Annotated in this window: 57 protein-coding genes and 2 pseudogenes (2 of these 59 cut by a window edge); 25 read left to right on the forward strand and 34 right to left on the reverse strand. The window is 69.2% G+C overall.

The window, feature by feature from the left end:
• The 4 genes in view from efeO to AC068D_RS04495 are tightly spaced (at most 20 nt apart) and all read left to right on the forward strand, a layout consistent with a single transcriptional unit that may run on beyond the window.
• A protein-coding gene (gene efeO / locus AC068D_RS04480) for an iron uptake system protein EfeO (RefSeq protein WP_478821454.1) crosses the window boundary here: on the forward strand, positions 1-975 show its 3' portion. The gene continues 174 nt to the left of window position 1, outside the view; 975 of the gene's 1,149 nt are visible here — the last part of the coding sequence; its start codon lies beyond the left edge, outside the window; it ends in the stop codon at positions 973-975.
• A 20-nt stretch (positions 976-995) separates the two neighbouring features.
• Entirely contained in the window at positions 996-2,273 is a 1,278-nt protein-coding gene (gene efeB / locus AC068D_RS04485) for an iron uptake transporter deferrochelatase/peroxidase subunit (RefSeq protein WP_478822009.1), read from the forward strand.
• Between the two features lie 19 nt (positions 2,274-2,292).
• Positions 2,293-3,258 (forward strand): iron uptake transporter permease EfeU, encoded by a 966-nt coding sequence (efeU, locus tag AC068D_RS04490; protein ID WP_478821455.1) that lies wholly within the window; start codon positions 2,293-2,295, stop codon positions 3,256-3,258.
• Positions 3,146-4,126: an SCO2278 family lipoprotein gene (locus AC068D_RS04495; RefSeq protein WP_478822010.1), complete on the forward strand. Its 981-nt coding sequence runs from the start codon at positions 3,146-3,148 to the stop codon at positions 4,124-4,126. The genes efeU and AC068D_RS04495 overlap by 113 nt, the downstream gene beginning before the upstream one ends.
• A gap of 257 nt (positions 4,127-4,383) precedes the next feature.
• Here the strand turns inward: AC068D_RS04495 and AC068D_RS04500 are convergent, their stop codons facing one another.
• Positions 4,384-5,142, reverse strand: coding sequence for a bifunctional DNA primase/polymerase (locus AC068D_RS04500; protein WP_478821456.1), 759 nt, complete (start codon positions 5,140-5,142; stop codon positions 4,384-4,386).
• 148 nt (positions 5,143-5,290) lie between these two features.
• The gene (locus tag AC068D_RS04505; RefSeq protein ID WP_478821457.1) at positions 5,291-5,896 is read right to left on the reverse strand and encodes a TetR/AcrR family transcriptional regulator; all 606 of its coding nucleotides are present in this window, start codon (positions 5,894-5,896) and stop codon (positions 5,291-5,293) included.
• A gap of 111 nt (positions 5,897-6,007) precedes the next feature.
• On the opposite strand from AC068D_RS04505, the gene ddaH reads away from it, so the two are divergent.
• Positions 6,008-6,877, forward strand: a complete 870-nt coding sequence (gene ddaH, locus AC068D_RS04510) for a dimethylargininase (RefSeq protein ID WP_478821458.1) — start codon at positions 6,008-6,010, stop codon at positions 6,875-6,877.
• 543 nt (positions 6,878-7,420) lie between these two features.
• Here ddaH and AC068D_RS04515 read toward each other — a convergent pair.
• A complete protein-coding gene (locus AC068D_RS04515; RefSeq protein WP_478821459.1) occupies positions 7,421-8,422 on the reverse strand; it encodes a small ribosomal subunit Rsm22 family protein in 1,002 nt (333 codons plus the stop codon).
• A gap of 280 nt (positions 8,423-8,702) precedes the next feature.
• Here AC068D_RS04515 and AC068D_RS04520 point away from each other — a divergent pair, with 280 nt between their 5' ends.
• Positions 8,703-10,022, forward strand: a complete 1,320-nt coding sequence (locus AC068D_RS04520; protein ID WP_478821460.1) for a hypothetical protein — start codon at positions 8,703-8,705, stop codon at positions 10,020-10,022.
• Here AC068D_RS04520 and AC068D_RS04525 read toward each other — a convergent pair.
• Together AC068D_RS04525 and AC068D_RS04530 are read right to left on the reverse strand one after the other, a co-directional pair.
• The gene (locus tag AC068D_RS04525; RefSeq protein WP_478821461.1) at positions 10,004-11,347 is read right to left on the reverse strand and encodes a Bcr/CflA family multidrug efflux MFS transporter; all 1,344 of its coding nucleotides are present in this window, start codon (positions 11,345-11,347) and stop codon (positions 10,004-10,006) included. The two genes, AC068D_RS04520 and AC068D_RS04525, sit on opposite strands and share 19 nt — an antisense overlap.
• A 180-nt stretch (positions 11,348-11,527) precedes the next feature.
• Positions 11,528-13,159, reverse strand: coding sequence for an alkaline phosphatase D family protein (locus AC068D_RS04530; RefSeq protein ID WP_478821462.1), 1,632 nt, complete (start codon positions 13,157-13,159; stop codon positions 11,528-11,530).
• A 133-nt stretch (positions 13,160-13,292) separates the two neighbouring features.
• On the opposite strand from AC068D_RS04530, the gene AC068D_RS04535 reads away from it, so the two are divergent.
• Positions 13,293-14,060, forward strand: coding sequence for an SDR family oxidoreductase (locus AC068D_RS04535; RefSeq protein WP_478821463.1), 768 nt, complete (start codon positions 13,293-13,295; stop codon positions 14,058-14,060).
• 100 nt (positions 14,061-14,160) lie between these two features.
• A complete protein-coding gene (locus tag AC068D_RS04540; RefSeq protein ID WP_478821464.1) occupies positions 14,161-15,036 on the forward strand; it encodes a PhzF family phenazine biosynthesis protein in 876 nt (291 codons plus the stop codon).
• A 441-nt stretch (positions 15,037-15,477) separates the two neighbouring features.
• Here AC068D_RS04540 and AC068D_RS04545 read toward each other — a convergent pair whose 3' ends face one another.
• Entirely contained in the window at positions 15,478-15,801 is a 324-nt protein-coding gene (locus AC068D_RS04545; protein ID WP_478821465.1) for a nuclear transport factor 2 family protein, read from the reverse strand.
• 122 nt (positions 15,802-15,923) lie between these two features.
• On the reverse strand, positions 15,924-16,934 hold the full coding sequence (locus tag AC068D_RS04550; RefSeq protein WP_478821466.1) for a hypothetical protein: 1,011 nt from the start codon (positions 16,932-16,934) through the stop codon (positions 15,924-15,926).
• A gap of 33 nt (positions 16,935-16,967) precedes the next feature.
• On the opposite strand from AC068D_RS04550, the gene AC068D_RS04555 reads away from it, so the two are divergent.
• A complete protein-coding gene (locus tag AC068D_RS04555) occupies positions 16,968-17,276 on the forward strand; it encodes a MazG-like family protein (RefSeq protein ID WP_478821467.1) in 309 nt (102 codons plus the stop codon).
• A gap of 132 nt (positions 17,277-17,408) precedes the next feature.
• Here AC068D_RS04555 and AC068D_RS04560 read toward each other — a convergent pair whose 3' ends face one another.
• Together AC068D_RS04560 and AC068D_RS04565 are read right to left on the reverse strand one after the other, a co-directional pair.
• The gene (locus AC068D_RS04560) at positions 17,409-18,803 is read right to left on the reverse strand and encodes an FAD-binding oxidoreductase (protein ID WP_478821468.1); all 1,395 of its coding nucleotides are present in this window, start codon (positions 18,801-18,803) and stop codon (positions 17,409-17,411) included.
• Between the two features lie 272 nt (positions 18,804-19,075).
• Entirely contained in the window at positions 19,076-20,041 is a 966-nt protein-coding gene (locus AC068D_RS04565; RefSeq protein ID WP_478821469.1) for an antibiotic biosynthesis monooxygenase, read from the reverse strand.
• Between the two features lie 106 nt (positions 20,042-20,147).
• Between AC068D_RS04565 and AC068D_RS04570 the strand changes: the two genes are divergently transcribed.
• The 3 genes from AC068D_RS04570 to AC068D_RS04580 all read left to right on the forward strand — a co-directional run bounded on the left by AC068D_RS04570 (position 20,148) and on the right by AC068D_RS04580 (position 23,497).
• Positions 20,148-20,714 carry a nucleoside deaminase gene (locus AC068D_RS04570; protein ID WP_478821470.1) on the forward strand — a complete coding sequence of 189 codons (567 nt, stop codon included), beginning with the start codon at positions 20,148-20,150 and terminating at the stop codon, positions 20,712-20,714.
• A gap of 327 nt (positions 20,715-21,041) precedes the next feature.
• Complete coding sequence (locus AC068D_RS04575) at positions 21,042-21,506, forward strand: hypothetical protein (protein WP_478821471.1); 465 nt, start codon at positions 21,042-21,044, stop codon at positions 21,504-21,506.
• Between the two features lie 134 nt (positions 21,507-21,640).
• Positions 21,641-23,497: a glycoside hydrolase family 15 protein gene (locus tag AC068D_RS04580; protein ID WP_478822011.1), complete on the forward strand. Its 1,857-nt coding sequence runs from the start codon at positions 21,641-21,643 to the stop codon at positions 23,495-23,497.
• A 1,222-nt stretch (positions 23,498-24,719) separates the two neighbouring features.
• Here the strand turns inward: AC068D_RS04580 and AC068D_RS04585 are convergent.
• The 8 genes from AC068D_RS04585 to AC068D_RS04620 form a co-directional block, all read right to left on the reverse strand.
• Entirely contained in the window at positions 24,720-25,175 is a 456-nt protein-coding gene (locus AC068D_RS04585; protein WP_478821472.1) for a protein-tyrosine phosphatase family protein, read from the reverse strand.
• Positions 25,172-26,140 carry a lysylphosphatidylglycerol synthase transmembrane domain-containing protein gene (locus AC068D_RS04590; RefSeq protein WP_478821473.1) on the reverse strand — a complete coding sequence of 323 codons (969 nt, stop codon included), beginning with the start codon at positions 26,138-26,140 and terminating at the stop codon, positions 25,172-25,174. The genes AC068D_RS04585 and AC068D_RS04590 overlap by 4 nt, the downstream gene beginning before the upstream one ends.
• Positions 26,137-28,512: a PEP/pyruvate-binding domain-containing protein gene (locus tag AC068D_RS04595; RefSeq protein WP_478821474.1), complete on the reverse strand. Its 2,376-nt coding sequence runs from the start codon at positions 28,510-28,512 to the stop codon at positions 26,137-26,139. The genes AC068D_RS04590 and AC068D_RS04595 overlap by 4 nt, the downstream gene beginning before the upstream one ends.
• The gene (locus tag AC068D_RS04600; protein WP_478821475.1) at positions 28,505-29,557 is read right to left on the reverse strand and encodes a Rieske 2Fe-2S domain-containing protein; all 1,053 of its coding nucleotides are present in this window, start codon (positions 29,555-29,557) and stop codon (positions 28,505-28,507) included. The genes AC068D_RS04595 and AC068D_RS04600 overlap by 8 nt, the downstream gene beginning before the upstream one ends.
• Positions 29,558-29,612: 55 nt before the next feature.
• Entirely contained in the window at positions 29,613-30,614 is a 1,002-nt protein-coding gene (locus tag AC068D_RS04605; RefSeq protein ID WP_478821476.1) for a Rieske 2Fe-2S domain-containing protein, read from the reverse strand.
• Complete coding sequence (locus tag AC068D_RS04610) at positions 30,611-31,720, reverse strand: Rieske 2Fe-2S domain-containing protein (RefSeq protein ID WP_478821477.1); 1,110 nt, start codon at positions 31,718-31,720, stop codon at positions 30,611-30,613. Before AC068D_RS04610 ends, AC068D_RS04605 begins: the two co-directional genes overlap by 4 nt.
• Positions 31,717-32,634 carry a polyprenyl synthetase family protein gene (locus AC068D_RS04615; RefSeq protein ID WP_478821478.1) on the reverse strand — a complete coding sequence of 306 codons (918 nt, stop codon included), beginning with the start codon at positions 32,632-32,634 and terminating at the stop codon, positions 31,717-31,719. Before AC068D_RS04615 ends, AC068D_RS04610 begins: the two co-directional genes overlap by 4 nt.
• A 221-nt stretch (positions 32,635-32,855) precedes the next feature.
• On the reverse strand, positions 32,856-33,650 hold the full coding sequence (locus AC068D_RS04620) for a TauD/TfdA family dioxygenase (RefSeq protein WP_478821479.1): 795 nt from the start codon (positions 33,648-33,650) through the stop codon (positions 32,856-32,858).
• 815 nt (positions 33,651-34,465) lie between these two features.
• Here AC068D_RS04620 and AC068D_RS04625 point away from each other — a divergent pair.
• The 4 genes from AC068D_RS04625 to AC068D_RS04640 all read left to right on the forward strand — a co-directional run bounded on the left by AC068D_RS04625 (position 34,466) and on the right by AC068D_RS04640 (position 38,579).
• Positions 34,466-35,629, forward strand: a complete 1,164-nt coding sequence (locus tag AC068D_RS04625; RefSeq protein WP_478821480.1) for a transmembrane-type terpene cyclase — start codon at positions 34,466-34,468, stop codon at positions 35,627-35,629.
• A gap of 168 nt (positions 35,630-35,797) precedes the next feature.
• Positions 35,798-36,460, forward strand: coding sequence for a phosphatase PAP2 family protein (locus AC068D_RS04630; protein WP_478821481.1), 663 nt, complete (start codon positions 35,798-35,800; stop codon positions 36,458-36,460).
• Positions 36,457-37,383, forward strand: coding sequence for a hypothetical protein (locus AC068D_RS04635; protein WP_478821482.1), 927 nt, complete (start codon positions 36,457-36,459; stop codon positions 37,381-37,383). Before AC068D_RS04630 ends, AC068D_RS04635 begins: the two co-directional genes overlap by 4 nt.
• The gene (locus tag AC068D_RS04640) at positions 37,380-38,579 is read left to right on the forward strand and encodes a cytochrome P450 (protein WP_478821483.1); all 1,200 of its coding nucleotides are present in this window, start codon (positions 37,380-37,382) and stop codon (positions 38,577-38,579) included. The genes AC068D_RS04635 and AC068D_RS04640 overlap by 4 nt, the downstream gene beginning before the upstream one ends.
• A gap of 173 nt (positions 38,580-38,752) precedes the next feature.
• Here the strand turns inward: AC068D_RS04640 and AC068D_RS04645 are convergent, their stop codons facing one another.
• The gene (locus tag AC068D_RS04645) at positions 38,753-39,166 is read right to left on the reverse strand and encodes a DUF6375 family protein (protein WP_478821484.1); all 414 of its coding nucleotides are present in this window, start codon (positions 39,164-39,166) and stop codon (positions 38,753-38,755) included.
• Positions 39,167-39,298: 132 nt separating this feature from the next.
• Between AC068D_RS04645 and AC068D_RS04650 the strand changes: the two are divergent.
• A pseudogene (locus AC068D_RS04650) lies at positions 39,299-39,683 on the forward strand (transposase); the annotation flags it as partial.
• A gap of 496 nt (positions 39,684-40,179) precedes the next feature.
• Here AC068D_RS04650 and AC068D_RS04655 read toward each other — a convergent pair.
• On the reverse strand, positions 40,180-40,410 hold the full coding sequence (locus tag AC068D_RS04655; protein WP_478821485.1) for a hypothetical protein: 231 nt from the start codon (positions 40,408-40,410) through the stop codon (positions 40,180-40,182).
• A gap of 245 nt (positions 40,411-40,655) precedes the next feature.
• Here AC068D_RS04655 and AC068D_RS04660 point away from each other — a divergent pair, with 245 nt between their 5' ends.
• Positions 40,656-40,883, forward strand: coding sequence for a helix-turn-helix domain-containing protein (locus AC068D_RS04660; protein WP_478821486.1), 228 nt, complete (start codon positions 40,656-40,658; stop codon positions 40,881-40,883).
• 233 nt (positions 40,884-41,116) lie between these two features.
• Here AC068D_RS04660 and AC068D_RS04665 read toward each other — a convergent pair whose 3' ends face one another.
• A complete protein-coding gene (locus AC068D_RS04665) occupies positions 41,117-41,344 on the reverse strand; it encodes a hypothetical protein (protein WP_478821487.1) in 228 nt (75 codons plus the stop codon).
• Positions 41,345-41,496: 152 nt separating this feature from the next.
• Here AC068D_RS04665 and AC068D_RS04670 point away from each other — a divergent pair, with 152 nt between their 5' ends.
• From AC068D_RS04670 to AC068D_RS04680, 3 genes are read left to right on the forward strand one after another with little or no spacing between them, the layout of a single operon-like run.
• Entirely contained in the window at positions 41,497-41,772 is a 276-nt protein-coding gene (locus AC068D_RS04670; RefSeq protein WP_478821488.1) for a GntR family transcriptional regulator, read from the forward strand.
• Positions 41,773-41,798: 26 nt separating this feature from the next.
• Positions 41,799-41,972: a hypothetical protein gene (locus AC068D_RS04675; protein WP_478821489.1), complete on the forward strand. Its 174-nt coding sequence runs from the start codon at positions 41,799-41,801 to the stop codon at positions 41,970-41,972.
• 10 nt (positions 41,973-41,982) lie between these two features.
• A complete protein-coding gene (locus AC068D_RS04680; protein WP_478821490.1) occupies positions 41,983-42,207 on the forward strand; it encodes a hypothetical protein in 225 nt (74 codons plus the stop codon).
• Positions 42,208-42,213: 6 nt separating this feature from the next.
• Here AC068D_RS04680 and AC068D_RS04685 read toward each other — a convergent pair whose 3' ends face one another.
• Positions 42,214-42,474: a hypothetical protein gene (locus AC068D_RS04685; RefSeq protein WP_478821491.1), complete on the reverse strand. Its 261-nt coding sequence runs from the start codon at positions 42,472-42,474 to the stop codon at positions 42,214-42,216.
• A gap of 132 nt (positions 42,475-42,606) precedes the next feature.
• A complete protein-coding gene (locus AC068D_RS04690; RefSeq protein ID WP_478821492.1) occupies positions 42,607-42,804 on the reverse strand; it encodes a hypothetical protein in 198 nt (65 codons plus the stop codon).
• Positions 42,805-43,026: 222 nt separating this feature from the next.
• Between AC068D_RS04690 and AC068D_RS04695 the strand changes: the two genes are divergently transcribed.
• The 3 genes from AC068D_RS04695 to AC068D_RS04705 all read left to right on the forward strand — a co-directional run bounded on the left by AC068D_RS04695 (position 43,027) and on the right by AC068D_RS04705 (position 44,044).
• Positions 43,027-43,371, forward strand: coding sequence for a DUF6233 domain-containing protein (locus AC068D_RS04695; protein WP_478821493.1), 345 nt, complete (start codon positions 43,027-43,029; stop codon positions 43,369-43,371).
• Positions 43,372-43,583: 212 nt separating this feature from the next.
• Positions 43,584-43,781, forward strand: a complete 198-nt coding sequence (locus AC068D_RS04700) for a hypothetical protein (RefSeq protein ID WP_478821494.1) — start codon at positions 43,584-43,586, stop codon at positions 43,779-43,781.
• Between the two features lie 77 nt (positions 43,782-43,858).
• Positions 43,859-44,044: a hypothetical protein gene (locus tag AC068D_RS04705; RefSeq protein WP_478821495.1), complete on the forward strand. Its 186-nt coding sequence runs from the start codon at positions 43,859-43,861 to the stop codon at positions 44,042-44,044.
• A 7-nt stretch (positions 44,045-44,051) separates the two neighbouring features.
• Here AC068D_RS04705 and AC068D_RS04710 read toward each other — a convergent pair whose 3' ends face one another.
• Positions 44,052-44,618 (reverse strand): HNH endonuclease, encoded by a 567-nt coding sequence (locus AC068D_RS04710; protein WP_478821496.1) that lies wholly within the window; start codon positions 44,616-44,618, stop codon positions 44,052-44,054.
• Positions 44,615-45,229 carry a recombinase family protein gene (locus AC068D_RS04715; RefSeq protein WP_478821497.1) on the reverse strand — a complete coding sequence of 205 codons (615 nt, stop codon included), beginning with the start codon at positions 45,227-45,229 and terminating at the stop codon, positions 44,615-44,617. The genes AC068D_RS04710 and AC068D_RS04715 overlap by 4 nt, the downstream gene beginning before the upstream one ends.
• Positions 45,230-45,639: 410 nt before the next feature.
• Between AC068D_RS04715 and AC068D_RS04720 the strand changes: the two genes are divergently transcribed.
• Entirely contained in the window at positions 45,640-45,819 is a 180-nt protein-coding gene (locus tag AC068D_RS04720) for a hypothetical protein (RefSeq protein WP_478821498.1), read from the forward strand.
• Between the two features lie 49 nt (positions 45,820-45,868).
• Here AC068D_RS04720 and AC068D_RS04725 read toward each other — a convergent pair whose 3' ends face one another.
• From AC068D_RS04725 to AC068D_RS04770, 10 genes and pseudogenes are all read right to left on the reverse strand, one after another.
• Complete coding sequence (locus AC068D_RS04725; protein WP_478821499.1) at positions 45,869-46,015, reverse strand: hypothetical protein; 147 nt, start codon at positions 46,013-46,015, stop codon at positions 45,869-45,871.
• A 14-nt stretch (positions 46,016-46,029) separates the two neighbouring features.
• Positions 46,030-46,383 (reverse strand): hypothetical protein, encoded by a 354-nt coding sequence (locus AC068D_RS04730; RefSeq protein WP_478821500.1) that lies wholly within the window; start codon positions 46,381-46,383, stop codon positions 46,030-46,032.
• Positions 46,373-46,807 carry a hypothetical protein gene (locus tag AC068D_RS04735; RefSeq protein ID WP_478821501.1) on the reverse strand — a complete coding sequence of 145 codons (435 nt, stop codon included), beginning with the start codon at positions 46,805-46,807 and terminating at the stop codon, positions 46,373-46,375. The genes AC068D_RS04730 and AC068D_RS04735 overlap by 11 nt, the downstream gene beginning before the upstream one ends.
• Complete coding sequence (locus tag AC068D_RS04740) at positions 46,808-47,158, reverse strand: hypothetical protein (protein WP_478821502.1); 351 nt, start codon at positions 47,156-47,158, stop codon at positions 46,808-46,810. It abuts the gene before it with no gap.
• A 21-nt stretch (positions 47,159-47,179) separates the two neighbouring features.
• Positions 47,180-48,121, reverse strand: coding sequence for a peptidoglycan recognition protein family protein (locus AC068D_RS04745; RefSeq protein WP_478821503.1), 942 nt, complete (start codon positions 48,119-48,121; stop codon positions 47,180-47,182).
• Between the two features lie 60 nt (positions 48,122-48,181).
• Entirely contained in the window at positions 48,182-48,817 is a 636-nt protein-coding gene (locus AC068D_RS04750) for a hypothetical protein (RefSeq protein WP_478821504.1), read from the reverse strand.
• Between the two features lie 10 nt (positions 48,818-48,827).
• Positions 48,828-49,448 carry a hypothetical protein gene (locus tag AC068D_RS04755; RefSeq protein WP_478821505.1) on the reverse strand — a complete coding sequence of 207 codons (621 nt, stop codon included), beginning with the start codon at positions 49,446-49,448 and terminating at the stop codon, positions 48,828-48,830.
• Positions 49,445-50,535: pseudogene (locus tag AC068D_RS04760) on the reverse strand (DUF5047 domain-containing protein). Before AC068D_RS04760 ends, AC068D_RS04755 begins: the two are co-directional and overlap by 4 nt.
• Positions 50,535-52,769, reverse strand: a complete 2,235-nt coding sequence (locus tag AC068D_RS04765; RefSeq protein WP_478821506.1) for a hypothetical protein — start codon at positions 52,767-52,769, stop codon at positions 50,535-50,537. The pseudogene AC068D_RS04760 and the gene AC068D_RS04765 overlap by 1 nt, the downstream one beginning before the upstream one ends.
• Positions 52,770-55,149 carry the 3' portion of a hypothetical protein gene (locus AC068D_RS04770; protein WP_478821507.1) on the reverse strand. Its footprint extends 428 nt past the window's final position, so 2,380 of the gene's 2,808 nt are visible here — the last part of the coding sequence; the start codon falls outside the window, past its right edge; its stop codon occupies positions 52,770-52,772. It abuts the gene before it with no gap.

The raw sequence follows: 55,149 nt of genomic DNA on the forward strand, positions 1-55,149 counted from the left end.
CAGCTCGACATCGAGAACAAGGGCACCAAGGTCACCGAGGTCTACATCCTGTTCCCTGACGACCGCATCGTCAGCGAGCGCGAGAACATCGGCCCGGGCACCAAGGCCAGGCTCACCGCCGAGGTGAAGGCCGGTGACTACGAGATCGCCTGCAAGCCCGGCATGAAGGGCGAGGGCATCCGCCAGCAGGTGAAGGTGACCGGCGGCACGGCTGCCAAGCGGTCACCCGAGATGGACAAGGCGGTCGCCGAGTACCGCAAGTACGTGCAGCAGCAGGCCGACGAGACGCTGCCGAAGGTGAAGGTGTTCACCGACGCCGTGCGTGCCGGTGACATCGAGGCCGCCAAGAAGGCCTATGCCGACTCCCGTATCGGCTGGGAGCGCACGGAGCCGGTCGCCGAGTCCTTCGGCGACATCGACCCGAAGGTCGACCTCCGCGAGGACGGCGTGGCCGACCTGAAGAAGGGCGAGCAGTGGACCGGCTGGCACCGCCTGGAGAAGGCGCTGTGGCAGGACAAGAAGCTCGGTGCCGAGGAGAAGACGTTCGCGGACACCCTCGATGCTGACCTCGCTGACTGGGTGAAGCGCGTCGGCACCGCCGAGATCTCCCCGACGTCGATGGCCAACGGTGCCAAGGAACTCCTCGACGAGGTCGCCACCGGCAAGGTCACGGGCGAGGAGGAGCGCTACTCCCACACCGACCTGGTCGACTTCAAGGCGAACGTCGAGGGTGCGCAGAAGTCCTTCGAGCTGCTGAAGCCGGTCGCGGCCAAGAACGACCCGAAGCTGGTCGCCGAGCTGGACAAGCAGTTCGCGGCGATGAACGCGATGCTCGACAAGTACCGCGCCGACAAGAGCACCTACGTCTTCACCTCGTACGACAAGGTCACCGAGCCGCAGCGCAAGGAGCTGTCGGACGGTGTGAACGCCCTCGCGGAGCCGCTGTCGAAGCTCGCCGCCGCGGTCGTGAAGTGAAGGGCCGGGGGGACATGACGATGTCGGAAGGGTCCACCGAGGAAACCACGGCAGCCGCGGACAACGGAGCGGACACGGCCGCTCCGTCGCGGCGCACCCTGCTCGGCTGGGGAGGTGCCGGGCTCGCGCTCGGCGCCGCCGCGGCGGGCAGCGCGGTGGCCGTCACCCGCTCCGGGGACGAGACCGTCCCCGCCGCCATGAGCGGAGCCGCGGTGCCCTTCCACGGGAGGCACCAGGCGGGGATCGCGACCGCCGTGCAGGACCGGCTCCACTTCGCCTCGTTCGATGTGAAGACCGAGGACCGCGCGGAACTGATCCAGATGCTGAAGGACTGGACCAGGGCCGCCGAGCAGATGACCGCCGGACAGGCCGTCGGTGAGGGCGCGTACGGCGGCCTCGCCGAGGCCCCGCCGGACGACACGGGCGAGGCGCTCGGACTGAAACCGTCCCGGCTGACGCTCACCATCGGCTTCGGGCCGTCGTTGTTCGATGACCGCTTCGGCCTCAAGGGCCGCAGGCCCGCCGCGCTGGTCGACATGCCCAAGTTCGCCGGTGACAACCTCGACCCTGCGCGCAGCGAAGGCGACCTGTGCGTGCAGGCCTGCGCCGACGACCCCCAGGTCGCCGTGCACGCCATCCGCAACCTCGCCCGCATCGGATTCGGCAAGGTCGCCGTGCGCTGGTCGCAGCTCGGTTTCGGCAAGACGTCGTCGACCACGCCCGAAGAGCAGACGCCGCGCAACATGATGGGCTTCAAGGACGGCACCCGGAACATCTCGGGCACCGACCGGGCTGCTCTCGACAAGCACGTGTGGGTCTCCGAGAAGGACGGCCCCGCCTGGATGGCGGGCGGCTCCTACCTGGTGGCGCGACGGATCCGGATGAACGTCGAGGCCTGGGACCGTACGCCGCTGCAGGAGCAGGAGGACATCTTCGGCCGCGACAAGGGCGAAGGGGCTCCCGTCGGCAAGGCGAAGGAACGTGACGAACCGTTCCTGCCCGCGATGCTGCCGAACGCGCATGTGCGCCTGGCCCACCCGGACTCCACGGGCGGCGCGAAGCTGCTGCGGCGCGGCTACTCCTTCACCGACGGCACGGACGGGCTCGGCCGCCTCGACGCCGGCCTGTTCTTCATCGCCTACCAGCGGGACGTCGGCAAGGGGTTCATTCCGGTGCAGCGGAACCTCGCATCGGACGACCTCAACGAGTACATCCAGCACGTGGGTTCGGCGCTGTTCGCGGTCCCGCCGGGAGTCCGTGGCAAGGACGACTGGTGGGGCCGGGCGCTGTTCTCGTGACGCGCAGAGGGAGACGGACGTGTTCGGCAACTATCTGATCGGCCTGCGCGAGGGCCTCGAGGCCAGCCTGGTCGTCTGCATCCTCGTCGCGTACCTCGTGAAGACGGACCGCAGGGACGCCCTGAAACCGGTCTGGACCGGTATCGGGGTGGCCTGCGGGGTGTCGCTCGCATTCGGCGCGGCGCTCGAATTCGGCTCCCAGGAGCTGACCTTCGAGGCGCAGGAGCTGCTCGGCGGCTCGCTCTCGATCGTCGCCGTCGGCCTGGTCACCTGGATGGTCTTCTGGATGCGGCGCACCGCGCGGCACCTGAAGGCCGAACTCCACGGCAGGCTGGACGCTGCACTGCAGATGGGGACGGCGGCGCTGGTCGCGACGGCGTTCCTCGCCGTGGGCCGGGAAGGTCTGGAGACAGCCCTGTTCGTGTGGGCCTCGGTGCGTGCGACGACCGGTGAGAGCGCCTCGTCGGCGCCGCTCACCGGAGTGCTGCTCGGTATCGCGACGGCGATCGTGCTCGGCTGGCTGTTCTACCGGGGCGCCCTGAGGATCAATCTCGCGAAGTTCTTCACCTGGACCGGCGGAATGCTGGTCGTGGTGGCCGCCGGTGTGCTCGCGTACGGCGTCCACGATCTGCAGGAGGCCCGGTTCCTGGGCGGGCTCGGGAACAAGGCGTTCGACGTCACCACCGCCATTCCGCCGGACAGTTGGTACGGAACGGTGCTGAAGGGTGTGTTCAATTTCCAGCCCGACCCGACCGTCCTCCAGGTCACGGTGTGGGCGCTGTATCTGATCCCGGCACTTGCACTCTTCCTCGCCCCGGTAGGGTTCGGACGGTCAGTGGGGGTCGAGGAGCAGAAGGCAACCGATGAGCAGGCTGGGTCGGGCGGCGACGGGGCTCGCCGCGGTGACGGTGCTGTCGCTGACGGCAAGTGGGTGCGTGACGGTTCACGGCGAGCTGGAAGTCGTACCGGCAGCGACGAAGAGTGAGGCCGCACAGGCCCTGAAGGACTTCACCGACGCGTACAACAGGGCCGACAAGGCCTACGACCCGGCCCTCGACGCCGGCCGGGTCACGGGCGCACTCGGTGCGATCAACCAGGCGGGCCTGAAGGCACGCAGCGTCACGAGCCCGGGCGGCAATCCGCAGCACCGGCCGCTCGAGCTGACCGACGCGAAGTTCTACCTGCCGAAGAAGGCGGGCTGGCCGCGCTGGTTCCTGGCGGACACCGACAGCAACCGTGATGTCGACACCGGTCCGCAGGACTCCCGCTGGCTGGTGGTGTTCGTCAGGAACGGCAACGACCAGCTGTGGGAGGCCGCATATCTGGCCATCCTGTCCAAGGGCGAGGTGCCCGCGTTCCGTACGGACAAGGACGGCTGGGCGGAGCCGGCGGAGGCGGACTCGGCGACGACCGCCGTCGCACCGCGCGATCTGAGCGAGGAGTACGCCTCGTACCTGCAGACCGGCAAGCCGGCGCACTTCGCCGATGGTCCCGAGACGAGCGGGTGGCGGGCGGAACGCAAGCAGATCGAGCGGCGGCCGGGCCTTTCCACCCAGTTCGTCGACCAGCCGCTGGACACCGGGGACTTCGCGCCGCTCGGGCTGGTCACTCAGGACGGCGGGGCGCTGGTGTTCTTCACGATGCGCTACTTCGACCGGCAGACGGCGGCGCGGGGCTACCGGCCGAAGGTCAGCAATGACGTCCGGGCACTGATGGACGGGCAGGTGAAGAACACGCTGACGAAGGAGTGGATCACGAGCCAGGCGGTGCAGGTGGCACCACGCGGCGGATCGGGGCCGGCGGTGACTGTCCTGGGACGGCTGCAGGGTGTGACGTCGGCGGAGGGTTCGTAGCCCCGCACCGCCACAGCCGGGGGGCCGGCTGCGCGGCAGCCTATCCGGCGCACCTGAGGACAACCGCGCGTGCGACCCGCACCACCACAGCCCGTCCGGCACTCGAGGACGGGCACACGGGGCCACCCGACAGGGAACGGCACCACACAGCCCGTCCGGCACTCGAGGACGGGCACACGGGGCCACCCGACAGGGAACGGCACCACACAGCCCGTCCGCCGTTCCAGGACGTCCGCCATGGCGGACGGCGCACTACGTCAGCGGTGCAGCGGCCATGCCACCGAGTGGCGGTCGTGTCCGTCGCCCATCGCATCCGCGTGCTTCGCGCAGGCGTCGGCGAGCGCCTCGAGCAGGGTCAGCGGATCCGGCAGAGGATGCTCGGGTCCACGGACCCAGTCGACGGTCAGGTCGTCCGGGAGCCGTGCGGGTGGCACGAGTACATAGCTGCCCCGGCTGTGCCAGCGCAGCCCCGGGTGCTCGTCCATCGTCTCGGGATGACAGTCCAGCGCACAGGGCCACCACTCGTCCTCGTCCTCGGGCGTGCCACGGGTGGCGGTGAAGAAGAGCATCCGTTCCTCGCCGGACTCGGCGACGGGGCCGACGTCGACACCCTCCGCGAGCAGCCGCTCCAGGGCGGCACGGCCCGCTTCCAGCGGTACGTCGAGGACGTCGTGGACCATTCCGGTGGCCGTGATGAAGTTCGCTTCGGGCTGGTCGCCCGCCCAGCGCTCGACCGTGTCGTGGTCGTTCGTGGACTGGGTCTGCCAGGCGAAGGAGACGGGGTGCCGGGCAGGGGTGGGACAGCCGATGCGCTCGCACGAACAGCTGAAGCCGACCGGGTGCGCGGCAGGTGCGAGCGGCAGGCCGGCGGCGGCGGTGGCCAGCAGCAGGGCCTGGCGGTCGGCACCGTCGGCGGCGGCGTCCTCACGCGGACGCCTGCGCAGCCACTGCGGCAGCCGGTTCTCCCAGGACATCCTGTTCGCCGTGCCGCGGTAGCGGCCGATACCGTCGCCCATCTATCCCCTCACACCCCTGATTCGCCCCCGGCGGTCCCTGCCATCGTCCCACCATCGGGCGCGCCGGGTGGCCGCACCCCCCGATCGAGTGGCAACGCCCTCGGTCGGGCACGGGACGCCGGGCGGCCCGAGCGGCGGACCGAAGCCTTCAGCGGCGCGGGGCGAGGCCGTGGAGGGCGTACTCGACGACCTTGTCCGCGTACTCGTGGGTGAGCGGGAGCGTGCGCAGCAGCCAGCGGTGGGTGAGCGGGCCGGTGAAGAGTTCGAGGGCGGTCCGGAGATCGACGTCGGCGCGCACACGGCCGGCGTCCTGGGCGGCGCCCAGCCTGCGTACGTACAGCTGGAGCTGCGGTTCGAGCAGCTTCTCGACGAACGCGGCGCCGAGCTCGGGGTCGACGATGCCTTCGGCGGTGAGGGCACGGGCGGGGGCGTCGTAGTGGGGCGAGTTCAGCTCGTCCACGGTGGCGCGGAGCACGCCCTTGAGATCGGCTTCCAGATCGCCGGTGTCGGGGATCTCCGTCTCGCCCTGGGCGGCCTGCTCGCCGAGATCGAGGAAGGCCTCGAGGAGGACCGCCGCCTTGGACGGCCACCAGCGGTAGATGGTCTGCTTGCCGACACCGGCGCGGGCGGCGATGCCCTCGATGGTCGTCCTGGTGTAGCCGATCTCGCCGACGAGGGAGAGGGCTGCGTCGAAGATGGCGCGGCGGGAGCGTTCACTGCGGCGGGAGGGGTCGGGTGTCCTGGTCTCGGCCATGGATTCAATCTACCAGCGGCGCGACGATACGTATCGTCTTGGCCAGGTGAAGCAAAGATGTGATGAACCACCCGTTCGGATCACTGCGCGACCGGCTCCGTACAGCGCACCATGGCTGCACGCACAACCGTGCGTCGCTGCTCTGCCGTTCGTGAGGAGCCCGCATTGCCTCGTGACGCTAGACCCCGCCGCTACCTGATGTGCGCACCCACGCACTTCGAGGTGACGTACTCCATCAACCCATGGATGGACCCCGGCAAACCCGTGGATCTGCCGCTGGCGCTCGCCCAGTGGGAGACCCTGCGCGACCGCTACCGTGCACTCGGCCACACGGTGGAACTGCTGGACCCGCGACCCGACCTTCCGGACATGGTCTTCGCCGCGAACGGCGCGACCGTGGTGGACGGGCGGGTGCTCGGCGCCCGCTTCGCCCACCGTGAACGGGAGGCCGAGGCCGAGGCGCACCTGGAATGGTTCCGCACACACGGCTTCACGGAGATCCATGAGCCGTCGCACATCAACGAGGGCGAGGGCGACTTCGCGGTGACCTCGACCTATGTGCTGGCGGGGCGGGGATTCCGGTCGAGCCCGCTCTCGCACGACGAGGCGCAGGAGTTCTTCGGCCGCCCGGTGATCGGCCTGGAACTGGTGGACCCGCGCTACTACCACCTCGACACGGCGCTGTCCGTACTCGACGACGAGACGGACGAGATCATGTACTACCCCGGTGCCTTCTCACCGGGCAGCCGGGCGGTCCTCGCCCGGCTCTTCCCTGACGCGCTCATCGCCCGCGAGGCGGATGCGGCGGCACTGGGACTCAACGCGGTGAGCGACGGCCGTCATGTGCTGCTGCCGCAGGCGGCGGTGGGACTCTTCGGGCCGCTGCGGGCCAGGGGCTTCGAGCCGGTGGCGGTGGACCTCGGGGAACTGCTGAAGGGCGGAGGCAGCGTGAAGTGCTGCACGCAGGAGCTCCGCTCCTGACACACGGGGCCAGGAGTGCGGGGTACTCCTGGCCCACTGCCCGGGAGGTGGGCTGCTGCAGGATTGCGGCCCACCGTCCCCGAAGTCCGGTGCACCCGTCGTCGCGCCGGACCGGTGGGGTGTCCGGGAGGCCCACCGGCTCGCGACGCCCTGCACGGCTCACCCGGCCCCCGGCCGGGTGCGGCTCTGCGGAGCCAAGGTGAGTGCCTCCCACCGCCTTGCGGTGCTTCCCCTCCCCCTGGCGGGCCCGGGGAGACCGTGGGGTCGCCGGACGCCGCGAGCCTTCCCGGCAGACCTTTCCGGTCACCGCACCGGCTGCACAACCGCGCCCCGCATCGACGCGCCGGCCGGGCGTCGGCCCCGGGCCCGTCCGCGGCCTGCCCGCGCCCCCGTCCGTACGGCGGCCGTCCCGGCCGGCCGGCGCTGGTGCCGTGGCACCCGGCACCAGGCACCAGGCACCAGGCACGGCCTGCCCGAGCGCGCGCCTTCACCAGGCGCAGGGGCCGGGACTCCGAGGGGACTCCGGGAGCGCTCCGAGGGGGGTCAGTCCTCGGGGGGCCACTGCGCACCCCATCCCGTGTCGCGCGCCGCGCGATACAGGTCCCCGTGGCGTTTGGTGACGGTGGTGCGGTGGAGGGACTCGTCCCGGGAGCAGAGGTCCAGGAGGACCTGGCCCTTGCGGATCTGGGGTTTGCGGACCACCCGGGAAGGGGCCGGGCCGACCGGGAAGCGGCCGGCGGCGACGTAGCTGAACTTCTCGTCCTCGTAGGCCAGCGACCCGCCCTTCACCTGGCGGTGCAGTGACGAACGGCTGACCCGGGCCGCGAAGTGGCACCAGTCCGTGCCGGGAACGATCGGGCAGGCCGCGCTGTGCGGACACGGCGCGGCCACGCTCAGCCCCGCCGCGAGGAGACGGTCGCGGGCCTCGATGATGCGGCCGTAGCCGTCGGGGGTGCCCGGCTCGACGATCAGGACCGCCTGCCCCGCCGCAGCGGCCTGCTCGACGACCTCGGCACGGTCCGCGTCCGTGAGCTCCTTCAGGACGTACGAGACCGTGATCAGATCCGCCGGTTCCAGCTTCATCGCTGCGCCGATCCTGACCCGCCGCCACTGCGCACCCCGCAGCGCGGGCGAGTCCGAGGCCGCCGCCAGTTCGCGCCCCAGCGCGAGGGCGGGTTCGGCCCAGTCCAGCACGGTGGTGCGGTGGGCACCCTCGGGCCAGGCGTCGGCGACGGCCCAGCTCGCCGCGCCCGTACCGCCGCCGATGTCGGTGTGCGTGACGGGAACCCACCCGGGTGCCGCCGCCCGGAACGCGGCGAGAGCGGACCGCACCGCTTCGAAGGTCGCGGGCATCCGGTACGCGGCGTACGCGGCGACGTCCGCCCGGTCCCGCAGCACCGGGGCATCCGTGGGCGTGACCCCCCTGTAGCTGGCGATGAGCCGGTCCACCGCCTGGGCGACACGGCCTTGCGGCAGACCGTCGAGCAGACCCGCGAGAGCGGCCGGCAGCGTGACGGAGGGAGGGGTGGGAGGAGTGGCGTTCACCGGCGAATTCTAGTCCGTGCACCGCCGTCGGACGTGGGGCGGTCGAACCACTTTGCCCCTGGCACCAGTTGCTAGTCTGAGGCCCGTTGACCTAGTGCTGTGACCGGATAGGTTTGCCGGGAAGCTCGCGGCGTCCGGTGCGGTGCATCGCAAGGCGGAGTATCGCCCTCGTACTGGATGTACTCGGGTGATTCGACAACGCAGCGAGGTACCGTGCAGGGCGTCGCGAGCCGGTGAACCTATCCGGTCACAGCACTAGGGCGGGCTCATCGGGGGGACCATGGGACAGAAGGTCGTGCGCCTGGCCCTGGCGGCCGGAGTGGCCGTACTGGCGGTGCTGCTCCTGCTGGCCACCCTCGGCGGCGGAGGCAAGGGCGCCGAGGTCGACGGCGGCAAGGGCGGCAGACCGAAGGCCCCGGCACACGGCGCAGGACCGGCCACCAGGCTCACCGTCCCCGACGTCTACGACACCGCCAAGGGCTGGGAGCTCCCGGACGCCTCGCCCGACGTCGCCGTGGCCGGTGAGACCGGTCGGATCGCCTATCTGGTGCGGGCAGGGGACGACCGCTTCCAGCTGCGGACCCTCGACGCCGCGACCGGAAAGGCGGGCTGGTCGGGCCGTCCCTGGTCGGCGCTGGCCGGCCCCGACAACTTCCCCCGGCTGCTCTCCGTCACCAAGGACGAGCGGCAGTTCTTCGTGACCTGGTCGTTCGGGAAGGCCTGGCAGGCCACCCCCTCCGGCACCTTCGTCTCGCTCGACATCTACGACGCTCTCGACGGCGCGCGACGGCGCGTCGAGGTGCCCTGGCCCACCGCCCCGGCAGTCTCCGGCACCGGCCCGGGCATCCTCATCGGCACCGGCGGGGCGCGCAGCGCTGTCGTCGACCCGGTGAGCGGCAAGGTGACCGTGGTCGAGGCGAAGGATCTGCGCCATCCCAAGGGCTGCGGGACCTGTCGTGTGCTGACCGAGGTGCGCGGGCTCACCCCGAAGGGCCTGCTGATCAGCGGGGCCCGGGAGTTCTGGGTGCGCGGCGGCTGGTTCAGCCGGAACGTCGCCCCGGCCGGGGCCGACCGCGCCCACGGCGTACCGACGTCCGTCACCCCGGGCCAGGTGCTCGTCCGCTGGCAGAAGGCGAAGAAGACCAAGCGGGCCGCCACTCACGACATCTGGGCGGTGCACGACGTGACCACCGGAAAGGCACTGGTCTCGGCCGAGTGCCACAAGCCGGCGATCGAACCCGGCGACTATCCGCAGGCCGTCGTCTCCTCGGAGGGCCGGTACCTGGTCGCCGGGAATCTCGCCTTCGATCTGAAGGAACGGGCAGGGCGCTGCTTCGAGGAGGCGGACGGCACGCACCCCCTCACGCTGACGACGGTGACCGACGAGGGCCTGGCCTACGGGGCGGCGAACACCCGCAGCGCTGCGGAGGCCCTGGCCGGAGGCGGTGTGCCCCACGAGGTCGATCTGTCGACCGGCCGGCCCGATGAGCTCCCCCTCAACACCCGGCTGCCGGGTACCGAGGTCTCAGGAGCAGGGCTGTTCCGCTGGATGGACACGAAGGACCGGCTGCATCTGATCGGCTACGCGCGCACGGACTGAGCGGCGGGGCCGGCGGACGGTCCGGCATCGGGACCGTGGGCGGGGTCGTCGGTGCCCACGGCGGCGCGCCACGGCCGGCACAGGCCCACGAAGCAGGCCAGCGCGCCCAGCCCGCACACCAGCTGGACCACGGCCATCGGCACCGCAGTCGTCTCCCCCGCGATCCCGACGAGGGGGGAGGCGACGGCACCGATCAGAAATGCGGAGGTGCCCAGCAGGGCGGACGCCGAACCCGCGGCGTGCGGAGTGCGCATCAGCGCCTGGGCGTTGGTGTTGGGCATGGCCAGGCCCATGGCCGACATCAGCACGAAGAGACCTGCGGCGACCGGCGCGAGCCCGAGGTGTCCGAAGACTCCCGATGTCATCAGGAGCAGGGCCAGGGCGGCGAGGGCGATCACGCACAGGCCGAAGCCGAGCACCTTGTCCAGGCTGACCCGGCCCACCAGCACCTTGCCGTTGATCTGGCCGACCGCGACCAGGCCGACCGAGTTGAGCCCGAAGAGCAGGCTGAAGGTCTGCGGGGAGGCGCCGTAGATCTCCTGGACGACGAAGGGAGAGGCCGAGATGTACGCGAACAGCGCGGCGAAGGCGAGTGAGCCGGCCAGCATGTAGCCGGTGAAGACCCGGTCGCCGAGCAGCCCTCGCATGGTGCGCAGTGCCTCGCCGACGCCTCCGTTGTGCCGCCGCTCCTCCGGCAGGGTCTCGCGCAGCCACTTCCACACGACGAGAGTGAGCAGCAGACCGACCCCCGTCAGGACATGGAAGACACCGCGCCATTCCGTCACGCGGAGGATCTGGCCGCCGATCAGCGGCGCGATGATCGGGGCGGCCCCGGAGATGAGCATCAGCGTGGAGAAGAACCGGGCCATTTCCTCGCCGTCGTACAGATCACGGACGACCGCGCGGGCGATGACGATGCCGGCGGCTCCCGCGAGGCCCTGGAGCAGCCGGAAGGCGATGAGCAGTTCGGCGCTCGGCGCGAGGGCGCAGACCGCCGTCGCGACGACGTACATGACCATGCCGACGAGCAGGGGGCGACGGCGTCCCCACTTGTCGCTCATCGGTCCGACGACGAGCTGGCCGAGGGCCATGCCGGCGAGGCAGGCGGTGAGTGTGAGCTGGACGGTCGCCGCGGGCGCGCGGAGAGAGCCGGTGACCTCGGGGAGCGCCGGGAGGTACATGTCCATCGAGAGCGGGGGCAGTGCGGTCAGTCCGCCGAGCACGAGGGTGACGAGGAGACCGGCCCGGCGCGCGGATGCGCCGGAGGCCGGGGCCCGGTCGGCAGTGGATATGTGTCCTGGTGTGGTCCGACCGCTCTCCGGCATCAACAGCTCCTGTCCATGGGTCCGCTCACCTATGCTCTCAGCTTGCCCGGGGTGGTCGAGACCTTTCCGCCCGTCGCCCCGGGAGCCCGAGGACGCGGTTGCCCGTGGGGGGCGGACGCTCGACACGGTACGGGACCGCGTCGCCGTCCGCCCTCCCCCGGGAGCCGTACCGGAGGGCCGCTACACGGGCTCGAGGCCGGGGTGGCCCGCCTCGGTGACGAAGGACGCGGCCGTGGTGACGGGCGCGCCCGGGGTCGTGACGGCGGAGACGGTCCGGAAGTCGGCGCGCGCCTGCCGGGTGGTGAGCGTGACCGTCACATAGCCGCGGCGGCCGTTGCAGAACTTCAGGTGCGGATTGGCCCGGGTCAGGTTGTCCCAGTTCGCGGGCTTGTCGGCACCGTCCTTGCCGCTGCTGATGGAAGTCGCGACGAATTCGGTGCCGACGGTGCGGGACGCCGGATCGTCGAAGTCCTGCTTCAGGTCGAAGGCATGGCCGACATGGACGTCGCCGGTCAGGACGACAAGGTTGTCAATGCCCGCGGCCCGGGCGCCGTCGAGGATCCGCGCGCGGGATGCGGGGTAGCCGTCCCAGGCGTCCATGGAGAGCTTGAAGTCGGGGCGCGGGACGTCGCGCCGCCGGGCGAAGGTGACCTGCTGCGGGACGACGTTCCAGAGGGCGTACGACGTCCGCCAGCCGTCGAGCAGCCAGCGCTCCTGCGTCTCGCCGGTCATGGTGCGCGCCGGGTCCTCGGACTCCGGTCCCGGCGTCTGCCAGCCGTCGCCGTAGGCCTGGTCGGAGCGGTACTGACGGGTGTCGAGTACGTCGAACTGGGCGAGCCGGCCGAAGCGGAGGCGGCGGTAGAGGCGCATGTCCGGGCCCGCGGGCTGCTGGGGCCGGCGCAGCGGCTGGTTCTCCCAGTACGCGCGGTACGCGGCGGCGCGGCGGAGCAGGAATTCCTCCGGCGGGACATCGTTCTCGGGGATGTCGTCGGCGTAGTTGTTCTCGGTCTCGTGGTCGTCCCAGGTGACGACGAACGGGTGCGCCGCATGTGCAGCGGCCAGGTCGGGGTCGCTGCGGTAGAGCGCGTAGCGCAGCCGGTAGTCCTCGAGGGTGACGGTCTCGCGGTTGAAGTGTGCGGGCAGGCGCCGGTCGGTGTAGTTGCGGGCACCGCCGACGGCGTTGACCGCGTACTCGTAGAGGTAGTCGCCCAGGTGGAGGACGGCGTCGAGGTCCTCGTCGGCGAGGTGCCGGTACGCGGTGAAGTAGCCGTCGTGGTAGGCCTGGCAGGAGACGGCGGCGAGCTTCAGCTCGGAGACCGGTGCACCGGGGAGGGGCGCGGTGCGGGTGCGGCCGGTGGGGCTGATCCAGCTGCCTGCGCGGAAGCGGTAGTAGTAGGCACGTCCCGGGGCGAGGCCGGTGACGTCCACATGGACGCTGTGGTCGAACTCGTGGTGGGCGGTGACCTGTCCACGTCTGGCGATGCGGGCGAAGCGGTCGTCGTGGGCCACTTCCCACTTCACCGGGACACGGGCGTCGGGCAGTCCGCCGCCGGGCTCGTACGGGCGGGGCGCGAGCCGGGTCCACAGCAGTGCGGAGCCGGGCATCGGGTCCCCGGACGCGACGCCGAGGGTGAACGGATCCTGGTCGAGCTTGCCGGCGTCGAGCTCGGCCGCGCTCGCGGCACCGGTGGCCGGGAGGCCGGAGGCGAACGCGAGGGCGGCGGCGGCTCCCCCGACGGTGAGGAAACGGCGGCGGCCCACCTGACGGGCTGCCGCACGGAGTTCTGCCGAATACAGGCTTACGGGTGCCATGTGCCCCTCCCCTTACGGCTGTTGTCAGTCGTATTGGAGCCGGGGGCGAAGTCCCTGGGTTGTCGGGTGCACAACATCCGCGTGTCGGAAGGATGAGAACCCCGGTGGCGTACCTGCCGTACGCTGCGGGCCCATGGAGCCAGAGCGTAGAAGTGCCGTGGTCACGGGCGCGGGTTCGGGAATCGGCCGCAGTGTTGCGCTGACCCTGGCGGGCGCGGGCTGGTCGGTCGCACTGGCCGGGCGGCGGGCGGACGCGCTGGAGGAGACGGCGGCGATCGCCGTGTCGCGGGCGGGCGGGACGGACGCCCTGTGCGTCCCCACCGACGTCACCTCACCGGATGCCGTCACCTCCCTCTTCGCCGCCGCCCGCGAGCGCTTCGGCCGGGTGGACCTGCTGTTCAACAACGCGGGCACCTTCGGCCCGGGGGCCGTACCCGTCGAGGACCTCTCCTACGAGGCGTGGCGGTCGGTCGTGGACGTCAACCTGACCGGGTCGTTCCTGTGCGCCCAGGCCGCCTTCCGCACGATGAAGGAGCAGGACCCGCAGGGCGGCCGCATCATCAACAACGGGTCCGTCTCGGCCCATGTGCCCCGCCCGATGTCGGTCGCCTACACGGCGACCAAGCACGCCATGACCGGTCTGACGAAGTCCCTCTCCCTGGACGGGCGCCCCTACCGGATCGCCTGCGGCCAGATCGACATCGGCAACGCGGAGACCGAGATGACGACCCGTATGCGGACGGGCACCCTCCAGGCCGACGGACACCTGGCGGTGGAGCCTGTGATGGACGCGGCGGACGTGGCGCGGACCGTGCTCCACATGGCGGAGCTGCCCCTGGAGGCGAACGTGCAGTTCGCGACGGTGATGGCGACGACGATGCCGTACATCGGCCGGGGCTGACCCCGCCCCGTGGCGGACACCTCCCCGGTCCGGAGGGGGGTGTGCCACGCCGGACGGGACGCCCGGGAACAGGTGCGGCGGATCTGGCGTTAACCGAGGCATGACAAGCAATCACGGCCGGCCAGAAGTTCTCCGTTACACGGCATTCTCCGGCGACCCCGAGGGCGGCAACCCCGCCGGTGTCGTACTCGACGCCACCGGGCTGGACGACGGCGACATGCTGGGGATCGCCGCCGAGTTGGGGTACTCGGAGTCCGCCTTCCTGACCGCACCGCCGGAGGGGCTCGGCGGCGAGGACGGCCGGGCCTACACCATCCGCTACTTCAGCCCCAAGGCCGAGGTGCCCTTCTGCGGGCATGCCACCGTCGCCACCGCCGTCGCCCTCGCCGAGCGCATCGGGCCGGGTGAGCTGGTGTTCGCGACCCCGGCCGGAACCGTGCCCGTGTCGGTGACCGAGGAGAACGGTGCGCTGCTGGCTACGCTGACCAGCGTCGAGCCGCATGTCGAGGACGTCGCGGGCGAGGACCTCGCCGAAGCGCTCGCCGCCCTCGACTGGCCGGCCTCCGACCTCGACCCGGCGCTGCCGCCCCGTATCGCCTTCGCCGGCGCCCGCCATCTCGTCGTCGCAGCGGCGTCCCGGGCCCGCCTCGCGGATCTCGCCTACGACTTCGCCCGCCTCGAAGCCCTGATGCACCGTCTGGACCTGACCACCGTGCAGCTGGTGTGGCGGGAGTCGGCCACCGTGTTCCACGTCCGCGACCCGTTCCCCGTCGGCGGTGTGGTCGAGGACCCGGCGACGGGCGCGGCGGCCGCCGCGTTCGGCGCCTACGCGCGCGAGCTCGGCCTGGTCCCCGAGGACACCGTCCTCACCCTCCACCAGGGCGAGGACCTCGGCCGTCCGGGCCGCCTCACCGTGACCCTGCGCGCGGGCGACGCCCGCGTCCGGGTCGGCGGTGCCGGAGCACGCATCGCCTGACGCGCCGGCCGGCCCCGGCTTCCGTGGCCCCGAGCCACGGGCGGGGCCGGCTGCCGGGGCCGGATCACGGCGACGGGATGGCCGTCGAAGCTCACCGCTTGTGCAGACAGCGCGGGGCCACGCCTCGGGCCGTCCGGAGTCCGCGGTCCGCGGCCGGGACGACGGTCTGCGCAACCGCAGCTCGGCCGCACCGCGGTCCACGCCGACGGCGGCCCGGTGGAGACGGTCACCACACCAGCGCCAGACGGTCACCACACCGGCGCCACCGGCCGCGACGACGTCGCTTCTCCCTTGCCACGTGTCCACCCGCCGGACAGCGGACCGCGGACCGACGGACCACGGTCCGCACGGAGCGGCGCGGGGGCGGGTGCCGCCCGGCCTCCCGGCCGCGCCCGCCGCCCCGGTTCGCGGACCGCACGGCACCTCCCGTGTCCCGGCGGACTATGCCTGCCTGGTGTCGAAGCGCGCGATCTTCCCGTTCTCCACGGTGAACCGCCAGCTCGTGCGCATCTCGCCCCAGGTCTCGTTGCGGTACCGGGCGACGAGCGAGCGCCCGTCGTCCGACTGCGACTCGACCTCCATGTGCCCGCGCGAGGAGAAGATCTCCTTGTCGGTCCATTCGGCGAGATCACGTTCCGAGCCCTCGTCGGACATGGTCGCGTCCGGTGTCAGCACGGCCATGAAGGCGTCGCGGTCACCGGAGTTGAGCGCCTCGACGAAGGCGCGTACCGCCGGGTCGTCGAGCCGGTCCACGGGGATGGTCATCATTGCTCCTCTGGTGCGCCGGTACGGATACGGACACCGGCGCGGCACGAATGGGCCGATATGTGTCCACCCGTACACCCGGGAACGCTCCGCCCGGCGGACCTTGACCCGCCCGTGGCGCGTCAGCTCTCGGCGGGCGCCACCTTCGCGAGCCAGGCAGCCGCCTCCTGTGCGTCGAGCACCTTCTCGAGCACGAGGTCCCCGTGCATCCCGGGGAAGAATCGCCCGGCAGGCCATCCACGCTGGTACGGCGGCGGGTCGAGGACGAGGAGCCGGACACCGTCGACGGCCTCGATGTCGGACGGGGTGCCCTCGTTCCAGATCCATCCGCCGTCCGCACCGACCAGGTTGAACGCACCGGTCGTCGGCACCTGTCCCGCTGCGTCCCGGCACACGGCGATCTCCTCCGCCGAAGGTGCGTCACCGGGCACATGCCCACCGCCGATGAGCGCACCCGCGAGAAGGGTGTGCAGCTGGAAGTTGTCGCCGATACCGGTCGCGCGCATCGCGTAGCCGGTACCGGTCGCACGGTGCAGCACGACCAACGGCTCGTCGTCCAGGACGCGCAGCGCATACGCCAGACACTTGAACTCGTGGCCGGACTCCTCGGCGACCCGGTCCACGAGCGCGAGCAGTTCCTCCTTGCCCTCGAAGTGGCGGCGTACGTCCTTCGCGTTGAGCACGGCGAGGCCCGCCATCTCCCACTGCGGCAGGGTGAACCAGCCGATGGCGGACTCGAGCCCGGTCCGCTCGACGAGTTCGTCCGTCAGCTCCTCGTCGGATTCGGGCAGCTCCCCGCCCCCGGTCTCCGCCCAGCGGGCGCAGAAGTTCTCCGCCGCCGCAAAGGCCTCGCGCGCTCCGGCGAGAATTCCGGGGGCGCACACAACGGCATCGGCGCCCCGCTCGACACAGGCTCCGGCGATCACCGCGGTGATCGCCCGCGGCCCGTGCGGAACTTCCGCGAGCAGCGCGGACAGCCGTGGTCCCGCCTCCCGGAACTCGGCGTCACCGGCACTGCCGAAGGTCTCGTGGAGTTGCGCGAACGCCCGCTCCGACCCCTCGACGTCCCGTGCGCCCACGGCGCCCTCGAAGTCACCCACGGCGTCCAGGAACGCCATTCGTCCGAATGTCATTCGCGCACCCTACCGGCGCGGCAGACTCCCGGGATGAACGAGATCTGGAACACCGTCGACCGCCTCCATGCCTGGCTGGACGCGGCGGCCGACCGCCCGCCCGAGCAGGAGACGCTTCTGCGCGTGCTGAAGCTCTCCGAGGAGGTCGGTGAGGTCGCGCAGGCCGTCATCGGCGCCACGGGGCAGAACCCGCGCAAAGGCACCACGCACACCTGGCAGGACGTGGAGTCCGAGCTGTGCGATGTGATCGTCACGGCGATGGTGGCGCTGCGCACCCTGAATCCCGGTGCTCCTCGGGTGCTCGAGGATCATCTGCGCACCCTGGCCGCAAGGGCGTTGTAGCCGGCCGGACGACTCAGGCCCCTCGGGAGGCGGTCGGGCGTCAGGTGCTCGGGCGTCAGGTGCTCGGGCGCCGGGCGCTCCGGCGTCAGCTGTCGTCGGGCGTCAGGTGCTCGGGCGCCGGGCGCTCCGGCGTCAGCTGTCGTCGGGCGTCAGATAGGAGTGGAAGACCCCGTCGGGGTCGTACCGCGCCCTGAGGGCCCCGAGCCGCTGCCAGTCGCCCGCCGTGAACGACCGCTCCGCACGGGTCGGCGCGGCGGTGAGGTCGGCCTCGGCGATGTAGTGCCCGGTCCCGAGCGGCTCCACGGCGCTCATGGCCTCGCGCAGCCAGCGGACGTTGACGTCGTCCGCCGCGGGGTCGTCCCAGATGGCGTAGGGGACGACATAGCTTCCGCCGAGGACCGAGAACGCCATGTCACGCAGCAGCCCGGGGTTGTCCGACGCGGGCGAGACCGGTGCCAGGACCAGGGACTTGTCGGAGGGGGCACGCGCGAAGACCCGGCCCAGCCTGGACAGCAGCGTTCCGAACTCGGCGTCCGACCACAGGGTGTCGGCCGCACAGCGGCCATCTGCGGGCCAGACACCGGCGGATGCCTCGTAGAGTGCATCGAACGTCGTCGGCTCGTCCGTCTGCCGGAAGAGGGCTCGGCCGGCGAGGGGACGGGGACAGCCGTGGAGCGGCCGGAGGATCCGCTGCGCCTGCTCGGCCGAGTCCGCGAAGGCGGTTGCGCCGACGATGATCACCTTCGGCAGCGGCCTTTCGGCCGTCATGGACGGGGCGGCGGTGGCGAGTACGAGGGTCAGCTCCACGTTCGGCTCGAGCCCGCGTGCGGTCCCGGTGGCCCAGTGCGACACCTCTTCGACGTCCACGAGAGGGAAGGCGTACGTCGTCGACAGAATCGCTCCGGGAAGCCGGTGCAGACGAAGACCGAAGCCCGTGACGACCGCGAAGAAGCCCGGCCCCGCTCCACGCGCCGCCCAGAACAGGCCGGGGTTCTCGTCCTCGCTGCACCGGAGCACTTCGCCGTCCGCCGTCACCGCTTCGATCTCATGAACGCTGTGGCAGGCCGGCCCCAAGGCGCCGGAGTTCCACCCGAGACCACCGCTCAGGAGATACCCACCGACTGCGACCGAGCGGCAGTGGCCCGCAGGGAAGGAGAGCCCTCGCGCGGTGAGCTCCGGTACGAGTTCCGAGCCGGTGACCGCGGGCTGCACGGTCGCCGTCGCGGAAGCGGCGTCGATGTGACGGCTCCGGAGCCGTGAGAGGTCGAGCAGCATCCCGTCGGAGCGGACGCACGACCCGAACCAGTTGTGGCCGCCCGACCGAACGGCGATGCGCAGACCGCGGGAGCGAGCGAGGTGGATGGCTGCCGGGACATGCCCATCGGAGGCCGCCCGGACGATCATCTCCGGGTACCGGCCGGGTTTGAGCCCGTTCCACACCATGCCTGCCCGGACCGCTTCGTATGCGGCGTCGCCCCGCTGGACGAGCACCTTCTCGATCCCCCCGACCTGCGGCTGTTCACGCATCGCGGCCTCCAGGACTTGCACAGGATGTGAACGCGCTCGAAGCTGAGATGGTGGAACGAGGGTGAGGTTCCGGCCGTCCCGGGACCGCACAGGCTCACGGGCCCGTGGGCCCAGGGCCTCTCGTTCGGATCTTGCCGGGCTCGCGTGCCCCGGCACGCACGCTCGCCGCGTTGTCGTCCGTCGCCCACGCTCCGCGTGGGCTCCCTCCTCCGCCTTGCGATCGCAGGCACCGGACCCCGCTCAGCGATCCAGCCCGATCCAAACGAAAGACCCTAGCCGGTGGTCAGGCCGAACACGGTGATGATCACCAAACAGCACACGGCCACGATCACGGCCCCCAGCGCATGGTCACGGACGGTGCGCGCCCGGCCGGGCAGCAGCCAGAAGGCGAAGATCCGGTTCACCAGTGGCATCAGCAGCCAGGTCAGGGCGCAGACACTCAGCACGTTGCTGATGAACAGAGCCGCATATCCCGGCATCCCCAGGTCGCCGAACCAGTCACCGACCGTCAGGTTCAGGATCATCACCGTGGGATAGAGGGCCAGGACCACCGACATGGCCTGTTTCCAGTTCGGCGGAATCCCTTCGCCGGCGCCCTCACCAAAGCGGAACCAGCCGCTGAATGCCGACCCGATCTTGCTCACCTCGTACGAACGGAAGTAGGCGCTGCCCTCCTCCAGAAGTTTCTCGCGGGTATCGGATTCGAGCCAGGAGTCGAGATGTTCACGGGTGTCGAAGCGGAAGGCGACCACCCAGTGGTCCTGGACCCCCTCCACAGGCTTGAACATTTCCGATCCCATGAAACCGGGATACTTCTCCTGCGCTTTCAGGACCTTGTCCTCCCAGCGCATGAAATCCCGCTCCCGGCCCGGCAGGAGGTCGTGCGAGATGACCGCCGTGACGACGTCCTCGGCCGGCGTCCCACCGCTGAGGACCTCCTGTGTCGGGGTTCCGTCGAACAACGGCCGTCCCTCGTCGAGGAGTCGCCGCCTGTCGCTCGAGTCCAGCCAAGCGGTCAACTGGGCGACACCGGCGAAGCGGAACACCACGACCCATTCGTTGTCGCCCTCGGAGGCCGGCGGATACAGCTCCGTGCCCTGAAAACCGTCGAATCCACGCACGACCTGATTGGTCTTCTCCTGCCAGCGCTTGTAGTCGTCGTCCCGTCCCGCGCGGATCCTCTGGGACGTCACGACCGTGGCACTGCCAAGGGAATCCCGGATTGCACGGGTGCTCATACGGAGTAGTCTAGATCTAAAGGGAGTTGTCGGACAAATGGGGAAGAATGGGGGCGGCAAAGCGTGGGGGAAAGGGTTCCGGTCGTTGAGCGGGAGGATGTCGGAGATGGAACACAGCGAGTTCATGGCCGAGGCATGCCGTCTGGCGACGGAGTCCGTGGAGAAGGGCTGGGGCGGACCGTTCGGCGCAGTGATCACCAGTGACGGTGAGATCATCGCTCGCGGGCAGAATCGCGTCCTTCTCACGGCCGATCCCACCGCGCACGGCGAAGTGGAGGCCATCCGCAAGGCCGTTCAGCTGATCAACCCCGAAGCGCCCAGCATCTCGGAGGAGCACCAGAACGAGTCCACTCTCGAGTTGGTGCCACGGCCCGAGGGCTCCCCCGACGTCGTACCCGAGCGCGCTCGCATGCTGAAGGGGTGCTCTATCTACACCAGCGGGGCTCCCTGCCCGATGTGCATGAGCGCCATCTACTGGTCCCGGATAGACACGGTCTACTACAGCTGCGACTGGAAGGCCACCCAGGAGATCGGCTTCGACGACGCCTTCCAGTACGAGGACTTCTCCAAGCCACCGGACCAGAGGAGCATCACGCTCGAACAGTTCCTCCCCGAACTGGGCGCGTCGTCCTACGCGGCATGGTCGAACAAGGGGAACAGGCACCCGTACTGACACGGTGAAGCCTGCTTCGAAGCGGGCGGGCGGGTCGGCTCCACGACCGCCCGCCCGCTCGCGTGCAAGCGCCCCGAGCCCCTGGGAGCCGGAGTCCCCGTTCCCGCGGCCGGATCTGGTCGCCGCTGCCGGTGATTCATGTGAACCGCCTTGCTTTCTCGGGGTGTTCCTGCCCCAATGACAAACGTCACCGACTGCCCTCCGGCCCGACGGGGGTCCGGCCCCGAAGAGACACGGACGCCCCCGAGTACCCCCACCCGGCAATCCGTGAGCCGGCGGCGCCCGTCGACGACGTCTTCCCGTGACCCCCACACGAAGGCGGGACCCATGAAGCACGGCAAGCTCGGCATCGGCACGGTCCTCCTGGGCGCACTGGCAGCGGGCACGCTCGCCGCCGCGCCGGCTGCGAGCGCGGTGGATCCGACGACGGCAACGTTGTCGTTCGACTGCGGTTCGTTCGGCTCGGGCGAGGCGACCCTCACGGCCACCCAGGACGGCACGGCCGCGACGATCAGCCTCTCCACCTCGGCCATCACCTCGCCGTTCCCCCTCGCCGCGAACTCCGTCACCTCCACCCTCACCCTGACCAGGAACGGCTCCGACACGACATCGTTCACCGGCAGCGCCAACCCCGCGATCCCGGCGGGCGGCGCGGTCTCCAGCGGGCCGCTCGACGGCACGGTCGCCGCCGGTGACAGCCTCGAGGCGAAGTCCCTCACGGTCGTGGTCTTCGGCATCACCGCGACCTGCAATGCGACCTCCCCGCAGAACCCGGGGCCGTTCGTCTTCTGACAACGGCACCTGTCGCCCCGGGGCCGACCGCCCCGGGGCGACAGGCCGCGGACTTCCCGGCCTAGTATGGATTGACTGGGTACGACCGCATATGCCGTCAGGCAGAGGGAGGACCCGTGACTGCTCAGGCCCCCATGACGCCGAGGCAATCCCGTACGGCCCGCGGCCCCGGGAGCGGGGCGAGCTCCCCCCGGTACCTGCCGATCTCCGAGCACGGTTTGATCGGGGACCTGCGCAGTGCCGCGCTGGTCGGGACGGACGGCACGATCGACTGGTACTGCTGCGGCCGGTTCGACGCGCCCAGCATCTTCGCCTCGATCCTGGACGCCGAGAAGGGGGGCTCCTTCGAGCTCGCCCCGGACGTACCGACACGGACGAAGCAGTTCTACTTCCCCGACACCAATGTGCTCATCACCCGCTTCTTCGCGGAGGACGGGGTCGGCGAGGTCCAGGACTTCATGCCGATCACCGACGACTCGCACGAGGCCGGCCGGCACCGGCTGATCCGCCGGGTGATCTGTGTCCGGGGATCGCTGGTGTTCCGCGCCTGCGTGGCACCCCGCTTCGAGTACGCGTCCCGCCCCCACACCGTGCGTGTCGAGCAGGGCTGCGCGGTCTTCGAGCCGTCCGGCTCACCCGCCCACAGCCTCGCGCTCACGTCCAGCGTGGCGGTCGAGAGCGACGGCCAGGACGTGTGGTCCCTGTTCAAACTGCGCGAGGGGGACACGGCCGTGTTCGCGCTCGATCGGATCGGGGACGGGGTGACGCCGCGGGCCTGCCCCCTCGCCGAGGCGGAGGAGCTGTTCGAGGCCACGGTGCGGTACTGGCGGCGATGGCTGTCCAAGTCGCGGTACCGCGGACGCTGGCGCGAGATGGTGCACCGCTCGGCGCTGACGCTCAAGCTGCTCACCTACGCTCCGACCGGCGCCATCGTGGCGGCTCCGACGACGAGTCTGCCGGAGCAGATCGGCGGCGAGCGGAACTGGGACTACCGGTACGTCTGGATCCGTGACGCGGCGTTCTGCGTCTACGCGATGCTCCGGCTGGGCTTCACCGACGAGGCCCGGGCCTTCATGCGGTTCCTGACCGATCACGTCTGCATCGGATGCAACGCCACGGGACCGCTGCAGATCATGTACGGCATCGACGGCCGCCGCGAACTGCCCGAGCAGGAGCTGCCCCACCTCGAGGGCTATCTGGGCTCGGCCCCCGTACGTGTCGGCAACAGCGCCGTCGACCAGCTTCAGCTGGACATCTACGGCGCGCTCATCGACTCGATCTACCTCTACGACAAGTGGGGAGAACCGATCTCGAGCGAGCACTGGGACACCGTCTGCGATCTGGTCGACTGGGTGTGCGAGCACTGGGACCAGCCCGACGAGGGCGTCTGGGAGACCCGCGGCGGGCGCAAGAACTTCCTCTACTCCCGGCTGATGTGCTGGGTGGCCATCGAGCGGGCGATGAGGGTCGCACGGCGCCGGGGCCTGCCCGCCGACCTGGGGCGCTGGGGCCGGGAGCGGGACACGATCTACCGGCAGATCATGCGGCGCGGCTGGTCGGCCGACCGCAAGGCGTTCGTCCAGCACGAGGGCGGCGACGTCCTGGACGCATCGATCCTGATGATGCCGCTGGCCAAGTTCATCTCCCCGACCGACCCCAAGTGGCTCTCCACGCTGGACGCGCTGGGCGAGGAACTGGTCTCCGACTCCCTGGTCTACCGCTACGACCCACAGGCCAGCCCGGACGGACTGCGCGGTGAGGAGGGCACGTTCTCGATCTGCTCGTTCTGGTACGTCGAGGCGCTCACCCGGGCCGGCCGCCCGGACGAGGCCCGGCTGGCGTTCGAGAAGATGCTCACCTACGCCAATCACCTCGGCCTCTACGCCGAGGAGATCGGCCGCACGGGCGAGCAGAACGGGAACTTCCCCCAGGCGTTCACGCACCTCGCCCTGATCAGTGCGGCCTTCAACCTGGACAAGGCGCTGGGCTGACGGCCGAGCGAACCGGCCCGGGCGACCTCGCCACGAGTCCCGGCCGCCCGACGAGGAGGCGGGGCCCACGGTGGGGCCTGCAGGCCGTCGCAGTGGTCCCGGGCGTGCAGGGAACGGTCGGCCCCCGACGCGCTCGTACGTACTCCGTCCCAACCGCCCTTGCCGGTGGACGTTCCGGGGATGGCCGCGTGCGCCACTGGGCAGGTCTGCGCACGCGTCGCCTCTCGAGCGGACGGCCCACGGCCCGCGGGGGGCGGTCCGGAGAGACACAAAAGGGTGAGCACACCACTCGCTCCGCCACAAAGCGCCCCGGCCGGGCAAGCACGTGCCTGAGCTCGCCGTCGCCACGAGGCATGGCTGCCTTCTTTGCCGCGCGGTCCCGTTCGAACCGGTGCGGGCCGGGGTCCAGCGCGACCTGCCCATACCCGGCGAAGGGCTTCTGACCGGTGTTCTTACTGGTCAGAAGCCCTGAAGGGCAGACGAGTCGGGCTGTACGCCGGGTTCTGCCCCGCTCAGGGAGCGATCACGCTCTGACCTGCACGTTTATGGGCACCCGGCAGCTGGTTTCGCCCTCTGGGACTTCTCAGGGACTTTCGGCCGAGTCCGTGAACCACGCCTCGATGGCCGACAGTCCCCGCGCGCTGGCCTGTGGCATGAAGTGCGTGTATGTCCGGAGCGTGAACGCCGGGTCGGAGTGCCCTAGCCACTTCGCGAGCGAGCCGTATCCGGCCCCGGGACCAGTGAGGACAACGCGGCAAAGCTGTGTGACGGGCCGGTGGCCCCGGTGGGTTCGCCGGTGGACGTGCGGTTGGTGCCGACCTGGTCATCGTCTCCCGCGTGATCTCCAGCCGGGACACCATCGCTGCCTCCCCGCCCCGAACCTGGACACGACGATCCGGCAAACGATCCGCAGCAGCAGCAACCCACCACGCCGACCTCACTCAGGAAGGGCCACACCTCGCGAGGGACGTGGTCACCGACACCTCCAGCGCCGAACTGACCACTGTGGACGCGCAACGGTGTTGTCGAGCAGACCCGCGAGCACGGCTGTTGTCGCCGCTTTGGTGTTCCGGGGAAGTCGACCGCGACCGAGAGGGCGCAGGCAAAGCAGAACGCCCGGTTGGAGTTTCCCAGCCAGGTGTTCTGCCCTATTTCCTGTCCATGGGCAGTGGATCACCATGTCACGGCGGCGTGTATCCGCCGCACACCGCAGAGCCAGCGGCTACGACTGCCCCGAGGGTGCGTCGGCAGCGTAGACCTGGCGGATGAAGCGTCGTTGCCACGGTACTTCCACCGCACGGGGGTGGTAATTCCGCCTCACCCATTTGACCGCTTCCTTGGGATCCATGCCCTCGAAGACGCAGAGTGCCGAGAGCCCCGTACCAGTCCGGCCGATGCCGCCTCCGCAACAGATCTCCACGCGTTCGTCCGCGGCCCGGTCGTAGGCGACGCGAAGTTTGCGCATCGCGTCCATCGGGTCGGCGGGAAGCCAGAAGTCGCGCCAGGGAATCCACAGGGACTCCCACGGCGGCTTGGGCGGCTCGTGGTCCGTCAAGTGCACGGCTAACGTGGGGGTTTGCCCCTCCGGCAGGTCGTACCTGAGTCCGCGTCCGCGAATCGTCCGTCCCGAGGGGAGGGTAACTACCTTAGGGGCGTCGGCGTTCCACATTTCGGTCATGATGAATTCCGTTTCGATCGATTTCGCAAGATCGAGGTGTCTGCCATGGCGATCATACCCAGCGGGATCTGGGGAAGGGTCTGTTGAGCATGGAGGACCAATGCGAAGGCTAGACCCTCGGCCTGCCCGAGGACGCCCGCTGTAGCGCCCAGCACGGCCGCCTCGAAGGTACCCAGCTGGCCCGGCAAGGTCGGCAAGATGTTGGAGACCTCGATGGACAGCAGTACAACCACCAGGACGGCCACCGACAGCGGTAGGTCCAGAGCCTTCGCGACGGCCACCGCAGCCAGGAAGTCCAGTGCCCGGGTGGCGACCGCGGCCGCCCCCACCTCCGCGAAGACGCGCGGACGCCGCACCGGCCCGAGTGCCGTGCGCGCGTCGAACACGACTTTGCGCAGTCGGCCCTCCCGGGCGGGGGCGGAGGGAGTGCGCGCGACCCTCACGATCAGTACGGTCTCCACCGTCAGCACGGCCACATACAACCAGGCGACGGCCACCGCCCAGCCCGGCACATCGCTCCCCGGCCACCAGACGAACACCAGGAAGGGCACGAGGCCCAGGCTGGAGAAGTACTTGCGGACCAGCATGAGCGTGACGGTCACCGTCCGGGCTATCCCCTCGCGCAGCAGATAGCCGATCCGGACGAACTCACCCACCCCCTCCGGGCTGACGGCCGCCGCTGCCTGGACGGCGAACTCGATCCGCACCAGAAGGGGAAACCGGATCCGAGGCTCGGTGAACATCGCGTTCCAGCCCATGGCCCGGGTCGCCTGCGAGGCCACATTGGCCAGCGCCGCCAAGACCAGCCAGCGCCAGTCGGCGACCTTCAGCGCCGCCCACAGATGACCCAGGTCCAGACCCCATAAGGTGACCACCAAGCTGACGCCGACCGCCACGAACAACAGCGCCCTGATCACCCGGTCGCGCGTGCTGTGATCCTTCGGCGGGGACTGGGTCGGGGTCACGGCTCGCTCCGCAACCGCACAGTGCCTGCATCGCCGTCCACGGTCACCATGTCCCCGGTTTCGATCTGCGAGGTCGCGGTCCTCACTCCCATCACTGCCGGGATGCCGTACTCGCGCGCCACCACCGAGCCGTGGGACAGCGCGCCCCCGACGTCGGCCACCACGGCCCCGGCCCGGGTCAGCAGCGGCGCCCATGCCGGAGTCACCTGGCGGACGACGAGGACCTCGCCCGACTCCAGTGCGTCCGCGTCCGCGACCTCGTGGATCACCCGAGCACGGCCCGTGTAGCTCCCCGGGCTGACCGCTGATCCGCTCAGCCCGTCGCCCTTGTCGTTCCCCCGCTCGGTCCCGAACAGCGCCAAGGAGGTGATGTCGGACCCGAAGAGCATGATCCGCGCGTCGGCGGGGACCACATCGGGCGGATCGAGCCGCCGTTGCCACTGGCGTCGCAGTCGGCGCTCACGCACCAGGTCGCGCCACTGCGCGTCGCCCGCACCGGCGCTCACCCAGCCGCTCAGCTCCTTCCCGGTCAGGTAGAACACGTCTTCGTCGTCGTCGAGCAGGTCGGCGAGGACCAGCCGGCGGCCGAGTTCGAGATAGCCGGACCGCATGAACGGCCAGCCGAGCGTGAAGTAGTGCAGGGCCTCGTCCCGTACGCCGCTCCAGTGGTTCGCCCACCGGTGCACCCCGCGCCGCAGCCGGCCCAGGGGACCGCGTCCGAGCCGGAGTGCCGGGACGCCGCCAGGGTCCGATGCCGGTGCCGGGGAGCTGGGTTCGCCGCTGTTGCGCCGGTCGGCGATCACCGAGCGAAGCATCGAAGGATCGTCGACCGCGGTGGGTTCGGCCGGGTCAAGGCTGTACACCAGGTGGCCGAAGCGTCGCAGGTACTCCTGCAGCAGTTGTTCCTCATCCTCCAAAGGTGCCTCGGCGACCCGGTCCAGGGCACGGTCGGCCTGGTGGGCGAGCCGGTCGTTGCCCACGAGGAGAGATCCGGGCGTGAGCCCGGCCGTGCGCCGGCCGCCGCGCGCCAAGACCGCCCCCAGCAGCCACTCGGTGGTGTTCCAGTGCCATGCGAGGCCGCCGATCACCGCCCAGTAGCGGGCGCTCAGGTCCTCGACTGCCCGGATCCGGCGCAGCACTTCGGCAGACGTCAGGTCCTCGAGAGGCGCGTCCCGCGCACGCTCCAGGCCCGCCTGGAGCGCGGGCAGTATGTCGTCCCGCCAGCGCCGCTCCACTGGTGAGAGGTGGAAGGCAAGCCAGCGCGCGGTGAGTCGCAGGGTGCGCAGCGGATGTTCGGAGAGGGGGAAGTCGAAGCGCAGATAGGCGAACCCGTTCACGGTGCCGTGCATGGGCTCCGGGATGAGCGGGCTGCGCGCGCGCAGTCTGCGTGGACCTCCCCAGTTCGTCGCCCACCGGTTGATGAGCGAGGGGAACAGCGTCGTGGCAAAGAGCGGGGAGAGCGGATCGGACAGCCACGAGTCGCAGATACTCATCCGGGCCCACCGCGCCCCGGGCACCTCGCTCGCCCAGTCGCCGAACTGCGTCGGCTGCGGGACGGCTGCGGTGATCGGGCGAGCCTGCAGCAGGTGCAGCCCGGTGTCGTCCAGCGCCCACTCGATGTCCTGCGGTCCACCCAGCGCCCGTTCCACGGCCAGAGCTGTACGCACCAGGGAACGGAGAGGTCCCTCGCTTCCGTCCGTCTCGCCCATCTGTTCCCCGAACACGGTGCTGAACACGGGCGCGTGCGGTTCCTTTCGGGAGAACGCCGCCCGGTTCGGCTCCACGGTCCCGTCCACGAGCTGATCGCCGAGCCCCTCGACCGCCTCCACGAGCACCAGATGGTCGTCGTTCGCGACAGGGGCCTCCGCGGTGAACACCACCCCGGCCCATTCGGGGGCCACCATCGCCTGGACCACGACAGCCATCGCCGGGGCCTGCTCGGCAAGACCGAGCCGGCCCCGGTAGACCTGGGAGGCGATGGAGTGCCGGGACCGCTGGCAGCGGCCGACGGCGGCCAGCAGCTCGTCGAAGGTGCGGGCGCCGAGCACGCTCTCGTACTGGCCGGCGGCACTGCCCGCCACACCGTCCTCGTTGGTGGCCGACGACCGCACGGCGACGCCGTGCGGGGAGGGCAGGGCCTCCCAGCACGCCCTCACCTGGGCGACCGCGTCGTCGCGCAGCCCCGACCCGCCGGTGTTCTCCCCACCTTCCTCCAGGCCTGCCGTGGAGGTGAAGACATCCACCGGGAGACAGAACCCCGGAGGCACGGGAAATCCCGCCGCTATCAGTCGTCCCAGCCCCTTGGCCTTGCCCCCGACCCGTTCGACGGGCAGGTCTGCGGCCTCGGCCAGGCTCACGACACCCTCAGCCATGCTCTGGAACCTCCACCCACTGCTGATAGAAACGTCGAAATCGCCGCACAGCCTCGTCACCGGGCACGTAGATGCCGTGCCGGTCCCCCGGCAGCAAGGTGTCGAAGATCGGGAGGTCCTGGCGGGCGGCCACCTGCACCTCTGCGCGGTGGACGAGTGCGCGCAGCCACCCCAGGGCCCCCGCCCCGTCGGGGTCGACGACAGCATTGATGTGCTGAATGCTGTGGTGCTCCCCGATCGGGGTGACGGCCAGGATCATCCGGTACAGGCGTCGGCCGTCCGCGTAGTACTCGATCTCCTGGCAGCTTGCCCAGCCGCGCATCCGCAGGGTGAACTCGCCCGCGTTGAGCCCGAACACATTCGATACGGTGCCCAGCACGCCCCGGTAGGCGGGCCAGGTCAGGGTCGCGTCGCAGCGGGGTTCCGGTTTGTCGTCCTGCGCCCCGTCACCGGCCGTTCCCTCGCGCGGGTCCTGGAACGCGATCCGGGCCTCCCCGGTCACCGTCAGCCCGTGCAAGGCCACCAAGTGGTCGGGATCGTAGGTGTTCTCCAGGATCCGCCGGGTGGTGGCCCGGGTCGGGTCGGCCAGCCGGAACCTCCGGATGCCGGGAATCTGCCGCGATTCGAGGTCCGGGAGATCCGGCGGTTCGTAACGGGGCGCCCCGCTGCCGTACCACGCCCACACGTACCCCGAGCATTCGCGGGTGGGCAGCGCGGTGACGGTGGCCCGCGCCGGAGGGCGCCCCCCCGGCACGAAGACACATGCCCCTGACTCGTCGAACCGCCAGCGGTGGAAGGGGCATTCGAGCGTGCCGTCGACCACCTTGCCGCCGTGCAGGGCGGCCCCCGCGTGCGGGCAGATCGCGCTCTGTACGTGGGCACGGCCGTCGTTGCTGCGCCAGCCCACGTAGGAGTCGCCGAAGAGGGTGATCCGGCGCGGCCGCCGCTTCAACTCCTCGGAGGGCAGGGCGACGTACCAGCCCGAGGCGAGGTTGGTGACCGGCCTTGCCGACGCCGCGATCCGATCGGACGTACTGTGCCTCATCGCGCCTCCTCCCGAACACTCCGCAGGAGCTTGCGCGCCGCCCTCGGACGGTCTCTCACTTGTCCCCCCGTCCCGTCCAACGGCGATGAAACTGGCGGAATCGCAGCACTCCCTCGTCATCGGCGGTGTTGATCGAACCGTCGGTTTCCTCGGCATCCCGGTAGATACGCAGATCCGCCCGGGTCCCCCACCAGTGCTGGAGCCGGTATCCCCAGAAGACGGGGGAAGAGCCGAGCAGACCACCGGCCCGCGGCACGACGGTCCAGCCGTGCATCGTGGTCCGCCCCTGCGCCACCGGTGTCACGGCGAGCAGTTCGTGTGCCACCGGGCGGTCGTTCAGCTCGAAGGTCAGCACCTGGTAGGAGGGCGTCGAACGCAGGTGCAGGCAGAGTCGGCCCAGACCGCCCGGCCGCCGGTCCAGCGGAGCCGGCAGGGTGATCGCGTCCGTCGTGATGCGCGCCGCGATCGTGTGCGGGTCCTCCTTGGTGTCCCAGGTGAGCCGCAGACCGTCGACCAGCCCGTGCACCACCGGGAAGTGGGGTACGTCGAATCCGTTCTCCAGCACCCGGCGTGCCGGTGCGGGGGTGTCGAAGGTGAACCGGTAGCGCCGGTGGGCCGGTGAGTGCTTGTCCAGGTGGGGGAAGTGCGGCGGCGGGTACTCCGGGTCCGCCGAGCCCACCCATGTCCAGACGTAGCCGAGCCCTTCCCAGGAGGGATGGACCCGGGCAGAGGCCCCCCGCGGCACCCTCCGGGTGGCGGGGGCGGCCACGCAAGTCCCCTCGCCGTCGAACCGCCAGTGGTGGAACGTGCACCGCAGCTCACCGTTCACCACCCGGCCCAACTCCAGAGCGGCCCCCTGATGGGGACAGAAGCGGTCCATCACTACGGCTGCGCCGTCTCCCGCGCGCCAGAGCACCACCTCCCGCCCGGCCACCACGGCGGCCTTGGGCCGCCGCCCGACGTGGCTGGAACGCCCGGCCACATACCAACCGCGCGCCAGATCGCGGGGCGGTTCGAGATCGCGGGGTGGTCGCCCCCGTACCGGCGCGAGACTCATCGGCCGACCCTTCCGTCTCCCGCGGCGCGGTCGACCCATGACTGGTAGTAGCGACGGAACCGGAGCAGCCCGTTGTCATAGCGCACGTACACGGTGGGCTGGGCGTTGCGGGTGGAGTCGTAGACGGGTACGTCCTGGAAGGTGCCGGCGCGGTTCTGGACCCAGAACAGGACGTAGTTGAAGAGGGTGCGGTACCAGCGGCCGGTGCGGCGCACCCCCGCCCAGCCGACCTGGCGGGTGACCCGGTCGCCCTCGGGGACGATGCCCATGATCACCTTGTAGATCTCGGTGCCGTCCACGTACGCCGTGAAGCGCTGGCCGCCCGGCCACCCGTCGACCAGTAGCTGCATGTGGCGGCCCATCGCGAAGGTGGAGACGACACCGGTCAACCAGCCCAGCGGCGAGCGGCGCAGCGGCGGCCGCCACGGTCGGCCGGAGAACCAGACGCCGAACCAGGCGTCGTCCCGCGTCAGCGGCGGGCCGTTGTCCGCGGCCTCGGACTGTTTGGCCAGCACGCGGAACTCCACCCCGTCCAGAGCCAGTCCGTGCAGGGCGCTGAAGTGCTGGTGGTCGACCGCGTTCTCCAGCAGTTGGCGTATCGTCCCGGTGGTCGCGTCGTCGTAGTGGAAGCCGAAGTAGCGACGGGGCCTGTCGGTCAGTGCCGGGAACTCCGGGAGCTCGAAGAGGGGTTCGGCGGTGCCGTACCAGACCCAGACGAAGCCGTATGCCTCGCGGGTGGGGTAGGACCGGGTCCGGGCCGTCGTCGGGATGCGTGAGAGACCGGGGATGGCGGAGCAGACCCCGTTCTCGTCGAACCGCCAGTGGTGGAAGGGGCAGCGCAATTCGCCTTTGACGACGTCGCCCAGGCCCAGGTTGGCACCCTGGTGCGGGCAGTGCGCGGCCACGCAGCGTGCCGCTCCCTTCCGGTCGCGCCACAGCACGACCTCGCGTCCGAACAACCGCATCCGGTGCGGCCCCTTGCCCAGACGGGAGCTCTTGATCGCGGCATACCAGGACGCGGCGATGTTCGCCCCGGCGGGATTCGGCGGAGCGGCCGAGGCGGGGACGGTCCGCAGCTCTTCCTGGGAGCCCTCTGCGCCGATCATGCCGCCGCCCGGCCGTGAACCACCTGCGCGGCCCAGCGAAGCATCGCCGCGCGCTCGCCGAACCCGTCGAGCTCCGCCACTGCCTGCGTGATCAGTCCGCGCACCCGCTCGCGGGCCTGCTCCACTCCCACCAGCCGGGGATACGTCCACTTGCCCGCGGCCCGGTCCTGGCCGACCTCCTTGCCGAATTCTTCGAAACTCGATGTCTCGTCGAGAATGTCGTCGACGATCTGATAAGCGAGTCCGAGGTTTCGCGCATACGTGGTGAGGTGGGCTATGTCAGCCTTCGACGCCCCTCCCAGAATCGCCCCGGTGACCACGGACGCCTCGATGAGCGCGCCGGTCTTCTTGATGTGCATCTCCTCCACGGTCAACGGGTCGACATCGTCACGACCCTGGGAGTGGAGGTCGATCGCCTGTCCGCCGGACAGCCCGGAGGGGCCGACCACCTCGATCAGTTTGGCCATGACGCTCAGCAGTCTGTCCGAATGCAGTGAGTCGGAGTTCTGGAGTATGAACTCCAGTGCATAGGCGAGCAGCGCATCGCCCGCCAAGAGCGCCATGCCCTCACCGAACACCCGGTGGTTGGAAGGGCTGCCGCGGCGGAAGTCGTCGTCGTCCATGGCCGGCAGGTCGTCATGGATGAGCGAAGCTGTATGCAGCATTTCCAGACCGCAGGCGGTGGGAAGCGCAACCGAGACGTCGGTGTCGAATATCTGGTAGGCCAACAGGCACAGAGTCGGCCGGATGCGCTTTCCATCGGCCAGCAGCGAGTAGGCCATGGCCTCGCGGAGTCGAGGCGGCTCCACCGAGTCGACGGAGGAGCGCAGTTTTTCGTTGACCTGGCGACGGAATTCTTCCATCGGTGCCGGAAATTCTGCTTCTGCTTGGGTGTTATCAATCGCGAAAGACACGAATGCTCACTCTCCCCATGAATGCGCCGACGGGCCATCGAGTGATCAGAGGACGGTGATGGCGCCGCTTCACGGCGATGAAATAGAGACTGACGGCGCAGATTCCAGGGCCCATCGCATTCATCCGGGCTGCGGAAGTGCTGCGTTCGGCTCGCCGGGGTCCTCCGTGCAGAGATTGCGGAGATGACGACGGAGGGACCGCAGTGCGACAGCGGATCCGCTCAGATCGTCAGTACACGCGCGCTCGCGCCGGGCGTCGTCGTGGACAGTGGACTGCCGGCCACGCTCATGCGCTTCAGCCAGCGGTCCGTACCGTCGAACCGCGGTAGGAACGCCCGGCGGCCGTGCACGGCGCGGTAGTTGTCCACGATCAGCACGTCGCCCTGGTCGACCACCACGTCCTGCTGGGCGCGAGTGAGCTCGTCGACAATCGCGGCCAGCGCCTCGGCGGCCTCGCCGTCGTCGGCCACTGCGGTTGTGTACGGTGCGTCGATCCGCAGACAGGGGGACTCGGGGTCACCGAAGAGGAGCGCAGCCGGCTCCGGGTTCTCGTACATCTCGCGCGCACGCCTGAGCATGTCGCTGTCCGGGGCGATCCTGGCCAGTTGACGCAGGTGCTCCAGGTCTGGCCGGATGAGGAAGCGGCGCTCGCGGAGCACGGACCGGTGGTGCTCGGTCAGCCGCACGTCGTTGACCGTGCCGAGCGTGGTCGGCACCCGGTCGGGGTTCCTGATGCCCAGGAGCGCCAGGTAGCGGCATCTGTCCGGGTGGAAGCCGTCCTCGGTGTGCCACTCCAGAGCGACTGAACCATGGCCGCTCTGCTCCTCTCGGTCGCTCTCGACCGGGACGAGGTTCTGCACCATCCGACCGCGCTGGATGGTCGGCCAGGCGAAGACCTCGCCCAGACTGGCAGCCAGCAGGGCCAGCTGCGCCTCCTCCAGCGCCTGGCGTCCGCAGTCGAGGGCTTCCTGCCAGGAGAGTGGTGTGGGCCCGCACCGGTCAGGGTCGACGCGCACCTCTGAGATTCGCAGTGCACACAGCGAGGAAGAGTCCTTGAACTCATTCAGTACCGAGCGAATCGACTCCGGTATTCGATGAATGTGTTCTTCCAGGCCTTCATAGAAAAAGTGCCTTGCGGGAGTCCCCTGGGCGGTCAGAGCTGTCTGAGCCGCCGCACACAAACCATCGGCCTCTTCAGTCGATAGAACGTACCCTAAAACAGACGGAGAGTGTTCTGATGCGACGTCCATTGCGATTCCCCCGTGGTCGGTTGGACATGAATCTCTGCGTGTCAAGCCTTCCGAGTGAGACTGGACGGTGTGGATCTTGATGGTACACCATGTTCATCACTCGTTCAGGTGAAGTCTTCCTGAACGGCCCGTCATGGCACCCCAGTTGAGCGTCCACGGATCGGACGCGCTGAGCGGGGGCTCGGCTCTAGGAGGCTGGATTGAGCACGATGCGAAATCTGAGGCTGGCGGCTTCTCGGCGCGCCAAACGGTTGTTGGCTTCGGCCGTCACCCAAGTGGCCCCGCCCATTCGACGCGGCACCGAGGCCGCCATCAGCGAGCGTATGCACGGCCCCGTCCTCGGGTCCTCCCTGAAGCGGCAACTCCGCGCGACTCCAATCCGTTTGACGGCGCGGTATCTCGCCTTCGCGGTGAAACGCTCCCGCCTTGCGGCTCTCGCTCCGGAGCCCATAGGAGGCAATCTATCCGGACATTTGGCGGAACTTAGGGATGCAGGTATCGAAAAGCTCCTGAACCGTCTTTGTGCCCGCATCCCCGATGGCGGGCGGGCGGCCCAGCGGGACGTCACGGAACTCGCCGACGTGGAGTTCGCGATCCGTGCGGGCGAGGCGAAGCCGGAACAACTGCGGCGACTTGTGGAGTTGGCTCCCAGCGAACTGCGCATCGTCCGCGACCTCGGCCGGCCCTGGGACCGCGAGGGTGACGCGGAACTCCGCGAGGCGCTGCGCCCCGCCGAGAGCCTGGCCTACGTCGCGTGGGACCTGAAGCAGTACGCCTCCGCCACCGAACCGATCAAACGCACCAACATCTACGCCGCCTTCGTCGAGACCTACGGCGACACGGCCGCGGAACGAATACGCGAAGAAGTCGCCCACTTCGAGGCACGGTTCGAGCAAGGACTGCGATCGGTCGGCGCGGCGGACCGGGAGCGACTCGAACGTGCGTTTGCGCTCAACTGCGCTGCGCTCCGGGACGCCTTCCCGGATCCGGCCGCCGACCGGCACGAGGAGAGGAACGCGGCTGAAGGCGTCTCCAGCGCCGTGGTCCTGTTCGGCCTGCTGTGCGCCCTGGGATGGCTCGTGGCCTACGTGGCCATCGTCTACCGGGGATTCGCCGACCAGACGTACGGTGTGCCACTCGCAGCCTTCTTCGCCAATCTCACCTGGGAGTTCGCCTACGGCTTCCTTCTGGACCCGTTGGGCGACTACTTCCACACCGCGAGCATCGCCGGCTTCCTGGTCGACGTGGTGATCGGCTGGCAGGTGTGGAAGTACGGTGCGGCGCAGTTCCCGAACAGCACACTCGGCCGCTATTTCCGGCCAATCTTCGGGGTGTGCGTGGCCGCCGCCCTGTCGGTCAACTACCACGCGTTCATCGACCTGGCAGACCCCGACGGGGAGTACACCGGATTCGGCATCAACCTCATGATGTCCATCCTGTACCTCAAGATGCTGGAGGACCGCGGATCGCCCGCGGGCCAGTCGATGTACATCGCCATCGGCAAATGGCTGGGCACGCTGTGCGCCTGGATCGCCACGGCCCTCACCGTCACCACCTCACCGCAGCGGACCTGGCCCACCAGTTGGTCCGAGTTCGTACGGAAGTCGCTGGGCCATCGCTCGTACCCGCTGACGCCGTTGATCAATGTCATGTACGCCTGGACGTTCCTGCTCGACGTCGCCTACTGCGTCCTGCTCCACCGCTCCCTCAAGGCCGCCGGCATGTCGCCTTGGCGCCGGCTCTGAGCCTTTCCGCTCCACACCAAGGCCGAGGCCCGCGCTCGCACGACAGGAGGGAAGGGTTGTGAACGTGCCCCGCCGGCAGGACGCCGAGGCAGCACGCCGGGACACCCCCGGCAAGGTCATCACCACCAGGACGGGCGGCGCCGCCCCGATCACCGTCGAGCCCACGCTGTGACCGGCGCCGCAGCCGGGACCGCCTCCAGACCTCTTCTCGGATCGGCGGTCGCGGGGCTGGTGCTCGCCGCACTGACCGCGCTGGTGGCGTCCGGGAGCGACCTCGTCAGCGCGTTCGACGCCCGGTTCCGTGCAGGGGCCGACCGCGCCTTCGGGGCGTCGGCCGGGTCCTGGCTCGGCCCCGACGGGCCGGCCGATGCGGTCGGTTCGGCCCTGTTGGGGGCAGGCCTGCTCACGGCGCTCGGCGTACTGCTGTACCGTCGCCGGCCCGGCGCCGCACTGTGGGTGCTCGTCGGCCTGACCGTGCAGTTCGCGGCGGAAACGGCACTCGAGACGCTGGTGGGACGGCCCATGCCGCTGCCGGCCGACGGCTCTGCCCCCAACCCCGGCTACAGCTTCCCGTCCGGGCACGTGGCCTCCGCGACGCTCATCCTCATGGTGCTCCTGGCTGTGCTGCGTACCGGCACGCGAGTGTGGTGGTCGTGCCTCGGCCTGGGCTCGGCCCTCGTGGCGGCCGTCGGCGTCTCGCGCGTGCTGGCAGATGCCCACCACGCCGCCGATGTCGCGGGCGGCGTCCTCCTGGGGCTCGTGGTCGGCTTCGCGGTCGCCTGGCTTGTCGGCGTCCGCTCCCCGCACCTCTCCGGAAAGGAAACCCGATGAACAGCTTGGCCCGCTTGGCGGCGACCCCGTTGGGGAAGGCGGTGGGCATTACCCGGGACTACGTGTCGCAGATGTACTACGTCGTGGACGAGGTACCGCGCAGACAGCGCTTACGTCTGACACCCGTGCTACTCGCCGTCGAGTACCTGGTCTATCGCGTCGACTCACTGGCGGAACGCAACACGGAGGTGGACCTCGACGTCGAACGCAACAGCGACTACGAGGCGTTCCACACGTACAAGAGGGCTTTCGAGAAGGTCCTGCGGTTCGTCGGAGCATGGAATGAGGATGTGGCCTTCCTGGTCGACGAGGCGGAGCAGTTCATCCGCCTGGAGAACGCCACCACGTCGCGCGACACCATCACCCGTCAGGACTCCCTCGCCCTGGTCGAACTGCGGCCCACCGACGTACGCCTGCTGCGCGCCATAACCTTCGCCCTGCGCGGACGGTCAATGGACCCCGCGACCCGGGACCTGCTCTGGCCGGTGGAAGTGCTCGCGGACATCGCGAACGATCTCGAACATTACGAACAGGACGTCGCCCTGGGCACCTTGAACGTCTACGCCGTCTTCGTGAAGCTATACGGCGACACGGCCGCCACCGAGCTGCGCCGCGAGGTCGACCGGTACGAATCGATGTTCCTGGATCGCCTCTCCGCCCTGCCACCCGAGCGGCGCGCGCAGGTCGCGGAGGTGTGCCGACGCCGTTATGCGGCGGCCGTGCGGCCGTATCCCCGGATGATCACCCAGCCCCCGGCCCTGGCGCCCCCTCCCCGGCCCACCGGCACGAGCCTGCGCAAGAAGGTCGCCATCGGCACGGCCCTGACCGTCGGCTTGCTCGCCGCAGCGGCGTACGGCCGTGGGCAGTCCCGGCCGTCGCGCACCTCCTCATTGCTTCGCAAAACGAGAGGACACTCCGCATGAGCAGCGCGATGCGCCAGACCCCGGTCATGTTCAACCCGCTCTCCGACGGGTTCATGGAGGACCCGCACTCCCACTACGCCGAGGTGCGGCGTCACGCGCCGGTGCATGAACACCCAGGCGGCTTCTGGATGGTCTCCCGGCACGAGGACGTGGAGGCGCTGCTGCGCGCGGAGCACTCTGTCGACAAACGCAACGCCCAGAGTTCCGGCGGCCCCGCCCGCGCACCGCGCCTCAAGGGTCTTGCGCTGATCGACCAGGACCCCCCGCACCACACCAGATTGCGCAAACTCGTCTCCCAGGCATTCACCCCCCGGGCGATGAGCGGCATCGAACTGGTGGTGCACGACCTGGTCGACAAGGCGCTGGACGATCTGGGGCTCGCCGGGGGCGGCGACCTGGTCGAAACGCTCGCGTTCCCCCTGCCGTTCGCCGTGATCACCCGGATCCTGGGGATGCCGGAGATCGACACCGCACGCCTGCGCGAGCTGACCGGCCTGCTGATTCGGCTGGGCGAGCCAGGTGGCGGCTCGCGCGCAAAGGAGGACATCGAAACTGCCGACGCGGAGATGGTCGAGCTCGTCTCCGACGCGATCTTCCGCAAGCACCGGGATCGCGGAGATGACCTGCTCACTGCCCTCATCGATGCCGAGGACGATGGTGACCGGCTCAGCCACGACGAACTGGTCGCCCAAGTTGCCATGCTCTACGTCGCCGGATATGAGACGACCGTCAACCTGCTCTCGGGCGGGATACTCGCGCTGCTGCGCAATCCCGACCAGCTCGGACTCCTGCGAGCCACGCCCGATCTTGACCGGAACGCGATCGAGGAGCTACTCCGCTACGAACCTCCGGTGCACCTCGCCCGACGCATCACCCTGCACCCCCACCGTGTGGGCGAGCACGAGATTCCGGCCGGCTCGGTCGTCCTGGCAAGCCTGGCCGGGGCCAACCGCGACGAGGAGTTCTGGGGCCCGGACGCCGGCCAACTGCGGTTGGACCGCGAGAACGCACGCCGCCACGTCTCCTTCGGCGGCGGCGCCCACTACTGCATCGGCGGGATGCTCGCCCGTATCCAGGGAAGGATTGCCGTCGGAGGACTGGTTCGCCGCTTCCCCGGCCTGGAACAGGCGGGGGAGGTCCGCTGGAACGGCCTTCTGAGCCTGCGCGGGGCCACTCACCTTCCCGTCCACGTCTGACCGTCACACGCTGCGCGGGCCTCTGGGGCAGTAGGCGGAGCTCCTCCCGCCCCAGAGGCCCGCGGCCAGGGAGCGTTCTCGTCTGCCTACCTTTACCAGACAGGGGCTCGAGATCAGTCAGATCCACTGTCGCTCCGCTCGCTCACATCCGACCTCGGTGTCGCGTCCTCGGTTCATTCGTGACGGGAGAACACCTCGACCTTCGCGCCATAATGGAGGAACACCTTGAAGAACCCCTGTACATAGGACTCATCGGTCCAGAGCCTGACCTTCTCGGTGTCGCGGGTGACGCTGTGGTCGAACGCGTAGCTGTCGACGTCGGAGCGGCCCATGTCATATAGCTCCATTTCACCCAGTGTGTCGCCAAGTTCGCGGGGCATGCGCTCATCGTGGCTGCGCCAGTCGTCGTCGGACCAGGTGCCTTCAGCAAGATCCGGGTGAGGGTCCGTGGAGGCGATGCTGGCCGTCGGCGGGCGACCAGTCAGCTGCTTGCCAACTGCCTCAGCGAGCTGCCCGCCGACGATGTTCGCGGCACTCATGGATGAAAGCGCAGACCCCGCAGCGGTGAACTTGAGCGCCGACGACATGCCGGCCAACACCTTTCCCGGGCTGGGGGAGGTGGGGACGGTCTTCAGAGAGCGGTAAGAGAGTGCACCTGAACGTGTGGCGGTGCGGTATCCCGGCCGGTCGGCGGCCATGGGCATGTTGGGCTGGGCACCGTGAGCGAGCGCAAGCCCTACAAGACCGACGTGAGCGACGAGCAGTGGGCGCTGGTCGAGCCTGTGATCGCCGCGTGGAAGGCCGTGCATCCCTCGGTCAGTGGCCATCAGGGTCGGTACGAGATGCGGGAGATCGTCAACGCGCTGCTCTACCAGGGCCGGACCGGTTGCCAGTGGGAGCTGCTCCCGCATGACTTTCCGCCACCCGGCGCGGTGAAGTACTACTTCTACACCTGGCGTGACGACGGCATCGACCAGACCATTCACGACCTGCTGCGCTGGCAGGTGCGGGAAATGGCGCGCCGGAAGGCGGACCCGAGCCTGGTGGTGCTCGACACCCAGAGCGTGCACGCGGCGGGCGGAGTGCCCGCTGAGTCGACGGGGCTCCGACGGCTGTCGCGAACACCCAGCGCAAAGGTCTCGCCTGCCCCTCCGCCTCAGGGACTCTTCAGGGACTTTCAGCTCTGTCAGAGGGACTTCCGAGGGACTTTTCGCCGCCTGACGCAGCAAGCCCATGAAAGATCAGAAAGGGCCTCCGTCCCAGATCAGAGGCCCTTTCTCAGGCAAAGCCGCAGGTGGCGGCAGACGAGTCGGGCTGTACGCCGGGTTCTGTCGCCCGGTGAGTCGGGACCTGCCGAGACTCGACGGGGGCACTCGTCACCCACTCTGAACTGGTGAGATTCGCTGAGCTTGAGTGAGCTCGATTGAGAGTGAGAGAGGCATCTGAACCTCCCCGACCACTCCCCCGCCCCCATCTGCTCCCCAGATTCTCCCCAGCGTGGCCCCCCTCGACAGGCTCTCGCACCCGGCATTGAGCTGCAAACATGGCAGCAAAGAGCCCCGCCCTCGAGAACGCGGGCGGGGCCATGAGGCGCTGACTCTTAGTCGGCGATGTGGCCGGGCTCGTAGTCGCCGTGCGCCTTCTCGGCGACTGCGCGCCTCGTAGCTTCGAAGGCCAGCAGGCATTGGCGGCAGACTCGCAGCTCCTGGTCCGGACCGGACCGCGGGTGGAGTGTCTTGATCTTCGCCGTGTCGACTTCACCAAGTTCCGGGTGCCGAAAGCAGACGCCCGGCTCCCAGGTGTAGAGCGCGACGATTTCCTCGCCGTCCATACCGTCTCCTGCTGTTGCTCTGACAGGGGATGCGTGAAGGGAAGTGCTCGCCCGTCGTTTACCCGGAGGCGAGCAGAGACTGCTGAAGTTCACCCCTTCGAGTGAACAGGCGTTCGATTTTGTCAGGACCTCACCTTAGATCTACGCCGGGGGTCACCTCGTCCGTCGCAGCAGCCTTTTCTTGATCAAAGAAAGCCGCAAATCTGCTGTGGCGTTATGATCTTGGTGGTCACAGCGTTTGTCGGGTGCCCGACGCCCAACCCCAATGGATCCTCGACGCCCGTGCCCGGGTCGGCCGCAGCATCCACGCGCGACGCATGACCCAGAACATGACCCAGGAGCGACTGCGTGACCTGACCGGCATCTCCGTCGACACCGTCCAGCGGATCGAGGCCGGGAGAGAGATCAAGATCAGCCACCTGTTCGCGATTGCTCGCGCTCTCGACATTCACCCCTCTGACCTCCTCGACTAGTAGCGGGCGAGGCGTTAACGGTCACTCACACAGTTGCCGCAGGTCAACCTTTGACAACGCTGTTTCGATAGCCGGTTATCGACCTGTAATCAACTGTTCGACGATTCAGTAAGGGTTGCCTGTGTAGGCACCATCTTTTGTTGCGTCATGCGCAACAACCCGCAGGTCACAACGTTGCAGCAGGTTGCGCTTCCCCGCCCGCCCCGGTCCGCCGTCCGGGACGAGCGGGGGTCTCAGGGGGCGGCAGCCTTGCGGGCGTCACGCCATATCTGGCGGAGGTCGGCAGCCTCGCCGCAGTCCTCGCCGCGGTTGCGGCACGGCTCGCAGGATTCGGCGTGTGCGATGAACGCGCGGTAGGCCGCGAGCAGGTTCAGGCTGGCGCTGGCTGCGGTGGCGCGTAAGGCCCGCTCGACCGGCCGACCGTCTGTGCTGCTGGTGCTGGCGCCTTTATGCTCCGCCATGGCGACTCCTGCTGTCGTCCGCGCCCCGGGGCCGTGTCAGCGGCTGCCGGGGTCCTTACGGGCAGCGTACCGTCTTGTATCGATACGTATTCCCTTGTACCGCGACGTATCTCTACGGACCCGGTCGTGTGCCTGCTCCTAGCGTCGTGACCATGGACTTTGACCCGGATGCGGCGATCGACTACGAGGGGCCGGTGACCCCGTACCGGCAGCTCGCCGGGATCCTGCGTGCCCGGATCGCTCGTGGCGACTGGCGGCCGGGCCGGCCGATCGCGTCGGAGACGTCGCTGGTGCAGCAGTACGGTCTGGCCCGGTCGACGGTGCGGCGCGCGGTCGCCGTGCTCGTCGAGGAGGGGCTGGTGTTCACCGTTCCTCAGCGCGGCACCTACGTCGCCGAGCAGCCTGCTGGCGACGACCAGGCCGGCTGACAGTCCGACCCCGTAGCCTGGACCGTATGACTGGGGTGGGGCGTAGCGCGGAGCAGGTGAACGCGGAGATCCGCCGACTGTGGCCGCCTGGTGCGGTCGTGCCGCTGGACCGGGACCGATATGACCGGCTGGTCGTCGAGTACGCCGAGGCGGTTCGCGCTGAGCGGCGGGTGCGCGGTCAGCAGCAGCTCGCGGCATAGACTCACAGGCGTGGCGATCGAACTGCCTGACAGCCTGATCCAGATGCAGCGCGACGTCGTCGCCGCGCGGGAGCACGCCTCCAAGGCCGGCTACTCGGCGGTGGCATGGCGACCCTGGGTCGACGCGGCCGAGAAGCTGCAGGCGGAGATCACTGCCTATGCGCAGATGACCGGGCAGAACCGGTACGAGGTGGAGCAGGCGCTGAAGAATAGGGTCCTGCGCCCGGAGGGCTAAGGCGGATCAACCCCTGAAGCGGATCGGCCTCTGAATGGCCTGCCGCGTTGCCGCCTCCAGCGCCTGCTCGTCCACCACGATGATGCGACCGGCGGGCACTGCTGGACTGGCGGTCACGGTGTAGACGTGCCCCAGATCGCGCTCGTCGATGGCGTTGCGCACGTCGGCCGCTTGGGCGGGCGGGCAGTACAGGGTGCGCTTGGCGTCTTCGAAGATCTGCGAGTAGAAGCGGATGTTGTCGAGTATCCGCTGTCCTTCGTCGTCCACGTCGTCCTCCAAGGTCCGTCCCGCCCGTCGGGTGCTGTCCCGTGGGGCCGACGGACGGGCCCGAGCGCGCTCAGCCAGAGGCGCGGTTAGTGACAGCCCAGTGTCTCAGGCGGCGCTGACAGTCGAGGGCTACTACGGCCAGCTGGCCAGCTCTTCGCCGGAGGTCTCGTCGGTGAGGGTGATGCGCGCGCCGGGCATGCTGCCGTATTCGCCGATCCAGCCCAAGTGTTTCCGGTCCGCGGTCGTGCGGTCGCGCCACCAACCGTGTGCGACGGGTCGGCCGTCGATGGTGAGGGCGAGGTGGAAGCGCGGCTGGTCGGGGTCGGGCACGGCTCAGCGGTCCCCGCGTGCCAGCCCTGCCGCCTGGTCGAGGTGGTCTGCGCACGAGCCCGGCACTGCCGAGGGGCGCCCGCACAGGTAGCCGTGTACCCATGAGCCGGCGAGTCGCCTGCTCACCAGGTACTGGCATGTCTCGCTGATCAACCTCTGGCCTCTCTCGTGTGCGGGCATCTGCGGCGGCTGCCCTGCCTCACACACCGTACACTCGAACACGTGTCCGAACTGTCTCGTCTCGACAAGCAGCGCGCACTCCGCGACTGGCTCCAGTACCAGATACGCCAGACCGAGCGCACCATCCGCGAGCTCGAGCACGAAGAAGCCGAGGACAAGCGGCGCCGGGAGGCGGAGCGCATCGCGGGGTCGTGGAAGTTGCAGCCGGGTCGCGTCCAGGGCGCCGAGCCGATGCTTCACCGCGCCGACTGCGGGCTGTACAAGACGGAGCTCGGCTACCTCGACCGCGAGCATGTGACCGTGGGGCTCGAGGAGTTCCCTGGCCTCGAGATGTGCGAGATCTGTCAGCCGCGGGGCAGCCTCGGTATGCCGACGCCGGGAGGATAGGCGTCAAGCCCGTGTGCAGGATCTGCACACGGCCGGAACTGGGCGCGTCCAGCGGCCCCGCCGCGGGTACGACACCCCGTGACCACGGGAGGCCGACATGAACTGTCCCAGTTGCGGTGCCGGAGCGACGCAAAGCGGAGACGGACGCTGGTTCTGCAACAACCAGTGCGGCTGGTCGTCCGGCAACACGCCGGCGCCGGTAGGGTCCGGGCATGACCAGCCAGCCTGACATCACCGAGTCGGCGGTCACCGGCTCCGAGATCACCCGCACCGACTGCAAGCGCTGCGGCACCGAAGTCCACGGCATTGATGGGCGTTACGCCTGTCCCGTTTGCGGCTGGGTGAACCACTGGTCCGAAGGGCACCAGGCTTTGCCCCAGGCGCACGAAGACGCCGACCGACCCCGATAGGCGGAGCGAGACGGAAACGGGCCCCGGCTGGACCCGCCTCCGCTACCTTGGCGCTCCAACCGCACAAGGGGGCTGCCGTGAAAGTCTTTTGGACCATCCTCGCCATCATCCTCGGAGTGCTCGCCCTCGGTGGCGTCGTCAATCTGAAGGAAGAGGGCGGCGACGCGGCGACCGTCACCGGTGACCTCGTCATCACTGGACTCCTCGCCCTCGGCGCCTGGGGCAGCTGGCGGCAGCGCGAGAGCAAGGGTCCCAGCGCATAGCATTCCCCTACGCGGCCCGGTCCAACTCTCGTGCCGTGTGTCGGAGGACCGCCTCCATGGTGCCCTGGCTCAGCCCGGCCTCCTTGCCTCCGTGCACGACGGCCCGTCGCATCGCGGCCCGCATCACAGCGAGGACTTGTTCCGTGGTTCCGCCCCGCGCCTGGAAGTCGCCCAGGAGGGACATGAAATGCGGGACCCTCTGAACTGCGTCAAGCCACATGTTGGCCAGCTCGATCTCCCTGTTCGGGCGCTCGCCACGCTGGGAGATCCAGATGGCCATCTCCCAAGGGTCGTGCCAGTCGGGAGACTCGCGATGGCAGGGAGGGCACAGCAGGATGATGTTGCTGGACTTGTCCGAGCCGCCCAGTGCGGCCGGGACGATGTGGGCTCGCTCTAGGGCAGCCCGTTCCCAGCTGGCACGCGGGGTCACCTTGGACCAGTACTCCGAGAACCAGCCGCACGCGAAGCAGCACGCGTGGGACAAGTCCTCCAGACAAGGGGCGAAGACCTGACGTTCGAGCTGGGGCCGGTCGTTCCAGTACTGAGCGATGACCCATTTCGTAGAGACGCTCACAGGCCAGCTCCTTCTGTGATGGCGGCGTCATAGGCGCGAAGCGCCTGGGAAATGGCCCCCACGCTGGGGTTCTTGCCCTTGCTCGCGCCTTCGGCGATCCGGAGGTGAGGCTGGATCTGCCGGATAGTGAAGCCCTTCTCTCGCAGTGCAGCGGCCTGGATCGTCAGCGCTTCCGTCATGACAGGCTTACGGCCGCCGACGCGTCCGCGCTTGCGCGCCGCCTCCAGGCCATCCTTCGTCTTTCTCACGATGTCCCGGCGCCGGTCCTCAGCAAGGGCGAGGGCGAGGTCCAGGATCAGGGACCGTACCTTGTGCTCGCCGGCCGCGATGCCCTCCAGCACCTTGACTGCGATGCCGCGCTCGAAGAGGTCGTTCAGGACGATGAGCCCCTCGAGGAGGTTGCGGCCGAGGCGGTCGACCTCTTGCACGCAGAGCATGTCGCCCTCACGCACGTACTCGACAGCGGCTAGGAGGCCGGGGCGCTCCTCGGCGCGGAGCTTGCCGCTCATCTTCTCTTCGAAGACCTTGATGCAGATCGGGTCGAGCGCGTCGTGCTGCCGCTGAGTGTTCTGCTTGTCGGTGCTGACTCGGACGAGGCCGACTAGCGCCATCCAACTCCCCTTCTGTTCAGGAAACGTAGTGACTTACATTCTGAACAGTACCAGGAAGATGAACGGGTTTCTGAACAACTCGACCTGCGATGAGGCAAGTTCGACCCGACGTCTGTTCAGGTTCACGTCCCGACCGGTTAATGAACGGCTGCTCTGGCACACTCGCGCCATGAAGGCTTGCACCACCTGCCGCGAGGAGTACGACGAAGGCGACGACGCGGCCGTCAAGTACCACACCGAGCCTGCCGACTGCTCGCAGTCGTGCCGCTGCGTTGGGCGCCCACGCTGCTACATGTGCCGCGGCTCGTTCTGCTTTTGCACCGCGCACTGACCGCGGGCATAACGAAGGGCCCCGCTCCCCCTCGGAGCGGAGCCCGCGATTTGATCAGCCTCTCTGCCACACTCGCGCCATGACGACATGCACCACGCCCACCTGCCGCCAGGACTACGACGAGAAGAGCGAGGCGGCGGTTGAGTACCACACCGAGCCGGTGTACTGCTCGAAGACGTCGAAGCGCTGCACCCGCTGCGACGGGCACCCGCGCTGCTACACATGCGGCAGCTCGTTCTGCTTCTGCGCCGACCACTGAGCCCGGACAAGACGAAAACCCCCGCCGCCGTGAGGCAGCGGGGGTTCTGTCATTCCTCGGGCACCGGCACCGGCTCCGGGGGCGGTGGCGGTTCGGGTTGTTCGTCGACGACGCCCATGTCGACGAGGGTGCCCATGTCGGCGGCGGTCTCGTCGACGCGGCGCTGCACGGGCCGCTCCGCAGGCAAGTCCGTCATCCGCACTCCAGTTCTCACGCGTCGATGTGGTGGATGTACTGGCGTGCCCGCTCCGACATGGGCTCTGCGGCGGGCGGCTCCATGCCCTCCCTGCGGATGTACAGCACGAGTCCGCGGACCCGTCCGAGGAGCCAGCCGATTGCCTCGTCCTGATCGGAGATCCGCTGCCGCTGCTTCTCCGCCTCCGCCTCCCGCACCTGGACCCGCTTCTCGAGGCGTTCGATCGCGGCGCCCTGCTGGGTGGTGATGGCGACGAAATCATCGCGCTTTTCCTGCCGCGGTGTTCGCCTGGCGGCGCGTGCCGTCCACACTGCCGCGCCGGCCGCGGCCAGTGATGCGCCGATCGATCCCCAGGTCTCAGCATTCATACGGGGGCTCCGCTCTCTTGTGGCGGGGAGGCTCGGGCCAGCCCGCCACCACCAGTGCCGGGACGGTGATAGCCGTCCACACAGCTGCAGCCGCCCAGCCGCGGGGATAGTCCCCGAGGATCCAGGAGGCCAGGTAGCTCGCCATCCACGGCACCACGATGAGTACCAGGGCGACGAATCCGGCAGCGTCACGGCCCGGCGGAGCCCACGCGCACACAACTGCGATCAGACCTGCGGCGATCCAGCACCAGCCCCAGGCGCTCAGCGGCCAGAGGGCGAGCAGCACCTGCAGGCCGCGCTGGTCGGGCTGCGGGACGACGATCTGACCCCAGCCGACGATCATCCACACGATGCCGTAGCAGGACAGGATCGCCCCGCGGCGGCCAAGCTGACGCTTCAGCCGCCGCGCCAGAGCGCACCGCACCTACACCCCAGACAGCGGAGTAGTCGGCGACTTCGGAGACACCTGCACTCGAGTCAGCAGGGTGAGGCCGGCAAGGATCACGGTGTTGATCGCGCCGACGGTCTCCTGCGACACGTCGTAGCCGAACGTCGCGACGAGGACGGCGCCCGCGGCCACGACGGCAGTGAAGGCCTGCGGGGCGATCGGGCGTGTCATGGCCGCAGCGATGGCGCCGAGGATGGCGGTGGCGACACCGACGATGGCGCCGGCCTGTTCTGCGGTCAGCCCTGTGACGCCGAGGGTGACGATGAGACCGAGGACGGCGCTCAGCGTGTTCAGGACGACAACCGGCTCTCTGCCGAAGATCTTCATGGCCTTCTCTTTCTCGAGGGGTTACGCGGTCCAGCGGAGGCCGCGGAGTACGCGGTTGGTGACCTTGGCGGCCTTGTCCGTCTTGATCTCGACCTTCAGCTGCTCGTTCGCGTCGAGGCGCCCGTTGCGGCTGACGGCGACGGAGGCGACCCCGTCGGGGCCGACCGTTCCTGCGTCGATCGCCAGGTCGTGTGCGGGGTCGGACGGGGCCGAGAGCAGCAGGTCGTGGAACCGCAGCGTGACGCGAGTGCCCGGGTCGGCCTCGACCCGGACGTAGCAGGTGACCGCGTAGGCGCACGGGCCCTGCAGGATGGCGCTGTCGTTGGCCATGTGCAGCAGCTGATACTTGCCGGCCTCGAGCTGGGGCCCGCCCGAGACGGACTCGGTGATGACGTCAGGCATGTCGGTGTCCTCCGCAGGAGCAGGCTGGGTGGGGGCGGGAGTGGGGGTCTGGGGTGCCGTCTTCGGCCTCGGAGCGCCGGCCCGGACCCAGGCGTACAGCGGGTCGCCGGGGCAGGAGGTGGCGTAGCCGTCGCGGTGGCCCTTGATCTCCGACCCGGCGTTGCCGTGGTCGCGGAGGTACTCGATCGCGTCGCGGATGCCGCCCAGCTGCTCGTCCGTCGGCTGCGTCAGCCCGGCCGAGCCGAGGAGCGCGCACACCGCGTAGTGCTGCGAGTTGAGGGTGGCGTTGCCGTTCGCGCCGGTCCGCTTGTGGGCGCCGCGCCCCTCGTACACGTAGCCGTGCTCGCAGACCACCATGTTGTAGGCGATGTCGCTGTAGTTTTCCGCGGTGTTCGCGAGGTGCGAGGCGCGGATGGAGCGGACGTAGTCGTCGCACAGGGAGTGCACCCGGCTGCTGTACGGGGTGCCCAGGTAGTGGACCTTCACTCCGCTGGTGCCGGCGATGTACGACGCGGCAGACGAGGAAGGGGCACCCCACTCGGAGCGCCTGACAAGCTTCATATGCTCCCCCTTTCGGGGCATGAAAAAGGCCCCCGTGGGGGCGGCGGTGGTCGGGATGGGTCAGATCTCTCTGACCACGAAGCTGGCGGGCAGCGTGCTGGAGGCGGTGAGGTCGATGGTTCCGGAGCCGCCGGAGCGGGCGACGAACACCGTCCACGTCGTGCTGCCTGCGCCGGGGGTGTCGATGCCGTTCGCGACGCAGGTGTAGCCCGTGTTCGCGGTGTCGGCACCGACGATCCCGCCGCCCACCTGTGTCGCACCGGTGGTGGTGCCGCGGCGGATCCGCAGCTCGACCCTGTCACCGCCGTTCGTCGACCTGACGAGTCCGGTGGCCTTCAGTTCGTAGGAGACGCCTGCGCGGGTGGAGATGGTGACGGCCATCGAGGTCGTCGTCTCGGTCGTGGTGGTCGACGAGCCGGCGGTGACGAGGCTGCTCCCGGACTGGCCGCAGGCCGGGACCCAGACGCTGCCGTCGTAGACGTCGAGGCGGTTGACGTCCTGCAGCCAGGTGACCATGCCCTCGACGGGGGCCGCTGTGCCGACGAGTGCGGCGGTCCGTGCTGCGGCGGACGCGAACACCATGACGCTGCGGGCGACGATGGCGTTAGCGATGTTCTTCGCCAGGACCGAGGCGTCCGGGGTGTCGGTCAGGGAGGCGATCGATACGCCCTGGCTGTAGTCGTCGGTGGTTGCCACAGGGGCGCTCCTATCGTGCTCTGCCGCGGATGCTGTCGAGCACGACCCACGACGAGGTGGTCAGGGCGACGGAGCCGTTGGTGAGGGACACGGTCCCGGCGCTGGGGTCGACCCTGATCCGGGCGTAGTTTTGGGCGTTGGAGGTGGCGGCGACGCCGCTGATCCACCAGGTCGGCAACAAGCCGGCGGGGACGGTGCCGATGTTGGCGTTGGCTCCGATCGCTACTGCGGTGCCTTTGACCATGCCGGAAAGCTGCAGCTCCCCATCGGCCGTGATGCGCACGGCGGGGGTCGGGTCGTTGGCGCCGCCGTTCGCGACCCATGTGCCGCTGAGCGTCAGCGCGGTCCAGTCGTCACCAGCGGCGGGGACTACCCGCCCAAGCGCTAGCCAGTTGCCGTTCGACGCTTGCGTCAACTTGACCTGATCGCCAGCTTCGGGCGCCGGATAGGTGTCCAGACGTCTGGCCGTGATGCCGTCGCTAGTGACGACCGTGCCGTCCGCGTTGACCGTTGACACGGTGGCGAGGCGCCAGTCGGCGCCGCGAACGGCGGGCGTTGCCTCGGCGGCCTTCAGCGAGCGTCGACGGATCGCCGCTGCCAGGTCCTGGGCTGAAGCTGCCCCCGCTATCACGTGCCCTCCTTTGCCGAAATGGTCTTGATCGCGAAGTCGCCGCCGACACCGAGCTCCACCGGGAAGCCCTGCACCTGGTGCAGTTCCTTCGATCCGTCCGGGTAGACGACGCGCAGCACGTCGCCCGGCTCGAGGGCTGGATTCGGCAGGCTGGAGATGTCCGCGCTGGCGTTCGGGGCCTGTGCTGCCCGGAGTTTCAGCGTGGCTGCCGCGGTGCAGGCGCCTGTCGTGGTCAGGGTTGAGGAGCTGTAGAACATGGGGCGACGTCCATACGGGCCCGACCAGTACGTCGGGCTGCCCGGGTCGGTGTCGACGACCAGCGAGCTGACCGGGGCCGTGTTCGTTTCCGTGTTCTCGCCGCGCGCTAGGACACCGTTGTAGACGCCGTCCGCCTTCATACCTCGGGCTGCGGAGATGTACGCCCCGCCCTCGCCGGCGGCGATCGTCCACACGGGTTCTACGGCGAGGATGTCCGGGAACTCGGCAATGACGAATGTCCCGTCGGCATCGGCGTATACCTCGGCGCCGATGGCTGCCGCGATTTCTGCGACGGCGACCCAAGGGTCGGCCTCGATGTCCCAAGTACGCGGTCCGATCGCTGCATCGACGGCTGTGCTGATCACGGTGGCGCCGGGGATGCTGCGCTGGATCAGTGCCGTGACTGCGCTGACTGCCGTGCCGCTGGCCTTGTAAGGGCCGGTGAAACGATCGTCTGCGATCACGACCTCGAGGCTTTTCCCTGGATTGTCACCGGCCCTTCGTCGACGTCCCCGGAGACTTCGTCGATCCGGAAGACCCCGAGGGGGACGAGCTCTTGCTCGCCGTTGCCGTAGTCGACGCCGCGGGCGATCCGCAACTGGGCCCCGTACACCGACAGTTTGTCGAGTGCGGTGCGGGGGATCAGGGAGACGTCGGCGATGGAGACTGAGCAGGTGCGTCGGGCCTGCTGGCCGCGGTCCACGATGACGCTGCCGCCGGTGTGCGGCAGCGTCTCCACCAGTCCGTCGGCCCGGAACAGCGTCACCTCGGTGACCGGTGTGTGGCTGCGGACGATCGTGTCGAGGAACCGTTGAGACACCGCATACATCAGATCCTCCGATCAAAGAGGACGTCTTCCCAGGTGGCGTACTTGTCCAGGACTTCCTGCCAAGTGGCGCTCTCCGTGAGGATGTCCTGCCAGGTTCGGCCAGCAGATCCGCCCACGCCGACGGTTGTCGGCATGTCGACTTCTCGAAGGGCCAGTGACCAGTGCCGTCGAGGTTCGCCGCCGTAGGGGACGATGCGCGCCTCGGTCACGTCCGCAACGGCGACGTACCTGTCGCTGAACCCGAGCCCTGGGGGGAACTGGATCAGGAGCACGTTGCCGCTGTCGAGGATCCAGTGCAGTTGGTCCCGCTCACTGTCGTTGGCGGTCCGGAGAGTGAGTACGCCCTGGAGTCCGCGGCGAACGTCGGAGTGGATGACCGGGTTTCGTCGCCCCCTGACCTGGTAGTCGGCTTGCTGTATGGGCCGCTGCCAGTCGGGGGCCGCCACGGCCTCGATGCGCAGGTTTCGCTGGGGCAGGCCGGGGTCTTTGATCCATACGCTGTTCGGATCGTCGGCCGCGAGGGTGATGGTCAGACTGTCCCGCGAGGCGGTGAGAATGTTGCTGCTGTCCCGGGCTTCGGCGTAGTAGTCGACAGGCACACCGAGCGGGACCTCGTAGTCCTCGACGACCAGGACATCCGAGACGATCAATTCGCCGTCGATGAGCCCGTTGGCACCGCGGACCAGTGAGCGGTTGCCGTCCGCGGTGCGACGCCACACAGTCAGATACGAGTCGACTGGCAGGTCGCGCAAGGTCAGCGTTGCGTAGGCGTCCGCGTCGTTCTTCGACACCTCGACGATCGGCATCGTCTGCCACAGGGACACTTTGTCGACGCGCAGGACCGACGATCCCGAGGTGGCCGCCAGCGTCCACTCGATGGCCGCCTGGGTGGCGGTCGGCGGGACCGTCGCGGTCAGGGTGAGCATCCACCATCCACCGCCTGGCACGGCGGCGGCGGTCATGGACGATGTCCCCAGATCCGCGTTGGAGGCGTCGTACCAGCGGATCGCCCGCGTCAGGGTCCAGCCGCCCGCAGAGACCTTCATCGCGTACTCGGAGGAGTACGTCAGCCCCGCGGCACCCGCGCCGAGCGGGAACTTCGCGCTACGGATCACTGACGTGGTGGCGGTCGACGACGTGACAGTCATGCAGTAGGAGCCGTCCAGGCCATCTGTACCCCACGGTGTGAGCCGCGCCAGGGTTGCCACGCCCGAGACGACCGTCCAGCCGGCGACGTCCCGCTCGAAGCTGCCGTCCGCATACGGCACCACACTGCCCTCGCGGAATCGCGGGGCGACCACGATGACAGCGGAGTCGATACGCACCACCTGCGCGGCGGTGCCTGAGGTGATACCGGCCGCGAGCTGCGCGTAGGCCGTGTTCGCGGGGGCCACAGCCGACACGCGCTGCCGGTAGACCCCGGTACTGGGCGCCGACAAGTTGGCTCGCGTCGCCGACAGTTGCACATCCGCCGCGTCGTAGAACCGGAGCTCCACCCAGGTGGTGCTGGCCGCGGACGGAGGGTTGATGTAGCAGTAGCCCAGGTACTCGACACCGGCAGTCGCAGCCGGTTTCTCCACCGTCTTGACCGAAGAATTCCCGTTCGCGGTGACCGTCAGGGCCAGGTTGTGGCCGCCCGGCAGGTAGCTGGTGACTGACCACTGCACCATCGGCGTCTGCCGGCTGATGGAGCAGTTCGTCTCCACAGCCCAGCCTGTGGCGTCCCGCTCGAGGGATTCCGTGTTGAAGGTGAGCAGGTTGCCGGCTGTTCTGTACGGGAGGCCGAGGTAGACGTTCTCGAAGTGCTGGATTACGCCGGAGCCGGCAGGGGTCATCGCCGATACGATGACCCGCGCCGACACGGCACCCGCCGGGGCGAGGTTCGCCACGGCGATGCGGTGCCACGTCGACGAGGCCGTCGTCGTGGTCACCGACCACGTGATGCTGATCTCCGCGTTCGAGGAGTTCAGCCACTGGATACCGATCCGGTCCGGCACCGTCGCACCCGACGCGTCAGCGAACGCCTCGTACTCGACGCCGACCGTGACCGGGTAGGAGGCGACCGTGCGGGCCTGCATCTCGCCCGCCGCGCTGGAGGTGAGTTTCAGTGTTCCGTCGCCCGACCGGCCGCCCGTCCCCTTGGAGATTGCGCAGTTGGTCTTGGCGACCCAGCCGCTGGTGTTCGGGTCAGCGGTCTCCGTCGTAGCGGATAGGAAGTTGCCGGGGATGGCCACTTACTGACCCCCTCCCGCGTTCAGCACCTGCACCAGCTCTCCGTTCGCGCGCACCACTTCGGCGCGGGCGATCTTGGATAGTTCTTGGTTGCCGATGAACACGCGCACCTCGGTCGGTGCCTGTACCGCGGCAAGCTCAGCTACGACAGAGCGCACCAGCGCTGCAGTCTGAGCTGCGGAGTCCCCGCCGAGGGCAGCACCGACCGGAGTGCTGCGCGCCATCACCTGCTGAGGGGCGGGCATCGCCTTGCTCAGTGTCCCGTCGCGGATTGCGTCGAACGTCGCCACACCGAACTGGAGGACGCGCTTCGCTGGGATGACGTACTCGCCATTGGAGAGCATCGCCAGAATGCTGTCCGACGTGCCGGTGCCAGGACCGCGGACCGGGCCGCCAGACGGGAAGCCGACGAGACCGCCCTTCGCGTAGTGGCCTGGCCGGGGCTTGCGCTTCCGGGCTTCGCCGCTGCTCGTGACGATGTGGTGCGTGTAGATGTAGGTGTGTGCCGTCTTCCCGTCGATGGACGTCATCCTGATCCGGGCCTCGCGGATGGCCGCTTCGAGCTGGGCGATGGTGGCACGGATCTGCGCCTTTCGGGAATCCGGGACGCTCTTCAGCTGTCGTTTCGCGCTGTTCAGCTTGGCCTGCAAATCCTCCATGTTGCCGCGGAGACGGGCGGTCTTGTCCGGCGTCTTCAAGATCTGATCTGCCAGCCGCTTCGCCTGATCCCGAGTAAGGCCCATCGCCTGGGCTGAGGCAAGCAGTCGCTCCCGGCCGCGCGCATAGATGCCATTCACGGTGGACCACGACGCACCGGACTCACGGGCCGAGGTCGCCGCCTCGTCGGTCTTCGCGGCCAGATCGTTCAGCGCACCGGCCGCGGCGCGGGACTTCTCGCTATTGAGGTCGAGCTGCCCGTCGACCATCTTCAGCGCGCCGGCGTTGTCCTGTGCTGCCTTCGCTGCGGCGTCGACCGCCGCCTCGAAGCCGATCATGCCGCCGATGCCCTGGCGATTGGCGTTGTTGAGCTCCATGATCGCCTGGCGCAAGCCGTCGGCGCTGGCCTTCTGGGCGTCGAGCTTTGACTTGGTCGCCATCGCCTGGGCCCCGAACAGACCCATGCTGTCCGCGACGAGCTGCTGCTCAAAGGCTGCGTTCGCGAGGGCCTGCTGGTAGTCGCCCATCTCTTTGGTGATCTCGTCGGCGGTGAAGCCTTGTTCTTTCAGCGTCTTCTTGACCCGTTCGAACGCGGCCGCCGCCAGATCAGCCTTGCCGCCGCTGACCAGGTTCGACAGAGCCTTGTCCACGGCATCGAGGGCCTCCGCGGCTTCCTTCGTGCCCGGTCCGCCGTCGCCGTAGCCGAGGAACGAGCTGACGGACTGCTCGATCTGCTGGGTCAGGCTCGGGCGGGCGATGACCCGCAGATGCTCCCCCAGTTTCCCCAGGTCGTTCCCGAAGGTCTTGGCCATCTCGCCCGACACTTTGCCAGTGCGCGCGAACTCGCCCAGGGAGGTGGTCATCCTGTCGACATCCGGAGCCGCCTGCCGGCCCCGGTCCGACAGCGACGTCAACGCGATCAGCAGCAGCCCGATGCCAGTGCCGGCGACCGCGAGTTTCGCCCCGCGCGACATGGCTCCGAACGCTGCGGTAAGCGCCGCCATACGTCCGGTCGATCCTGCCGCCGCGGCCTGCATCGCGGTGATCTGCACAGCGAATGCTGCGACAGCAGCCCTCGCCCCGACGAGACCGACAGCCGCGAGCTGCACCGCCTTGACAGCGACGGCCAGTTGAAGAAATGCGGCGATCGCCCCAGGCGGCACTGCGGCTACCAGGCTGGCGATGACATTGACGACCTGCAACAGACCGACGCCCACCTCGGATCCGGCGCGAAGCAGGTTGGCGAGCGCTTCGCCGATGTTGCGGAGGGTGGCACCGACCAGCGGGCCCTGTGCTTGTGCGTAGGCCATGAATTCGGCCAGAGCACCGCCACCGAACGAGCCGGAACTGAGGCGCTCCATGAACGTCACAAGTCCGTCGGTCGCCCGGCGGACAGCGCCAGTTGCGAAGTCGTTGAACTTGACCATCAGACGGTCGAAGCCAGGCGTCGACACGGCGCCGCCCGCAAGGGTGACAAGCCGATCCAGCTCCTTGCTGACGCCCTTCACCGTGGGTGTCAGGCGAGGAAGTACAGCCCCGAGCACGGCGAAAGACTTGGTGACGGGCGCCAGCGTGTCGCCCGCCAGCGAGTCCGACCAGTCCTTGTACTCCTCCTTGAGGACGGACAGCGCGGCCGCCGCCTCCCGTGTCGCGTCCGGCAGCTTGGCAACCTGCCGGACGTAGGCCGCCTGCGCGGTAATAGCCTGCTGCGACTGGGCGCCGGAT

It is taken from the genome of Streptomyces sp. NPDC043861 (genome assembly GCF_056435905.1).

Excerpts from the sequence above, each read along its gene's own strand:
- efeB (WP_478822009.1), top strand. The coding sequence starts at position 996 with ATGTCGGAAGGGTCCACCGAGGAAACCACGGCAGCCGCGGACAACGGA.
- AC068D_RS04500 (WP_478821456.1), bottom strand. The coding sequence starts at position 5,142 with ATGGGCGACGGTATCGGCCGCTACCGCGGCACGGCGAACAGGATGTCC.
- AC068D_RS04505 (WP_478821457.1), bottom strand. The coding sequence starts at position 5,896 with ATGGCCGAGACCAGGACACCCGACCCCTCCCGCCGCAGTGAACGCTCC.
- ddaH (WP_478821458.1), top strand. The coding sequence starts at position 6,008 with ATGGCTGCACGCACAACCGTGCGTCGCTGCTCTGCCGTTCGTGAGGAG.
- AC068D_RS04520 (WP_478821460.1), top strand. The coding sequence starts at position 8,703 with ATGGGACAGAAGGTCGTGCGCCTGGCCCTGGCGGCCGGAGTGGCCGTA.
- AC068D_RS04525 (WP_478821461.1), bottom strand. The coding sequence starts at position 11,347 with ATGCCGGAGAGCGGTCGGACCACACCAGGACACATATCCACTGCCGAC.
- AC068D_RS04530 (WP_478821462.1), bottom strand. The coding sequence starts at position 13,159 with ATGGCACCCGTAAGCCTGTATTCGGCAGAACTCCGTGCGGCAGCCCGT.
- AC068D_RS04535 (WP_478821463.1), top strand. The coding sequence starts at position 13,293 with ATGGAGCCAGAGCGTAGAAGTGCCGTGGTCACGGGCGCGGGTTCGGGA.
- AC068D_RS04540 (WP_478821464.1), top strand. The coding sequence starts at position 14,161 with ATGACAAGCAATCACGGCCGGCCAGAAGTTCTCCGTTACACGGCATTC.
- AC068D_RS04545 (WP_478821465.1), bottom strand. The coding sequence starts at position 15,801 with ATGACCATCCCCGTGGACCGGCTCGACGACCCGGCGGTACGCGCCTTC.
- AC068D_RS04550 (WP_478821466.1), bottom strand. The coding sequence starts at position 16,934 with ATGACATTCGGACGAATGGCGTTCCTGGACGCCGTGGGTGACTTCGAG.
- AC068D_RS04555 (WP_478821467.1), top strand. The coding sequence starts at position 16,968 with ATGAACGAGATCTGGAACACCGTCGACCGCCTCCATGCCTGGCTGGAC.
- AC068D_RS04560 (WP_478821468.1), bottom strand. The coding sequence starts at position 18,803 with ATGCGTGAACAGCCGCAGGTCGGGGGGATCGAGAAGGTGCTCGTCCAG.
- AC068D_RS04565 (WP_478821469.1), bottom strand. The coding sequence starts at position 20,041 with ATGAGCACCCGTGCAATCCGGGATTCCCTTGGCAGTGCCACGGTCGTG.
- AC068D_RS04570 (WP_478821470.1), top strand. The coding sequence starts at position 20,148 with ATGGAACACAGCGAGTTCATGGCCGAGGCATGCCGTCTGGCGACGGAG.
- AC068D_RS04575 (WP_478821471.1), top strand. The coding sequence starts at position 21,042 with ATGAAGCACGGCAAGCTCGGCATCGGCACGGTCCTCCTGGGCGCACTG.
- AC068D_RS04580 (WP_478822011.1), top strand. The coding sequence starts at position 21,641 with ATGACGCCGAGGCAATCCCGTACGGCCCGCGGCCCCGGGAGCGGGGCG.
- AC068D_RS04585 (WP_478821472.1), bottom strand. The coding sequence starts at position 25,175 with ATGACCGAAATGTGGAACGCCGACGCCCCTAAGGTAGTTACCCTCCCC.
- AC068D_RS04595 (WP_478821474.1), bottom strand. The coding sequence starts at position 28,512 with ATGGCTGAGGGTGTCGTGAGCCTGGCCGAGGCCGCAGACCTGCCCGTC.
- AC068D_RS04600 (WP_478821475.1), bottom strand. The coding sequence starts at position 29,557 with ATGAGGCACAGTACGTCCGATCGGATCGCGGCGTCGGCAAGGCCGGTC.
- AC068D_RS04605 (WP_478821476.1), bottom strand. The coding sequence starts at position 30,614 with ATGAGTCTCGCGCCGGTACGGGGGCGACCACCCCGCGATCTCGAACCG.
- AC068D_RS04610 (WP_478821477.1), bottom strand. The coding sequence starts at position 31,720 with ATGATCGGCGCAGAGGGCTCCCAGGAAGAGCTGCGGACCGTCCCCGCC.
- AC068D_RS04635 (WP_478821482.1), top strand. The coding sequence starts at position 36,457 with ATGAACAGCTTGGCCCGCTTGGCGGCGACCCCGTTGGGGAAGGCGGTG.
- AC068D_RS04640 (WP_478821483.1), top strand. The coding sequence starts at position 37,380 with ATGAGCAGCGCGATGCGCCAGACCCCGGTCATGTTCAACCCGCTCTCC.
- AC068D_RS04645 (WP_478821484.1), bottom strand. The coding sequence starts at position 39,166 with ATGTCGTCGGCGCTCAAGTTCACCGCTGCGGGGTCTGCGCTTTCATCC.
- AC068D_RS04655 (WP_478821485.1), bottom strand. The coding sequence starts at position 40,410 with ATGGACGGCGAGGAAATCGTCGCGCTCTACACCTGGGAGCCGGGCGTC.
- AC068D_RS04665 (WP_478821487.1), bottom strand. The coding sequence starts at position 41,344 with ATGGCGGAGCATAAAGGCGCCAGCACCAGCAGCACAGACGGTCGGCCG.
- AC068D_RS04670 (WP_478821488.1), top strand. The coding sequence starts at position 41,497 with ATGGACTTTGACCCGGATGCGGCGATCGACTACGAGGGGCCGGTGACC.
- AC068D_RS04675 (WP_478821489.1), top strand. The coding sequence starts at position 41,799 with ATGACTGGGGTGGGGCGTAGCGCGGAGCAGGTGAACGCGGAGATCCGC.
- AC068D_RS04700 (WP_478821494.1), top strand. The coding sequence starts at position 43,584 with ATGACCAGCCAGCCTGACATCACCGAGTCGGCGGTCACCGGCTCCGAG.
- AC068D_RS04715 (WP_478821497.1), bottom strand. The coding sequence starts at position 45,229 with ATGGCGCTAGTCGGCCTCGTCCGAGTCAGCACCGACAAGCAGAACACT.
- AC068D_RS04720 (WP_478821498.1), top strand. The coding sequence starts at position 45,640 with ATGACGACATGCACCACGCCCACCTGCCGCCAGGACTACGACGAGAAG.
- AC068D_RS04725 (WP_478821499.1), bottom strand. The coding sequence starts at position 46,015 with ATGACGGACTTGCCTGCGGAGCGGCCCGTGCAGCGCCGCGTCGACGAG.
- AC068D_RS04730 (WP_478821500.1), bottom strand. The coding sequence starts at position 46,383 with ATGAATGCTGAGACCTGGGGATCGATCGGCGCATCACTGGCCGCGGCC.
- AC068D_RS04740 (WP_478821502.1), bottom strand. The coding sequence starts at position 47,158 with ATGAAGATCTTCGGCAGAGAGCCGGTTGTCGTCCTGAACACGCTGAGC.
- AC068D_RS04745 (WP_478821503.1), bottom strand. The coding sequence starts at position 48,121 with ATGAAGCTTGTCAGGCGCTCCGAGTGGGGTGCCCCTTCCTCGTCTGCC.